Below are 57671 nucleotides of genomic sequence, written 5' to 3' on the forward strand. Positions count from 1 at the left end.
GTTGTTGTATCTTAATCATTGTATGAATTATTAGTAATAAATTGAATTAATTGTTAGTTGTTTTTTATGTTTAGTTCATCTACGTTACCGTAGCTGTCATAACTGTTGGTGATTACTTTGTCTCCGGCGCGTAAGCCTGATATTACTTCATAGAACTCCGGATTCTGACGTCCTAATTGAATATCTACTTTGTAAGCTTTTGATCCGTCTTCACTGATTTTGAAAATCCAGCTGCCACCGGTCTGGTGATAGAAGCCGCCTCTCGGAATTAATAAACCGTTGGTTTCATCGCTCAGCGCCAGTCTGATCTGAATCGTCTGGCCTCTTCTGATACCATCAGGTTTTTGATCAATAAACTCCATATCTACCTGAAAACGACCGCTGGTTACCTGTGTAAATACTTTTTTGATTTCTAAAGAGTATGTTTTGCCGGCAATTAAGGCCGTACCTCTTAAACCTGTATAAATTCTGGAAATATAATGTTCGTCAACATCTACGCGTACCTTATATCCTTCCAGTACATCGAGCTGACCCAGCCTTTCTCCTTTGCCTTTATTCTGGCCAACTTCAGCATCCAGTGAAGTGAGCTGACCATCTATCGGAGCGCGTACGATCAGATCGTTTACCTTCTTGCGCATTACCTGTAACGCATATTGCGAGCCGTTATAAGATTGTTGCGCCTGCTGTAATTGTTGTGAGGCAGATTCTTTGTCTTGTTCAATAGTTTGAAGTGCTAAATTTCTTTTGGCAACCTGATAATCGTAATTGTTTTTACTTTGCTCATACTCTTGCCGGCCAATCGCTTTACTTTCATATAATTTTTTGTTCAGCAGGTAAACCCTTTCTGCTTCTTTTAGCTGATTCTCAACATCTGTCATCTGATTCAGATTCGTAATCGTATTTTGTTGAGCAGCATTTTTTGCAATCTGCATTTGAGTAATCAGGTTGTAAACCTGTGTTTCCTGATTTACAAGACTTAATTGTAAATCGGTGTTGGCTAAACGGAGAATGGGTTGTCCTTTTTTCATAACGGCTCCGTCTTCTACAAAAATTTCTTCTACTATTCCGCCTTCCAGTGCGTCGAGGTAAATAGAGGTAATGGGTAAGATGATTCCGTTAACAGGAATAAATTCTTTAAATACGCCTTCTTTCACTTCAGCAATGCTTAAACGTTCGCTTTCTACATTCAGCTTGCTTCCGCCGCGAGTAAAATAAAAACTGGCACTTATGAGTAAAAGTACCGCTGCAATGAAAGCGATAGTGGTGATCCTTTTACTATTCCATTTTTTCTTTGGTAATACTTTATCCATGGTTATAATTTCTGCTGTTTAGGGTTAATAAGTATTGTGCCAAATCTGTAATTGATTGATTTTCATAAAATTAAAAGAGTTCTTCTTGTTGCAGGTGTGCGGTTTCGATACACTTGGTGTACGGTGGTGATACACAGTGTAATACACTGTGAAATAATTATAAAATAGTTGTAACATTTTGCTTTTAAAAAAGTCTTATAACAAAAGGGGAAGTTGTTGAAAGTATGTTGTAATTTTTTTTAACAGCATATCTTATCATATAGTAATTTTGATGAACCGGTTGATTAATATTTTATCAGGCTATGAATATAAAAGATGCAGTAGTATTAGTGGTGGATGATGATCAGGACGTATTAGTTGCTGTGCAGCTATTGTTACGCACTGAAGTAAAAAAAGTATTGGTAGATTCCAATCCTGAGAATATTGCTTCCATCTTAAAAAGAGAGAGTATTGACCTGTTATTGCTGGATATGAATTACAAGGCCAGCATTAATACCGGCAATGAAGGTTTTTTCTGGTTAAACTCTGTGAAGAAACAATATCCACGCCTTCCGGTAATTATGATTACCGCTTATGCTCATATCGATTTGGCCATCAGGGCTTTAAAAGATGGTGCGGCTGATTTCGTAGTAAAACCATGGGAAAATGACCGCTTCTTGCAGGTTATCAAAGATGTATTAAAAAATAAAGAGTCTAAAGGAGTTATACAAAAAGCTCAGAACGAACCCTTTTTCGATTTGATAGGCGAATCTCCGGCTATGCAGGAGGTATTTTTGAAGATTAGAAAAATTGCTCCTACCGATGCAAATATTCTGATTCTTGGTGAAAACGGAACGGGTAAAGACGGATTAGCAAAAGCTATTCATCAACTGTCGAACCGTAAGAACAATAGTTTGGTAAAAGTAGATGTAGGCGCTTTAACCAGTTCTTTGTTTGAAAGTGAACTCTTCGGATATAAAAAAGGCGCTTTTACCGATGCACGGGAAGACCGTAAAGGCCGTTTTGAGGCTGCCGATGGCGGTACCCTGTTTCTCGATGAAATAGGTAATATCGGGTTACAGCAGCAGGCAAAATTACTCACCGTATTACAAAACAGAGAAGTTACTAAACTGGGTAGCCACGAACCGATACCGGTAAACATCCGGTTAATCTGCGCCACCAACCTTCCTATCCGCAAACTGGCAGATGAATCGCGTTTCAGAAAAGACCTTATTTACAGAATAAATACTGTTGAAATTGTTTTACCTCCTTTGAGAGAAAGAGGAAATGATATATTATTGCTGACGCAGCACTTCATAAAAGTTTATGCCGGTAAATATATGAAAGGCGACATGACTTTAGCAAAAGATGCAGAACAACTGATGCTTGATTATCACTATCCCGGTAATGTAAGAGAATTACAATACACCATTGAGCGGGCTGTGATCATGTCTGACTCTGAAGTATTACAAGCAAAGGATATTCTCTTTTCTCCTTTAGAATCACCTGAACACGAGGATAACCATGCGATAGAAGCTACTAATCTCGGCCTGTTGGAGAAAAGTGCTATTCAAAAAGTAATTGAAAAGCATAATGGCAATATTACTCATGCAGCAAAAGAACTGGGATTAACCCGAACAGCATTGTACAGAAGATTAACCAAGTATAATCTCTGACCTGGCATTGCTTTTAGTAGTATATCGCTAAAAGTTATCACTCAACTCTACATTCATGCGAAAACACAGTTATTATCTGATTCCTGCCGTATTGTTAGTATTACTATCACTCTTTCTAAGTCTGGTAGTATATGGAATCATTGGTAATAAATGGTTTTTTACTTCTCTGGGTATAATAGGGTCAATAGTTATTCTGATTAATTTTTTCCGATTATTCAGTACAGTCAGAAGAGAGATCGAATATTTTACAGAAAGTCTTACCTATAGAGATTTTTCCAGAAATTATAATGTGCGTAGTAAATCGGGCATCCTGCAGCCACTCATTAAAAGCTTTAATGAGGTGAATAAAATTATCCGCGAAATTAATGTTGAAAAAGAAGCACAGAATCAGTACCTCGAAAAGATAGTGAGCATGATTGATACCGCCGTGATTGCTTACGAAGTTGAGTCTGGAAAAATCATCTGGATGAATGATACTTTTAAAGAACTGTTATTGTTCCCTCAATTCAGGTCGATTGAGTTTCTTGCTTCGAGAAATGCGCGTTTATACGAAGCGATTTTATCAATTCCTAACGGTAGAAGTAAAATTGAAACAATCACTATTTCTAAATTGCCAATCAAGCTGTGGTTTACAGCCACACAGTTTGTTACCAATAATATTTCGATCCGTTTAATTGCTATTAAGAACGTAGAACAGGTTGTTGATGAAACCGAAGCAAAAGCATGGCAAAAATTATTGAGTGTAATGACGCACGAAATTATGAACTCGATTGCCCCTATTTCTTCACTGGCGGATACGCTCAAAAGAAGACTGGCTGCTGAAAACCTTCAGAAAGATGAGTTTCTGCAGAAAGAACTGGAAATAGGTATTGATACGATCAGAACCCGTAGTGAAGGATTGTTGAAATTTGCAAAAACTTATCGTCACTTAAATAATACCACACAGCCGAACCTCGAACTGATTTATGTGCGCGATTTATTGGAGCGCATTCTGCAACTGATGTTGCCGATGCTGGAGCAGAAAAAAATTGAAGCTCATTTAATTTTTAAAACGACCAATTTACAGGTAGCAGTGGATATATACCTGATTGAACAGGTGTTAATCAATTTATTTACGAATGCTATTGAAGCCCTGAAAGAAAAACAAGGGGAAAAGAATATTTATATTTCTGCATCACAGAATGATAAAAAAATCATCCTGAAAATTGCTGATGATGGAACCGGAATTGAAAAAGAAGTAATTGATTCTATTTTTGTTCCTTTCTTCAGTACCAAAAAGGGTGGAAGTGGTATCGGATTGAGTTTGTGCCGTCAGATAATGTTATTACACAAAGGGCTGATTACCGTACAAAGCAAATCCGGTTACGGAACCGTCTTTGCCTTGCAGTTTCCGGTGATTGATCAGGGTGAATTAAATGAAATTGAATAAATCAATCTCCGGTTTATTGTTTACTTACCGGAATCCGTAGCTCTACCTGAATGGTTTCTTCCGGCTCATCTGATAAATTGTAATCTTTCATTTTCAATATAAAATTTCCTTCAAAAACGGCACTGTCACCGTTCGATTTAAAAGTGAAGGGTAAGGCCAGTGGTTTCGTAACGCCATGTAAACTCAGCTCTCCTGAAGTTTGCCAGTTACCTTCTTTCTGTTCCGCACCCTTTGCCACAAAATGAATTTTTGGGTATTTCTCACCATTTAACCAACCGTTACGGATACTTTCATTTCGTGCAGGATTTCCGGCTTCTACCGAATGAACATCTATATTTACATCAAAGTGGGCATTTTGTGGTTGTGTTTCATCAAACAAAACGGTTCCCTCAAACTTCTTGAAAATACCTTCTGCATCCGGATGGATAAATTTAATATTGTAGTGATCTCTGATGTTCCAGCGATGTAACAGGTCTAACGCAGAAAAAGCAATCAACGGTAACAAAAGTGATGCAATAGCCAGGTACTTTAGAATAGAAAACCTCGAACGTTTCATGATGTATTTGTTAGTATAAAAGCCAAATTTACCATAGATTGAAATAATTACTCAATAAATCGCCTTTTTTTACATTTTTATGATTAAGCGTGCTATGGATGCAGTAAATGTTTGATGATTGCTGTTGAATACAAACCTTGGGTAATCTTGTTAACTGCGGTATTTTACTTAGTGAATATCGTATATTCGTTTCTCATGAAACTGCTTTTAAATACGATTTTTTGTTTTTCCTGTTTGGTGGCCAATGCACAGGAAAGAATCGCTTACCGGTTTCTGGAATTACCTGCTACTGTTGAAAGCAGTTCTTTAGGTGGTTATCAACACAGCTTTACTACAAATAATCTGACACATAGTTTTCATAATCCGGCACAGCTCAGGGCAGATATGAAAAATCAATTTCATTTCGGCTTTAATAGCTTTTATGAAAATACACGACAGTTATATTTACAAACTGCGTGGCACAATCAGAAAAGCGGATGGAATTTTTCTCCTGCATTAACTTATCTTAATTACGGACGTATTGATCAAACCGATCTTTTTGGTATTATAAACGGAGAAGCCGCTGCGAATGATTTTCTTTTACAAATAACTGCTTCGAAAGCGTACCTTGAAAACTGGAACTATGGATTTACGCTAAAATACATTCATTCACAAATAGCACATTTACGAAGCGGCGCGGTGGCTGTTGATTTCGGTTTGAATTACAGGGATACAACAAACCGCTTACAAGCTGCACTCGTTTTAAAAAATATCGGCTTTATTCTAAAACAGTTTGAACCTTCGCGTAACTATATTTTACCTTTTGATGTTCAGCTGGGTATTTCTTATGAATTGCCGAACATTCCGTTACAACTTTCTCTCACTACACTGAAATTTCCACTGATTGATCACTATCGTACAACAGATGGTAAAACGATGGAAGAAATATTAGGCAGGATGGTGGTAGGAGCACAATGGAAAATCGAGCATCTGGTAGGGATAAATGTAGGATATCATTATGCACGCAGGAAAGATTGGAGTAATGGTGAACAGGGACAGGGATTGATGGGTATTTCTACAGGAATAAGTGTATATCTCCCGAGGTTTCAGTTCTTTTACGGTTATACACCCGTACAACAGCAGGCATGGCATCAGATCGGAGTGGCGATCAGTACTACCCGCAAGTCTATATTCTAAAAAAGCACTTCTGTTAAAGAAGTGCCTTCGGTTGTATTGTGGTGTAGCTGACTTTTGACTACAATAAAGTAGTAAAAGCAAAAAGCAAAATATCTTTAATAACCATCCTCTTTCAACTTACAATAAAATTCACCTTTAACATGTAATAATTCTTCCTGCTCCTCTCTTCGGGGTGAAGGGGCAATGAAATTAACAGTTCCTTTTACGGCCATTTCTTCATAATCGATAGAAATGATTTCAATGGTACCTGCACCTACCGAAAGATAATCAGGCCCCGGTTCTTTGATGGTTACTGAAGGGGTTTCTGTTAGTATATATCGAACGAGATGTTGATAATTCGACATAGCAGAACCCTGTTCAGCTATTGGAAAAACACTGTATCTCTTACCTGCTGACAGTGGTTCACGTAACGGAATGTGAAATGATACATAATAGTATTGGCTACCCTGGTTGTCATGAATCTGCATAGAAAAAGAAAGTAGTTTACGCTCGTCCTGAAAACAATAATAGATTAAAGGGCTGGGTTGCGCTCCCGGTGTCAATATAATAGCCGGACGGCGTTCCATAAATTTTGTACCATTGATATCTCCTTCAAAATAATAACGCGAAACTAATTTACCGTCCTTAATACATCCTGAAAGTAATACTGTGATGAAGCTGAATAAGGCAAGCGGCAGTTGATGTCTTGATTTTTTCATGATAAATAATCTGATAAGCTGTTCCTGTATAAATGATTTGTTGTATAGCAGGTTGACAATTACTGTTGATGAAAACGTTGCCTCATAATTTTGAAATGACAATTTGATGATATTGAAAAGGAGGGTTGATTCGTTAAAAAAGAAAGAACTGATCTTACAAAGTGCACGAAAAATGATCGTTTTTTACCATTTTTTACTTGCTAAATATCAAACCCGTCTGATTTTCTTCTAAATGATAAAACGAGGGTCGGAGTAAGTGAAACCTTTTAGCTGATTCAGAATTAAACCTTTATGTAGAGGAATAATCGCCATATTTCACGCCTTAAGTGTATCATTTTGTTTAATTATGTGATACCCAAATGTTTGTCGGATGATAAAATTAATCATTGCTGACGATCACCGCCTAGTACGAGAAGCATGGAAAGCCCTACTGTCAAGAAATGAAAGAATTCAAGTGTTGGACACCTGCGATAATGGAATGAAAGTGGTTGAATCTTGTCAAGCCTTAAACCCGGATGTTGTTTTGATGGATGTGAATATGCAGCCAGTGTCAGGTATTGATGCTACCAAAGCAATTCGCACTTTTTCTGAACAGATTAAGATTATTGCAATTTCCTTACACTCTGCAAAAGATTATGTAGAATCTATGCTGGCAGCCGGTGCCAACGGTTATGTTACCAAAAGCTCTTCAGCGGATGAAGTGATCGACGCGATTGTTTCCGTTCACGAAGGAAACCGATTTATTTGTCAGGAATTACAAGGTATGTTCTCTACCAATTAATATTTAGCAGCCTGGAAAGAGCGCGCTGTTTCGCTAAGTATACTTACTGCACTTGTTTAGTAGAATAATAATTTCACTTCCGTTGTATCCATGGGTAATTGAAACCCATAATATTCATTTAGAATCATTCTCATTAAGTTTACTGCTGATGTTGATTCAGTAGCAGGTAAGGGAGATAGGTTGGTATAATAAGCAAGAAAACTTTTGTTTGCGATAGCGGTATCTGACGTCCACCGGTAACCGTGATCACCCATAAAAATCGCCACTGCGGGTTTACCTTCTTTTTTTATTTTATCAGTTAGTTCGAGCATTACCCTTTCTGCGTATTTCGCCTGCATTAAGTAGTCATTATCTCTTTCTTCCACCTCTTTTTGTAAGGTGTTTACATAATGAAAATTACCCAGCGTATCTCTGGAAAACGGATAATGAGGAAATAACAAATGACCTAATATGAACTGTGGTTTATCTGCAGCCGGCTGATCTAACACTTTATGTATGGCTTCCAGATTTATACTATCATTCTGATATAGTCTGTAATTATATTTGTTTTCTGCATCCAGAAAAGCTTTTTTCAGAATAGGTACATTGTACTTAACTACATTCCAGGATATTTCTTCATTGATACGCCCCATAAATGTATTTTGGCGAAGCATTGTTTTGACAGATTTGCTCAGGATGCTGTAATTGGTATAACCCGGTTGGTTTTTAAAGGGCATGATACCGAACAGTTTTGTATCGTAACCTATCTGTTGCAGGTAAGGTTGTAAGCGATTTTCCTTATAATCATTCCAAAGAAATATTTTTTCAAAGTTGGTGAGCGGATACTGTAAGTCAGATGTATTGGTAACATAAGCATTCAATACACTGGATACACATACCGGTGTAAGATCAGAATAACTATACGACTTTGGAATGTAGTGTACACCTTTTGCTTCCATTTGTTGCCTGAAATAGTCAGAAGAATAGCCGAATTCTTCAAGGATGTCTAATCGGGCCATTTCATCAAAAACAAAAATGTATAAGTTCGGCAACTCTTTTGCAAGGGGTGGTTGAGTGTATACATTTTCAGAACGGAGCTGGTATTTAGGCGCTGAAAAGATACTGAATCCGGCATAGGCTAAAAATAAAAGAATACAAACGGTGGCTGCCCGCTGAAGTTTTGCAAAATCATGTTTGGAACGGAAAATTTTATATAATAAAAAAGCATTAATGCTGATCCATACAGGTATTGCAACTAAATGCCGGTCGAGTATTGGTAATAAGATTGCTGATTTATCTTTGAAGAAACCGTATAACAGTAAAAAGATAAGACTTACCTGAGCAAATACCCAGCTTTTTTGTACCTGTCTGGTTTTAAAATAACTCAACAGGTAGATAACCACTCCGATAGTACTATACAGCAGAATATAATTGTAAAAACTGTTTTGGATGAAGGAAGTTAAAATCAGATAAATTTCATTAATAAAATACCAGATGGTAAAGAGTATTAATAAAGTTATTGATTTTAAGTGTTTTTTCATAAGTACTATGTATTGAAAGAAAGGTCTGAAGTCAAAATACCCTCAAATAAAAGAAAATTACTATAAACAACATAAAAAATAAGGCATTAATAATTAAATTTCTGAATTTCTTATTTTCTTAATGGTTTTGAATCGTTGAATAGTAAGATAACATTATCTGGCTTTGTTTCTAAAAATCAGGTGTGCCGAATCTTTTATCTCCGGTAGTGTATAATTGAATCTTTCATTCAATATGTTTCGCATAAGGTTAACATAGGTAATAGAATCATGATAGTTTAATTCATTTTTGCTATCGTAAAAAGCAAGAAAGTTCTGAAAACTGAAACTGGAATCATTGTGTTCCCGGTAACCATGATCACCCATAAAAATAGCAATGGTGTGCTGTTCTTTCCGTTGAACTAAATCTACCAGCTCCATAATCACCTTCTCAGTATATTGAACCTGTTCAACATAAAGAGGATCATTGTTGTTGTGATTGGAGAACAGTTTTTCTATGGGTTTATATTGGCCTTCTGTATCCCGGATATACGGATAATGAGGAAATAAGAAATGAGCGATTATTAATTCAGGTGTTTGAGGGCTCGTTTCTTTTAATGATTTTTTTACTAATTCAAGATTTATACTGTCATTCTGATAAGTTGCATATACTTTTTTATGATGTAATTGATAATACCAGTTGCTGATCAACGGAATGCCTGCTTTGGCAAGGCGGGTACCTAATTGCATATCTGACCTTCCGATCAGTGTATTTTGTCTTAATATATCCCGCATCAGAAAATCCCGGAAATCAAATGAAGTATGGTGATTCAATTGCTTCATTGGCATAATACCATACAAATTTCCATCATAACCTACTCTGTTGAGGTATTCAAATAACCGGTTATTCCGGTATTCATTCCAGAGCAGAAACAAATCGTGATTGGATATCTTATCAGGAATTTTAGAAAAATCAGGAATAGTACCGTTTAGTAAACCAGCTATACATAAAGAGGTCAGGTCGGTATAACTGTAAGTTTTGGAAATAAGCTGTACTTTTTTATCGGCTAACTGATGTTGAAAGTAAGCTGAAGAATGCCCTAATTGCTGCAACTTGTCTAACCGGGAAAACTCATCAAATATAAAAATATAAATATTGGGTAAATCGGTTGTAACAGGTACTTCGTTAAAGACATTCTCCAGTTTTTGATGATAAGCGGGTTGTTGTATCGATTGAATGATTGCCGTTATCAGAAAAATGCAAACTACTACAGTGAAAAACTTTCTTAGTTTGGTAAAGTTAATCCTGAATTTGTTGAACAAAATAAAACCGGTAATACCTGCTGCTAACCATAACGGAATAAAAACAGAATATTTACTCAGAAAGGGTAAAATAGCAGTCATATTATCTTTGGCATATCCGAATAATAATAAAAGGGTCAGTATCAGCTGTGTTAAACACCAGCTTTTATCAGTATTTTTTTGAAATGCATAGATGATTGCATAGATTGCTCCTGCGGCTACAGTATATACACTAATATAACCGATGAGTATTTGAAAGTTAGTATATCTAAAAACTTTAATTACTTCATTTATAAAAAACCAACTAACAAACACTCCCAAACATGCAATTGCGGGGAGATGTTTTTTTATCATTCAGCCGGAAATAGATTATTTCTTTTTTAAATAATAGAGTACTCTTTGCGATGGTTTTACAACGGATTTTTGGTGTAGCTGAAAAAAATCTCCGAATGCTTTTTCGAAGTTGATTTCGGTGTAATCAGGGAAGGTATCGGAACGGTGTGCCGTTAATGCCATGTATTTGGCATCTGTTTGAGGTACAAATTCAATAATAAGTTCTTCGGTGATGTTTGCAAAATACGCAGCTACTTTGTGCAGTGGTAAATTGTAGGTGACCCGCAGATGATGAATTAACGCCAGCGCTAACGTTATTTTCACTTTACCTGAAAGTCTTTCCGAAATAGAACTTCGTTCTTCATTGGCAAAACCTACGGCGGGAGTTGGGTGGGCGAGATCAAATAAGAAGGGCTGGATACTTTTTTTGTTGTTCTTGTGACATTGAGTGTAGTACTCATCTATACAATTGATATCAAAATCACTGCTGAGAACATAATAGTTTTTTTCATGCAGCAGATCTGAATATTTACCCGTATTGGCACCAAGGTCAAGCCCGAACTGGTGCGTCTCTGTAAATGGAATATATTCTTTTAACAACCGGAGTTTTTCTTCGGTATAAGCTGCTGTTTCTATATGGTTCTGATAATAGTTTTTCCAGCTCACTTTTAATGAAGGAGCTTTTAATGATTGAACATAAGACTTTAAATGACGAAGGATATTGAGTTGTTTCTGAAGCGTAAATGCAGGCGATGCAGCTTTTTGTGTAGTACCATCAGCTGTATGTTTGTTGACTGCTTTAGCCAGATAAACATACATCCAGTAGGATAAGGATAATTTTTTTCTGCGGGGTAGAAGTGTTGCGGTCAGATCTGCTTTTATTCCATTCAGATTTTGTAACAAAAGATCGAATTTTAAAGAAGGATTCGATTCATGTACCAGTAAAGGATATAATTGCGTCTGTAAAAATTGTTGATAAGCGATCCATGGTTTAGACGGATCTGCCGGCTCAAACGACAAAGTATCTATCCACACAGGGTCGGTACCAATAAACTGTACATTAAACGGTGTTGCATCTTTTAGTGAGAAACCTTGCGATAAACAAAATTCCTGTAGCTCTAAAGTAAAAACAGCTGCTTTCCGGAACATCAGAAAGCTCCATTCATACGGATAGGTAATCATCGGAATTTTTTCTGCTTTCAGCGTTTTGTAATGCAATGAAGTGTCGGCAATGACGTCATTTGCTTCGATATGTTTTACAAGCCATCTTTTTTCCCATAATTTTTCAAATAATCCACTGCTCTTTATTGTTTCATATGCAGCTGAATAGTCTTGATTAATCTGACGATAAATTTCTTTGTTTTGAGTAAATACAAATCCGGCAGGATCTTTATATGAACCTGCAATTACTGAGGGGCTGGTACTACTCATAACTCAGATTGTTGATTAGAAGTTGACTTTTTAAAAAGTTTTACAAAGAAATTTTTAACGTAAAACCAGGCATTTTTGAAGTAGAATAATGCACCTACTATTGCAGCAATAATCGCTTGTATCAGTAAGCTGCCGCTTCCAGGATCGATGTACAATAAATAATTCATCATAAGATCAAGTTAAAGTGAATAAATCGGTTTGGAATAGGTAGCAATAATGATTCAGAATATCAAATTTACTAAAAAAGCTTCCATTCAGGAAGCTATTTTAGTGGTATATACATTATTTTATGATATCTTCTTCGTATTTGCTGCTTAATCGAAATAACTAAGTGAGATAGATGGAGTTAAAGCCTTAACTGCTTCGTACATTAAAGAAATTGTTTGTTCAATGTCTTTTTTGTGTATTACTTCAACAGTGGTATGCATGTATCTCAGCGGTATTGAGATTAATACCGACGGACAACCGTCATTTGCATATGCAAATGAATCAGTATCTGTTCCGGTACTTCTCGATACAGTGCGCATCTGCAATGGAATATTATTTTTTTCAGCAACATCCTGTACGAATGCCAGTAATTTATTGTGTACTGCCGGCCCGAATGCAGGTGATGGCCCACCTCCGCAAATTACATCACCTTCAATTTTTTTATTAATCATCGGTGTGTTGGTATCGTGTGTAACATCAGTAATGATAGCTACGTCTGGTTTTATTCGTCGGGCAATCATCTCTGCACCTCTTAATCCGATTTCTTCCTGTACGGCATTCACTACATATAATGCGAAAGGTAACTGATCTTTTTTCTCTTTTAATAATCTGGCTACTTCGGCAATCATAAATCCACCGATCCGGTTGTCAAAAGCCCTTCCTACATAATGACCGTAAGCCAGCTCATCAAATCCTACTTCATAAGTTACCACACTGCCTATGCGGATACCGAGGTCTTCTACTTCCTGTTTTGTTCTGGCACCACAATCCAACCAAAGGTTTTCTGTTTTAGGTTGTTGTTCTTTCGCATCCACTCCTAAACGGGTGTGAATAGCCGGCCATCCGAAAACAGCTTTGACAGGGCCATTTTTACCATGAATGAAAACCCTTTGTGCAGGAGCAATCTGATGATCTACTCCGCCGTTTCTTTTCAGATAAATAAATCCGTCATTGGTAATATAGTTTACAAACCAGCTGATTTCATCGGCATGTGCTTCAATGACTACTTTAAATGAAGCATCAGGGTTAATAACACCAACTGCTGTTCCGTAAGGATCAGTAAAAGTGGTATCTACATATGGTTTAATATATTCCAGCCAAAGTTTCTGACCATTACTTTCAAATCCTACAGGCGAAGGATTATTGATATAATTTTTAAGAAAATCTAATGATTGCTCTGTTAAAACACTTTTTTCTTCTTGACTCATAAACCCATTATTTGAATTTCAAAATTAGTTAAATCTTTTGCAATAGAGCGATACAGGCCGCTGCCATCATACATCCGTCGAGCCAGCCATAGTAAAAATAATCATCTGCCCCTCTGCGTACCACCGGAATCGAATATATAATTGCAATATAAGGAATCAAATGAATTATAGTGGTTTGTATACTCCCTAAAAAGAATGTACTGACAATACCTAGTAGTATACTTAAATATAACAACCGGAATGCTTTTTTAGTTCCGAAGTGATGGAATACACCGGGCACACCCGATAATTTATCGGCTTCGATATCTTTATAGTCAAACAGCACACAAATAGCATAGATATAAAAGAATTGATTCAACAGGTAGAACCAATCCGGTAACGTCAATATTTTGGAGGTGGATACAAAAACGAGCCCGACTGTTACATAGGTCCAGACCAACGTCAAATAAAACGTTTTGGCAATAGCCCATTTCTTGAGATGCGTAAAAGGCGGACGGTTAATTTTTGGTAAAGTATACAATGCACTGGCAAAACCAGCAGGGAAAAGTGCAATAATGTAAACCGGGTTTTTAAATAGCTCAGCTGCTAACAGAATACCTGATACGATTACAATAAAGAGGTGCAGTTTTTTGTGATGATAGGTCCAGAAAGATTGTAGCCGTTCATAATCGAGCTCCCGGGTAAGGTACCAGTGTAAATTATAACTGGTTAATGTGCTGAAAGCTACGATTTTGAGTAAGGTAAAATCGGTGGCGATACCAAGTATTTGCATGGTATGCCAACACATTGCTACAGCGACTATAGTAATGAAAACGGATGTAAAAAGTAAAAAGTTGACAATACGTGTCATACTTCAATCAACTATTATTGGTGAACAGCGATCACCACTGGTGTAATCAAAGTGTCACTTTGATTACCGGCGCGATCCTCAATCACGATTTTGAAGAACATCGTGTCACTGTCGTTCGGGTCTTCATCCAGGTCGGCGTAAGGAATCTGAATCAGAATTTCTCCTTTTTTGCGGTCAGGAAATTCTGGAATCGTTCCTATCACCAGGTCTTCTTTATCATTATTTTCAGGATTCGGAATCGGGCGGATGTTGGTTCTTTCGCGATAATAAATCATTTTACCACGGGAAACATCAGCGTCACCATCGGTAAATTCTATAACAATCTGAGTATAACCGCCGTTTACGACATGAGTGCCATTAATTTCCTTTAAAGTAAGGACGGGCCAGCTTTCGTAACTATCTTTGCCACATGCATAAAATAGCACGAGGCTGATGAGCGATATCGTTAAGAATGTTCTCATGATTGTGCGATTTATTCTCTTGAGTTCAAATATAATATATGAATTGTGAAATTGAAGATAAAATTTTTGATCTGACGCCTGACGGGTTTACACAACACGCATTACAGTTGTTTGAATATCAATATAAGAATAATAATGTTTATCACCAATATGTAAATGCGCTGGGAAGAATGCCAGCATCGGTGAAAAACATCACTGATATTCCCTTTTTGCCGGTACGCTTCTTCAAATCGCATACCGTCAAAACCGGAAATTTTATACCTGAACAGGTATTTGAGAGCTCCGGAACCACTACTACCATTAATAGTAACCACTATGTGAAATCGCTCGATTTATATCGTAAAAGCTTTCGCAGAGGCTTCGAATACTTTTACGGCCACCCTGAAGAGTGGTGTATTATCGGACTACTCCCTGCTTATCTCGAGCGCCCGAATTCATCGCTTGTAACAATGGTTGATGACCTTATTCAGCAGTCGAAACATCCAATGAGTGGCTTTTATCTCTATAATTACGACGAACTGGCCCAAACATTACAGTTGCTGGAAGCCGCCGGTACCAAAACCCTGTTGATCGGGGTCACTTTTGCGTTGCTCGACTTTGCCGCAGCCCACCCAATGCCGCTAAAACATACTGTTGTTATGGAAACAGGTGGAATGAAGGGCCGGAAACGGGAAATGATTCGTGAAGAAGTGCATGCTTTGCTGCAACAGGCGTTTCAGATACAACAAATCCATTCAGAATATGGAATGAGTGAACTTTTGTCGCAAGGTTACTCAAAAGGTGAGGGAGTGTTTGATACGGTTCCATGGATGAAAGTTCTGGTACGGGAAATGGAAGATCCGCTAACAGTATCACTTTCGGGAAAAGGGCTGATCAATGTAATAGATTTCGCTAATCGCGATTCCTGCGCCTTTATTGCTACTGATGATGTTGGTAAACTGGAAGAAAACGGAAGTTTTGAGGTAAACGGCAGGGTCGATCATTCCGATTTAAGGGGGTGCAGTCTTTTGAGTGTATAATCAAGGCAATGGAAAATTGAAAGTTGAAGACGGCTATGCAGTTCTTACATTTCAATTATATTTAAATAACGGAGAAGAGTTGCACACACTTTCCATTTTCAATTTTCAACTTTCCATTAAAAGAAGGTGAATAAGAATATCTTATAGCTCAAAAACAGCTTCTACTTCAACAGCTACATTATTGGGCAAAGAACCTGCGCCGAACGCACTTCTGGTACCAATACCTGCCTCAGTTCCAAAAACTTCGGCAAATAATTCTGAACAACCATTGGCTACAATAGGGTGTTGGGTATAATCGGTCGGGCAATTGACCAATACCAATAGTTTTACAAGTTGTTTTACTTTGTCAAGGTCGCCAATATGTTCTTTAACAGAACTGATAATGCCTAAAGCGCATTGACGGGCTGCGGCTTTTCCTTCTTCAAGACTCAAATCAGCACCAATTTTTCCCTGAATAGGGGTACCATCGTTCGCAATTGAAACGTGTCCTGAAACATACAGGAGGTTACCAACCGTTAAGCAACGCTTAAATAAACCTTTGGATGGTGGCATTTCTAACAAAGAGTAGCCTAATTCTTGTAATTTAGCATCAATTTTACTCATATTCACTGGGTTGTGGGTAATACAATGTATCACAAGATACGGTAATCCGGGCAAGCAGCTCTTGTTTTGACAGTTTCAATCACAGAATTCTAATTCTATGGACTCATTAACGCATATCGTATTGGGAGCTTGTGTAGGTGAAGTGGTGGCAGGTAAAAAGTTAGGAAAAAAAGCATTGGCATGGGGAGCTTTAATGAACAGCTTACCTGATTTTGATTTTGTACTCAGCTTTTTTCTTAATCCTACCAAAGACCTGCTCGCACATCGTGGTATCACACATTCTCTGTTTTTTGTAGCGATTGCAACTCCCTTGTTAGCCTGGATAGCAAGCCGGATACACCGGCACTCACCCATGCGGTTCAAAGACTTTTTGTGGTTTTTCGGATTGGAAATTTTTCTGCATATCTTTCTCGATACATTTAATGTGTATGGTACCGGCTGGTGGGAGCCGTTTCTGACGGTGCGATGGTCGTGGGACTTTTTGTTTGTGGCTGACCCGTTGTTTACAATCGGATTATTGGTGGTAGCCCTGATGCTGGTATTTAAAAGTATTCATCACCCTAAAAGAAAGAAATGGGCATTAATAGCCATTACTGTGAGTGTTTGCTATACGGCATGGGGTGGAGTGAATAAATACCTGATCGATACACGCGTGCAGGCGCAGGCTAAACGCAACGGTATTGAAGTACTTCGTTATTTCAGTACCCCCACTGCTTTAAATCATCAGTTATTCTACTGTTTATTACAAGCACGCGATGGAATATATATAACTTATAGATCGGTATGGGATGGCAATCGGGATACCTATTTTTCTTATTATCACCAGAATAAAGAATTGGCAGCTCAGATAATAGACCAGGAAGCACTGCGCGATTTAAAAATATTTTCTCAGGATTGGTACGCATTGAAAAAAGATTCAATCGGTATACAATTTCAGGATATGCGTTTCGGACAAATACTGGGTTGGGAATATCAACCGGCCGAGTTTATTTTCTACTACTATATTGATGAACCCGAGGCAAATGCCCTGGTGGTTCAGCGAGGCCGTGTAAAAGGTTGGAACAGAGAGGTATTGAAGCGATATTTATATAGAATCCGGGGAGGATGGATACAGCCCCGGATTCTATGAAGAGATGAATAGCAGCGCCAAATTACGAATCGGTGGTTGTATCAAGCGCTTCCGACTGGCGGATCATCTGTAAAAGTTTTTTAAACTCTTCCTCCTGGAGGTTTTCATGTTTATTGATTTCTGAAACAAGCACAGGTTTGGTCACCTTTGCATTTGCTTGTAAAATGATTTCGTCTTTTTGTTCCATATGTTTTGTATAGCGTAACGTTAACAAAAAATGGTGCTACTATGTAGTAACTAACAGGCCTTTCACTAGTTATAATGTAAGACCTACACAAATACATTTTTTGAATTCCGTTACTTAAATCGATTAAAAAATATAACACGTTTTTGGGTCGAATACAAATACTACTATTCTTCTTACGTGCTTCTTATATTAGAACTATCAAAGTAGCAAAAGGTAACTAAAATACCAGAAAAATCTTTATAAATATTGATGTAAATCAATTATCAGGAACAGTTTTGACTTTTTTTAGACAAATCTGATTTAGATTTTATTTCTGACAGCTCAATGTATCTAAACAAAAATATTCAATTACTCTATTAGAAAATCGCTCTCAGGAACAATTAATAAATACATAAAACAACGAAGTAACAATGAAAATATCTACCGCATGCTTCGTAAGTAAATGACAATTTCATCTGCATTCCGGGTACAGATTTTCTTAAAAAAATTAGTGTAGTTTATAAATAATGTCACCCGCCGGTATAAGATTGTTGATCAATGAAATAATTTGCTCTGCAGAATGAATTGTTGAAATCAATTTTTATGTTTATATTTAAGTAGGTTATTTTATCCTTTCTACAGCCATCTATTTCTTATGAAATGCCTCGTGCAATAATAGAGAAACCTTCGCTCGTTTCTCCGGGGGCACTATTCATCAAACAAAAACAGCATCCGGTAAAATTAATCTTTGCTGTAATCTCTGAATAGTATCTCTTCTGTATACTCACAACGTTTTTCTACTTCGCAATTGCTCTTAAATGGTATGATAGCATCATGAATTTTAAAATAGATGATATGAACGCTGCGTCTACTCAAAAAGCATTACTGGAACAGGAAGAAAAATTATTACTTCAGCGTTTTTATGACAGTAAACAATTGGAGAAAGAATTGAAAAATCATCCGGAGCCTGATAAGCAAAGATTACGCGAGGTGCAGGAATTGATCAGGCAGCTGGAAGCATTATTAACCGGTAACCGTGCACATCAGGAATGGGAAGAGGATAAAGAAAAATTAAGAAATGCACAAAACAAAGAGCTGGAAGATTGTAATGACAGAAAAATAAAAAATGAAGGTAAAGGATACACAGAAAAAGATTTTTCTGCGCGACATACTGATGAAGATAAATGAGGTAATCTGATGTTTTGGAAAAGCAGGAATACCGATCAATCGTATAGTAAGGAAGATTATTTGTCTGCTAATAAAAACAATCGCCTGTTTTAAATAAAAAACGTTGGATGTAATATCCAACGTTACTGAAAATCAGTATGCACATGAGAAAAATTTTTAAAAAGGGAAAGTAGAAACAATCCCTTGGTGACATAACCAAAGCGTCACATGCGATCATCTTTTGAACAAAAGCATCTTTTAAGATGCCCTGTGTAGAATTATCTTGGTGAACGGCCTTCTTCAACCTGATTTTGACAGGTGTCGGATGTTTGACCGTTAGCTTTTCTTTTGAGAGAAGAAGGTTTGTGTTTTGCTTTCAGCAGCATTTCATAAAGTTCTAACAAGTTGGCGCGCAGTATTTTTAAGCCTTTCGTTTTCTGATTTTTAATAGTGTTCACAGAAATATTCAAAGCTTTCGCTATTTCCTGGTTGCCCATGCGCTTATAGCAGGTATATTCCATAATAATTCTGCAACGATTAGGAAGTTTATTGATTTCACCAACTATACGCTCATGCATAATTGATTTTCGCTGCGTCTCTCTCACCTCAACTTCATCAAATTGATCTATGATATGTTTATACGCCTCCAGATGTTTGATTTCGCGCTTCATCTTGTCTAGCTGAGTAAAACATTCATTCTTGGCAGATGTATATAAATAAGCCGTTAAGTTATTAGGCTTATCTATCTTCATCCTGTTTTTCCATAACTTGAAAAAGGAGTTGGATACAATGTCTTTTGCAATGTCATCTTGTTTTACGATCGAAAGAGAAAAGTTAAATAATGCAGCGAAGTGCTTTTTGTGATAATATGAAAGCGCCGCTTCTGATCCATTTCTGAATTGCTCTAAAATTTCATTAACGTTTTCCATTTTAGAAGACCCTTTTTGTATAGGTTTTTTCAATGTGTTACAGTTTTAATGTTTAAACCAATGATTTTACTACTGGGGGTTGCCGTGGGGACCATGCTAACTTATAGGTGCACGTAAGTGTTTCCCTTATCTCGTTGTACAATTTTACATGTAAAAAATCATTTAACCAATTATTTGGATATAAATTTATTGACTGTTTTCACTTAGTATTACGTCTAAATGTATACGCGTTTTATTCAAGTTTTTTAGACTTTATTAATTATCAGTCTTTTACAGTAAATTCATGGTTTAACAGTGATGGGGAAATATGACTGAATGTTAAAAAACATGTTTTAAATCAAGTTGAGAATGAAATTGAAATTGTGATTTTTAGCTTAAAAAAACTGCCGTGAGAGTATTTGTTACTATTATATTAATCTTATTTATCGGTAATAGCCTGTATGCACAAACGAACTTTCACCAACTGAACCAATCGAACGGATTGGCTTCTAATAGCGTACAATCTATTACTAAAGATGAAAACGGTTTTTTGTGGATGGCCGTTCCGATGGGGTTACAACGGTACGATGGCACGAACGTGGTATTGTTCCCTTCTATTCCGGCACTGAATGAATTCTCCATTCAGCGTATTATCAATGCTCCCGGTAATTATCTCTTACTACAATTGGATAACGGATGGGCATTGTTTAACCTCAATACCTATCAATATTCCCTCCATTTAGATACTTATTTAAAAAAACTCGGTCTGCCTGAAGGAGAAATACTGGAAGTTTTTTTAGATAATCGAAAGAGATATTGGTTTAGTATCGCCCGGGAAGGCGTTTTCTTACTCAACGAACCGGAAGAAAAAGTAAAAAAGATTGAACTTGATACGGTAAATATTACTTCTATTGCTGAAGACCCTAACGGTGCTGTTTGGCTATTAGGCAACGATGCCCGATTGTTTCAGTTACACCAACATACCAATGCTCTCATACAACAGCAAGCACTGAAAGCGAACAAAAACACGCTGCAATATTCAATGTTTATCGATCAGGATTTCGAATTCTGGTTTTACTGTAAGAATAATCCGATCGGTTTGTATCGCTATCATCTGAAAAGCGATCAGCTGATCCACTATACCGCTCAGCAACCAGCCTCTCTAAATACGGATTTAGTAGTAGGCGTAATTCAGGCAGATGCGAACAATATCTGGATTGCAACCGATCATGGCGGTATTAATGTATATAATAAAACAAATAACCGGTTTACTTATATTAAGAACGATCTTGAAAATAGTAAAAGCCTCGCACAGAACTCAATTACCAGTTTTCTGAAAGATGATCTGGGTATTATCTGGATCGGTACCTATAAAAAAGGACTGAGTTATTATCATCCGCACTTTCAGCAATTTCCCCTCTACCGTACTTTGAATTCAAATCATACGCTTCCTTTTGAAGATGTTAACCGGTTTGTAGAAGATGAAAAAGGAAATCTATGGATTGGTACTAACGGAGGCGGACTCCTTTATTTTAACAGAAACGATGAGTCTTTTAAAACTTATCAATTTCAAAAGAACAAAAACTCTATCAGCAATGATGTGATTGTAAGCCTGGCCAAATCACGTCATCAGGATCTGTGGATCGGAACTTTTTATGGAGGTCTCGACCGCTTTGATGGTAAACAATTTTATAACTACCGTCACCAACCCGGTAAAGACAATTCAATCTCAGATAATAAAGTATGGGAAATACTGGAAGACCATCGCGGGCAAATCTGGATAGGTACCCTTAACGGTGGTTTAAACTTATATCAGCCGCAAACACAAACCTTCAAGTATTTTTCAACTGCAGTTCCGAATACACTTACTTCAAATTATATTTCAGTACTTAAAGAAGACCATCTGAAAAGAATCTGGGTAGGAGGAATAGACGGTGTCGCAATTTTGACACCTGTTAATAATGATTATCATTTTCAATACCTGCAGCATCAGATCAATGATCCGCTTTCTTTGATGAATAACCACGTATTTGATTTGCTGGAAGACCATCAGGGAAATATATGGATAGCCACCAGAGACGGTATCAGCATCTTTACCTCTGATCTCAAAAAAATAAAAGACCTAAAAGCTTCAGACGGACTGGCAGATAATATTTGCCTTACTATTCTCGAAGATGATCAGCATCATATATGGGTAGGGTCACCCAAAGGATTGTCGCGTATTATCTGGAAACATGACAACGGTCACCTGCGTACTGACGTTTCTAACTTCGATGCAAAAGACGGATTGCAGGGAAATTCTTTTAATGAAAATGCTGCCCTTAAACTAAAATCAGGCGAATTGATTTTTGGAGGAGCAAACGGGTTTAATCTTTTTCATCCTGAAAAAATTGTAGCGCATGCTACTGCTTATCCGATCTATCTTACAGAATTAAGGTGGATGAATAATATTATTCATGTAAACGATAGCATACACAACAGAATTTTATTGAAAAAAACATTGAATGAAATAGATACCCTGGTGCTGAAATACAACGAAAACTTTTTTTCCATCAGTTTCACTATTCCTGATTACTTCAACGCTGATAAAATAAAATTTTATTATCAACTCGACGGATTACACAACGATTGGATCAGAGCAGATGAACTGAATCGTACCGCCAGCTTTACCAATGTTGACCCGGGCAGTTATCAGTTAAAAATAAAAACCGAACACTCAAACGAAGTACGCAGTTTGTATGTGATTATTAAACCTCCTTTCTGGAAAACACCGCTGGCTTATTTCTTATATGCACTCATTGCCGCTGGTATTTTATATCTGGCACGCAGAAGGATTATCAGGAAAGCGCATCGTGCCTTTCAGGAAACTCAGTACAAACAATCAATCGAACAAAAGCTGCAACTGGATCAGATGAAAATTCAATTTTTCACAAACGTCAGCCACGAATTCAGAACACCACTTTCTTTAATTATTGCTCCGATCGATAATTTATTGAAAACCGATGCGGATACGGATCATCGTCGCCAGTATTCAATGATTCATAAAAATGCGAAACGGTTACTGAATCTGGTGAATCAGTTACTGGACTTCAGAAAAATGGAAACCAATGAAATCAGACTGAATGCAGTGGAAGATGATATTATTCCTGTAATACGTGAATCTGTTGATGCTTTTCATGACCTTGCCGCAAAAAAGCAAATTCAATACATTATTAATGATGAAGTAAAACACTTAATTACTAAGTTCGATGCCGAAAAAATTGAACGTATATTATTTAATGTAATTTCTAATGCATTTAAATTTACACCTACCGCCGGTACGATTCAGGTGAATATTGTGGTGGATGGCCAGGAGCTGGTGATTGAAGTGGAGGATACGGGTATTGGTATCGCTGCTGCACAGATCGATCAGATATTTGAACCGTTTTTTCAACAAAAACAAACCGCTCATCAGGGGTCGGGTATCGGGCTTTCCATCACTAAAGAATTTGTAGAACTACATCAGGGAACGATTACCTGCCGCAGTATTGAACACCAGGGCTCAAAATTTATTATCCGGTTACCCTTAAAAGCCGGGTTTAGTTTAAATACCGTTATCAGCGCAGCAGCTCACTCAAACGAAAAAACATACACTGTATTAATTGTAGAAGATAATGATGATTTCAGGTTTTACCTGAAAGATAACCTCAGGCACCACTTCAATATACTCGAAGCTGTTGACGGAATGGAAGCCTGGAAGAAAGCAATGAGTCATTCCCCCGATCTCATCGTCAGCGATATCTCCATGCCGATGATGGACGGTATAGAATTATGCAAAAAAATAAAGGCCAATAAAAAAACATCTCATATTCCGGTGGTTTTGTTAACCGCAGCTTCATCTGAAGAATTGGAGTTACGCGGATTGGATATCGGTGCCAGTGATTTTTTGACCAAACCTTTTAACTTTCAGATTCTGATTTCACGCATCAATACGTTGTTGAAACAACAAACGGTGATGCAAAAAACATATAGCAAGCGGTTAAGCCTGCCAGAAAATGAAGTAACGGTCAACGATCCCGATCAGTTATTTTTGACAGAGTTAATACAACTGGTAGAAAAAGAAATGAGCAATGCAGCTTTCTCAGTAGAGGATATGAGCAGAAAAATGCACATGAGCCGTGTGTCATTATATAAAAAGATCGTTGCACTGACCGGGCTGACCCCTTTACTATTTTTAAGGCAACAAAGAATGCTGCGGGCTAAACAATTATTAGAAAAAACAAATATGACGGTCGCTGAAATCGCTTATGAAGCCGGGTATAATAATCCTAAATACTTCACCAAACATTTCAAACAACATTTTCAAATCTTACCCAGCGATTATCAAAATAAACACCATCAAAATTCTAACTAATTGATTTCTAATTTTATTTTTTGAGCAATTAACATTTCATACCCTATCGAAAAACATATCACCCCCATCAAAAATTGAACACAGGGTTAATTTAGGCTGGTAAATAAGATCATCAGACTAATACAAAACGATTGCTATGCGAAAGTTGACCCTCCTTCTTTTGGGGTGGATGCCATTATATATAATGGCTCAAGCTCCTGCAGTACAAAGAACATCTACAGGTTATTATTTAAAATGGGCTGAGCCGACTGCACAAGGTGTTCAGTCGATGACCGTTGATTTCATTGCCCCCGCTATTGTTAAAGTAAACGCACAACCTTTTCAGGAAGTAACACCGATTACTTCTTTAATGGTAGTGGAACAGGTATTTAAAAATCCCGAACTGACTTTTAATGACAAAGGAAATGATTGGGTGAGCGTTCAATCTAATGTGTTAGAAGTACGCATTAACAGACAAACCGGCTTCATTCAATATTATGATACAAAGGGCAACTTATTGTTAAAAGAGAATGATAAGGAAGCACGGCGTTTTCAGGAGACTTTCCTCAACGGTTCTCCTACTTATAATATACAACAAAATTTTGATATTTCCAAAAACGAAGCTTGGTATGGTTTAGGGCAGCATCAGACAGGATCGTTTAATTATAACGGTGAACAGGTTGAGCTACTACAGTATAATACCGTGGCATCGGTACCTTTTATGGTTTCACAAAAAAGCTACGGCATTTTGTGGGATAATAACAGTTACACACTGGTAGGGGATGTTCGTCCTAAACTTTCTTTAGATGCTTTGAAGTTGTTTGACAAAGACGGCAAACAAGGCTGGCTGACCGCAACTTATTATAATAAAAAGAATCCTGCAGACATTTGGGTGGTACGTCCTGAGTCAGATTTAAACTATTCCAGTCTCGATGATCAGGTGAAATTTCCGGCTTCTTTCAAACTCAATGATGCGAAAGCTAAGTGGGAGGGGAGTTTTGTATCTGCCAAAACCGGTAAGCATTTATTCTGGATCAGATATTCAGGTTATCTGAAGGTATATATTAATGATTCACTGGTAGCCGATCGCTGGCGCCAGGCATGGAATGCCGGTATTATTCAATTTAATTATCCGGTAGAAAAAGAAAAATCTTATCAGGTAAGACTGGAGTGGGATCCTGATGGTGGCGAAGCTTATCTCGAAGCAAAAGTATTACCGCCTTCCTTACAAAAAGCAACTCCTTTATCATTTGCTTCAGATGTTGCACATCAGCTGCAATACTATTTTGTGGCTGGTAATAATATAGACGAAGTTATTTCGGGTTACAGAACCTTAACCGGAAAAGCAGTGCTGTTGCCTAAGTCGGCCTATGGTTTCTGGCAAAGCAGAGAAAGGTATAAAACACAAAAGGAACTGCTGGATGTAGTGGCGCAGTTCAGAAGCGATAAAGTTGGGATAGATCAGATTGTGCAAGACTGGTCATATTGGCCTGAAAAAGAATGGGGAAGCCAGAATTTTGATTTGCAACGTTTTCCCGATGCAAAAGCAATGGTCGATAAGGTACATGAGCAGCATGTGAAAATTTTGATTTCAGTTTGGCCGAAAATATATGAACACACCGATGTGTTCAAAACATTCCGCGAAAAAGGTTTTATATATGAACGGAATGTTGCTGAGCAACGACTCGACTGGATTGGCAAAGGATATACTTCTTCTTTTTATGATGTGTTTAATAAAGATGCCCGCAAAGCATTCTGGGAGCTTACCAAAGAGCGTTTACATAGTAAAGGTTTCGATGGCTGGTGGCTGGATGCAGTAGAACCGGATATCCACTCTAATTTATCTAAACAACAACGTATTGATTTCATGTCGCCCACCGCATTGGGTGCCGGAGCGGCGTACTTCAATGCTTATCCCTTATTGGCTTCAAAAGGTTTTTATGACGGATTGATGGAAACGGATCCCAATAAACGTGTATTGATTTTAACCCGTGCTTCTTTTGGTGGTTTGCAAAGATACGGCTCAATTACCTGGAGCGGCGACATCGCTTCAAGATGGGATGATTTTAAAGATCAGATCGCGGCAGGAATGAATTTTTCAATGAGTGGCCAGCCTAACTGGACTTCCGATATCGGTGGGTTCTCCGTAGAAAGCAGATATTACAATCCTTCTGCTGCCGATCAGGAAGAATGGCGTGAATTGAATGCAAGATGGTATCAGTTCGGGGCTTTTTGTCCGATATTCAGAGTGCACGGACAGTTCCCTTTCAGAGAGTATTACAATATTGCGCCTAAAGATCATGTCGCTTATTCATCTATGTTATATTATAATCAGCTTCGTTATCGCCTTATTCCTTATATCTATTCATTAGCGGGTGCCACCTATCACCAGGATTATACTCTGATGAGAAGTTTGGTGATGGACTTTCCTCATGACCAGCAGGTGGCTTCTGTTAATGATCAATTTCTTTTGGGTTCTGCATTGTTGGTGAGTCCTATTTACAAGTATCAATCAAGGAGCCGTGAGGTGTATTTACCTGGCGGCTCAGATTGGTACGACTTCTACACCGGTCAAAAATATAGCGGTTCACAAACGGTAACGATCGATGCACCTTATGAAAAAATTCCGGTATTGGTAAAGTCAGGATCTATCCTGCCGATAGGAGAAGTACAACAATATGTAGATGAGAAAAAAAATCAGACAATACAGTTATTTATCTATCAGGGGGCAGACGGGAAGTTTGATTTGTATGAAGATGACGGTGCGTCGCTTTCTTATGCAAAAGGAAATTATTCGATAATACCTGTACAATACAATGAAAGCAGCAAAATACTAACGATTGGAGATAGAAAAGGTTCTTATGAAGGTATGATCAGTAATAGAAACTTTGAAGTGGTAGTGGTTAGCGCCGGTTCAAAGCAGGGAGTTGATAGCAAAATGAAAGTAGCTAAAAAAGTAAAGTACTCAGGAAAGCTTATCAATATACAGTTACATTAACCTTAAACAATTTTTTCACTAACAACTAAATGCTATATGAAAAGAACCAAAACCTGGTGGTTATGCCTGGCTCTATTGCTATGTATTACCACACTAACTGCACAAGACTTGCGTGAATACGCTGGTGTTGTTCGTGCTGCTAATGGTGAACCATTAGAGGCAGTAACGATCTCGCTTGTTAACCGGGATCAGATATTGACAACAACAGATGCCAGCGGAAATTTTAAGTTCAATGCAAGACCTGATGATATTGTTCAATTTACAGCCGTAGGTTATGCTACACAAAAAATAACACTCGGTAATCAAACCCAATTGCCTGTTACTTTAGAAGTAAATATTTCTATGGAAGATCAGGTGGTGGTGGTAGGATATGGAACTATCAGATCTAAAGTGAATACCGGCTCCACAGTACGCGTGGGTGGCGAAAGTTTATCTCAAAACCATGCTACCAATACACTGAGTGCTTTGCAGGGCCAGGCACCGGGCGTACATATCACTTCCAGAAGTGGTCAGCCGGGTGATGCAATGGTAATTCGTATAAGAGGTATCAGTACTAATGGTAATTCAAATCCTTTATATGTGGTTGACGGAATGCAAACTGATGATATCAGTTATCTGAACCCTTCAGATATTGAAAGTTTAGATGTTTTAAAAGATGCGGCATCTGCTGCAATCTATGGTACCAGAGGAGCAAACGGCGTGGTGTTAATTACTACCAAAAAAGCAAAAGCCGGTGTCAAAAATATTCAATATGATGGTTTGTTAGGATGGCAGAATCCGGCTAAAAAGTTAGACCTCCTGAATGCGAATGAGTATGCTGTTATTATGAATGAAGCAGCAATGAACTCAGGCCGTGGTCCGAATTACTTTTTCTCTGATCAGCAAATGGGCCAATTAGGAAAAGGTACCGACTGGCAGGACGGGGCTTACCACAAAAATGCTTTATTGCAACAGCATAGTTTAACTTTTAATCAGGGAAATGATCAATCTGTTTTATCGGCCGGTTTAGGTTATCAGAAAACAGAAGGAATTATCGGTATGCCAGGCAAATCACAGTTTGAGAGAATTTCTTTCAGATTGAATTCAGAGCATAAGTTGTATAAAGATATTATCCGGTTCGGAGAAAATTTCACCTACACACATACAACTTCAAGTGGTATCGGTACCGGTAATATTTATGGAAACTCATTACGTGGGTTATTAAATACTTCACCAACTTTTCCGGTATATGATGTAAACGGAGATTATGCTTTTTCTACAATGAGCCCTGAAGAAGCTAACCCGGTTGCTGCAATGGATTTTTTGAATAATAATAAGAATGTAAATGATAAATTGTTTGGTGATTTGTATCTGGAAGTAGAGTTGATAAAGGGATTAAAGTTGAGAAGTAATTTCGGTATTGATTTAACTTACGGAACTTCTAACAGATACACGCCTGTATATTACCTGAGTGCCAATAATAACAATGCCCTGAGTGAGGCCAATCAGGGAATGAATAAAAACTTTATGTGGAACTGGGATAATACGATTAACTACCAAAGAAAATTCAACGAACATTCTGTGAATTTATTAGTAGGTACCACAGCACAGGAAACAACCGGTTTTTATGTAAGCGGCAGTAAACAGGATCTGATCATTCCACACCTTGATTTTGCTATTATTGATAATGGTAAAGAAGGAACACAAAAAGCATGGGGAGGCAGATACGAGAGTGCCCTCAATGCATATTTCGGAAGAGTAAATTATGCTTATAAAGATAAGTATCTTTTAACAGGTATCGTGCGCAGGGATGCTTCTACCAACTTCGGGGTTAATAACAGATGGGCTACTTTCAGTTCTTTTTCTCTTGGATGGGTAGTAACTGAAGAAAGTTTTATGGATGGAGTAAACTGGTTAAGTTTCTTTAAAGTACGTGGAGGCTGGGGACAAAACGGTAATGACCGCATACGATCTTACGCTTACATGGCAACTGTATCTTCTCTTTTCAGAAATTATTATTTTGGGGGTATCAGCGGAGAACCTTCTCTGGGGGCTTCACCGGATATTATTCCTAATCCGAACCTGCGTTGGGAAACAGCAGAACAGCTCAACATCGGTTTTGATGCGACCATTTTAAATAAATTAAATGTAACAGTAGACTGGTATAACAAATCAACGAAAGACTGGTTAGTAGAAGCACCGATTCCGCAAATAGTCGGTACAGGCGCACCGGTGATCAATGGTGGTGACATCGTAAACAGAGGGGTTGAAGTGTTGGTAAATTATAATACTACAGTCGGAAAAGTAAAATTGAATATTGGTGGTAATATCGCATTTAATGATAATACCGTGAAATCGGTTCCTACTGCTGATGGTATTATCCATGGTGGCGTGAACTTACTATCATCTACCACCGAAGAATTTTTCCGTATTCAGAACGGGCATCCGGTTGGATATTTCTGGGGATACAGAACAGATGGCATATTCCAGAATCAGGATGAAGTAAATGCGCATGCAAAAGGTGGTAACCGGATTCAGCCTAACGCTGTTCCGGGAGATGTTAGATTTGTAGATGTGAACGGTGATGGTGTAATCAGTGCATTAGATAAAGTGCAAATCGGTTCACCAATTCCTAAATTCACTTACGGCTTTCACATGAATGCGCAATGGAATGGATTTGATGTAGCGGTTTTATTCAGCGGCGTTTATGGAAATGACATTGTGAACGGTACCAGAGCTAATGACCGTTTCTTCAATAATTATCCTACCGACATCTTAAACAGATGGCATGGTGAAGGTACTTCAAACTCAATTCCCCGTGTAACATTGGGTGATGAGCCTAACAGAAACTATGCAAACGTTTCAGACTTATACATTCAGGACGGTTCATTCCTTCGTTTGAAAAGTTTGAATATAGGTTATGATTTAACTAAAAAATTACTGCAAAAAAGAAGCTTTCAGTTAGCCAGAGTATACGTTTCCGGATTAAACCTGCTGACCTTCACCAAGTACAGAGGTATTGACCCTGAAATAGGATATGGAGATAATAACTGGTCAAGCGGAATCGACTTAGGGTATTACCCTCAGGCTCGCACTATCTCTGTAGGTGTTCAGTTTAAGTTGTAATTCATTTTTTATTTGTAATCAGAAAATTTAAATCATGAAAAATATTATATATATCAGTTTGCTTTTGCTGTTGACCACGGGTTGTAGCAAAAGTTTTCTTGATCGTCAACCGGTTGATAAACGTACTATAGAAAACTTTTTTCAAACTCCTCAAGATGCTTTTCAGTCGTTGGTAGCTGCTTACAGTGTACTGAACTGGAATGGTTACGGGCATATTATTCTGTCTTCTGAAATTGCTTCTGACGATTGTTTCGGTGGAGGAGGTTTGTCGGATAACGGTCCGCGACAATGGGATAAATTTCAATATCTCAACGATCATAATGCAGATGCATGGCAGAAATATTATACAGGCATTTACCGTACGAATGTTTTTTTGAAATACATTGACGGAATAGATTTTGGCGCTGATGATGCTTTAAAGAACAGATATAAAGGAGAAGCACTTTTTTTGCGTGCATACTTCTATTATGATCTGGTAAGAATGTTCGGCAAAGTACCTCTGTTATCAGAGCCTATTGAAGGAAATGATTATTATGTACCGCAGGCTGATCCTGCAGCAGTGTATGCGCAGATAGGTACCGATCTGAAACAGGCGATACAATTGTTGAAACCGGGTGCCAAAACCTATGCACAAATTGCACCCAGTGAATATGGGCGCGCTACCGTATGGTCGGCTCAGGCATTACTCGCACGCGTATATCTATTCTATACCGGTTATTTTCAGGCAACAGACCTGGCAGGTGTAGCAAACAAGCAAGATGTTATTGATGGATTAAAAGATATTATTGATAATAGCGGATACGACCTGGTCACTAACTATGGTGATTTGTGGAGAGCAAATAATGAAAGTACATTTGCAGGTCAGAATAATAAAGAGGGCGTATTTGTTATTCAATTTACCGACAGAGGCCTGGGAGACTGGGATCAGCAAAACGGAAATCGTTTGCAGGTGATGGTCGGCATCAGAAATCAATCGTTAGGAAATTATTACAGAGGTTGGGGAATTGGTACGGTAAATCCTAAATTATACCAGGCATATGAAGCAGATGATACCAGAAGAAATGCTTCTGTTATTTCAATTGATGAGGAAGCTTTACCGATCAACCTGAATGATTTTGACCAGTACCAATACACCGGATATTATTGGAAGAAATATACACCGGTAGGAGGGCCTACCCGTCCTGATGCAAATGGTGGAGATTTTCAGATTGATAACTACGATAATATTGCTGATACAAGATTCTCTGATGTTTTATTGATGGCGGCGGAATTATTATTGGAAACGGATCTGGGAACGGCCCAAACTTATTACGATCGTGTACGTTTACGCGCATTTGCAGGCAATACCTCTAAGTTGAAAGTATTAACGCCGAACACAGCCGGTAAAAACCTGCTATTGGAAGAACGTCGTTTAGAGTTGGCGCTGGAAGGACATCGTTACTGGGACTTGTTGCGTCAGGGGCTCACTATTGCAAAATCAGCTATCGACGACGCTACTCCTGGTGACTTTAATACGGTGTTCCGTTCTGAAACACAGGGCTGGTTCTCTATTCCACAAACCCAGATAACATTGTCAAACGGTTCTCTGGTTCAAAACCCAGGTTGGAACTAATAAAACAAATCAACATGAAAAAGCTATTATATATATTGGGGTTGAGTGTATTTGTTGCAGGATGCTCTCCTGATGAAGACAGATATACTTTAGACACATCATTCAATTCTGCCGATATTAAATACAGTCTGGTGCAGGATGCCCAATCCGAAAATGTAGTATACCTGCAAAGTTTAACTCCTGGTATTATTCCTTACTGGGTATATCCGGGAGGCAGCAGTACCAAATTGAAGGATACCTTGATTTTTCCTTTTCAGGGAGTGTATGAAATTGAATACAATGTGAATACAGCTAACGGATATGTTAAGGGCCCTAAATTTCAGGTAGAAGTTTCACAAACCAATCTCGATCATATTGCAGAACCCGAATGGAAATATCTGACGAATACGACCGGTAAGCGATGGAAGTTAGACAAAACTAAACCGATCGGTTTCTACGGATTGGAATATAGAAAAGGTGCCGGCGATGACTGGGCCTGGCACCCTGATTATGCAGGCAACGAATGGGTGATCGATCCTGATGTAATGCATTATATAGAATTTGACCTGAACAATGCAAAAAACTTTAAGTATACTTCTGTCAATAAAGGAGTTACCACTAATTGTCAGGGTTTTTTTGATATGAACCTGAGCGGTAATCAATGGGATTGGAGAATTAATCTGAGCAATTGTGATTTAGTAGATGATGCTTCTTACAAAACCAGAATTGTAAATTGGCGATCAACACATATTATTTCACTAACAGAGAATCAGTTAATACTAGGTGTAATCAGAGTTCCGTCTGAAGGAACTGCATTAATCGGGTTTACTTTTGTACCTGATCTTTAAAAAAAAATTAATTCAGAACAAGAATTGCAGAGAATGAATGTATTTCTTTCTTAATTTTACAGGGTGAAGGTATTAAAAATATGAAACCACTGGTTCAATCAGATGGTTGAACCAGCTCGGTTTTATACTGCTCCCTAACCCTGACCGGATGCAGTTCTTTTTACAAAGTTTCTTAAAAATACAAAGCCTCCATCATAAAGTGATGGAGGCTTTTTTATATCGTATTAGTGGTACTGAACTCTATTATTGTTGGCGCCGGACTCCGTCCGGTGCCTGGGTGTTTTATCATCTACCACTTCGGTAAAGTTGATGCTCTGATATGTAATTCTGGTGATAACACACGTTTTTCGAATTGTTTTACGGGGCGTTTACTTTCTATCAGTTGTAATAATAATTCGGTTGCCTGCTGCCCCATTTCGCGCGCCGGCTGACGCACTACAGTTAATGCAGGGTTGAGCAGCTCTGCGATATCTGAGTTTGAGAAACCTACCAAACCGATATCATCCGGTACTCTCACACCACGCCGATGTAAAGTTTTTAAACAACCGGTAGTGAGTTTGTCAGAAGTTGTAAAAATAGCGTCAGGTCTGTTTTTATGTGTAAACAACTTATTTACAGCTTCTTCTACTTCGTTAAAATCCATTCCGCCGTAAAAACAGTGTTTTATGTAAGTATCATCGGGAGTGATACCATGTGCTAATAATGCTTCACGGTAACCGGCCAGTCTTTCATTGGTGATAGATAAGAATTCTGAATTGGCGATGGCAGCAATGTTTTTGTAACCGGATAATACGAGGTGTTCCGTTGCTTCGTAAGCACCTTTGAAATTATCAATGATCACCGAGTGCGTATTGATTTCGTCAGTAATGCGGTCGAGAAAAACAATAGGAAGTCCTTTTTCGTGTAGCGCCTTTAAATGACTCATGTCGTTGGTTTCAGTAGAAACCGAAATTAACAAACCGTCAACCGATCGTGAAGACAGATATTGAAGGTTCATTACTTCTCTTTCATATGATTCAAGGCTTTGTGAGATAATGACATTGTAACCGCGATCATAAGAAATCGATTCAATACCATTAATGATTTGAGAAAAGAAAGTATTTGAAATTTCACAGACTACAACACCGATTGATCTGGAGCGCTTTTCTTTGAGGCTCAATGCAATGGGATTCGGACGATAATTCAATCTTTCTGCGCATTCCAGCACGAGCTGTTTGGTTTCCTGAGAAATTTCGTGGCTGTCACGTAAGGCTCTGGAGACGGTAGAAGTGGAAATGCCTAGTGCTTTTGCAATATCTTTGATCGTTACGGCTTCAAATTTCATGTCACAAGTTAAATCAGAAATAACTACAATTTACTGCAAAAGCGTCAAAGTAAAAATTTCTCGATCTTTGTTACAGTTATTTGTATCATAATCAGTTACTCAAAAATGCCCCGATAAATTTACGGAATCGTTTTCGGGAACGATTGCGTAAAAAAAGGGTTCTAAACCTTTCTGTATGTCTGAAAATCTCAATAGACTTGTTAGCTAAAACAAACGATTGCTATGCGAAATACCCCCCATCCATATATATAGGGTCCTGTATTCACATCTAAAATTGTAAGGACCAGTAACTAATTAACTAACGACTTCAGAATAAAAATTGCTATTATGAAAAGACTGTTATCCCGAGTTTTATTCACCATGTTGATGGCGCTTAGCTGTGTAGCATTGCAGGCGCAGATCAAAGGTCGGGTAATAGACAGTGATAAAAATCCACTGTCGGGAGTAAGTGTTTCAGTTAAAGGGAAAGACTTAGGAACCCAAACTGACGAAAAAGGCCAGTTTACTTTAAATGTAAACGAAAAAGTAACCCTCGAATTTTCTTTAATCGGATATGCCAAAATAACAAAAGTTGCAGAACCTGGAAAAGAAGTAAACGTAGAGTTGGAATCTTCTGCAACCAGTCTTGATGATGTGGTGGTAATCGGATATCAAACGGTGAAGAGAAGAGATGTAACCGGTTCGGTAACATCGGTAGGTGCACGTGATATGAAAGATATTCCGTTAAGCAGTGCTGCTGAAGCAATCACAGGACGCCTGGCAGGTGTTCAGGTTACGACTACAGAAGGTACACCGGGTGCAGATATTCAGATTCGTGTAAGAGGCGGTGGTTCCATTACGCAGGATAACTCTCCACTTTACATCGTTGATGGAGTACAGGTTGAAAATGCCCTTTCTTTTATCTCTCCTCAGGAAATTGAAAATATTGACGTATTAAAAGATGCAGCCTCTACCGCTATTTATGGTGCACGTGGTGCTAACGGGGTAGTAATTATCACTACCAAAGGTGGTAAAGCCCGACCTACACAGATAGGCTTCAACTCTTTTGCCGGGGTAAGAAATATCGTACAGAAACTGGATGTTATGAATCCGTACGATTATGTAAAATATCAATACCAGATTTATAACTTCAATACGAACGAACTTACCAGAAACTCTTTCCGCGACCGTTATGGAAGATGGGAAGATCTGGATCTTTATAAAGATATGCCGATGACTAACTGGCAGGATGAAGTTTTTGGCAGATCAGCTTTTAATAATACAAACATCTTAAGTATTAACGGTGGAGACAAGAAAACGACTTTCAATATCACTTTGAACCATGCGAACGAAGATGGTATTATGTTGAATTCAGGTTTTAAAAGAACTTTGGCTGCTATCAAATTAGCGCACAAAGCTACTGACCGTTTGAGCTTTGATTTCTCTGCACGTTATAGCCGTCAGGAAATAAATGGGGTAGGTACTTCCAGCACCGGTACACAAGGTAACAACCGCTTGAGAAACGCTGTTCGTTTCCGTCCGTTTGTTGCCCCGGGATTTGAAGATATTGAAGATGATTTTGATATCGAGTATGCAAACCTGACCAACCTTACTTCACCGGTTTTATTAGCTAATCAGGAATTGAGATGGGATTATAAAAATGACCTGATCTTAAATGGTGCAGCTACTTATGAAATTATAAAAGGATTGAAATTTAAAACAGTATTGGGCTTAACACAAACTACCAGAGATACTGAAACCTTTAACGGGGTAGTGACTTCATTGGCACGTCAGAATAATAATCAACCGGTAGCAAGAGTAGAAAATAGAAGAGCCACTTCTATGACTAATACCAATACGTTAACCTATACCAGGAACATATTTGATAATTCAAGAATTGATGTTTTAGTTGGTCAGGAAACTTATCAGATCGATAACTATAACCAGAATACCTTGATAAAATGGTTGCCGGTAGATATCACTCCGCGCCAGGCTTTCGCCGGGTTACAAAAAGCTGTTCCGCCAACTGGTATGATTCAGGATGCGGTAACATCCAGTGAAAACGGCGAGCGTTTAATGTCATTCTTCGGACGTTTGAATTATTCTCACAACGATAAATATATTGCTACTTTCTCAGTACGTAGAGACGGTTCTTCTAAATTCGCTCCTCAGTTGAGAAATGCAACCTTCCCTTCTGTGCAGTTGGCATGGCGTATCAGCGAAGAAAACTTTATGGCAGGATTTGATTTGTTCTCTGACTTAAAGCTTCGTGCAACATTAGGTACAGCCGGTAACAACCGTATTCCTGTAGATATGTGGAAAACCATGTTCCTAACCAGTGCTAATGATGGTTATGCTTATTATAACTCAGTTACGCCGGGTCTGGTTTCTACTGAGCTGGCAAACGCTAACCTGAAATGGGAAACAACGATTTCAAGAAACATCGGTATAGACTTCGGTTTACTGGGTAACAGAATCTCAGGTAGCATCGATGTTTATCATAACACAACCAAAGACCTGTTGTTGGCAAAACAAATTTCTCCTACCAGCGGATATAATACTCAGATGCAAAACATCGGTAGAACTACCAACCGCGGTATCGAACTGCAATTATCAGCCGATATCATCCGCAACAATAATTTCTCGTGGAATTCTTCATTTAATATCGCATTTAACAGAAACAGAATTGAAGATCTGGGGAATGATGTTAACGGTAATAAATTAAACTCTTACTTATTAGGATCAGGTTGGGTGAATGCTACTTATCAGGACTTCCTGGTATCTGTTGGCCAACCGGTAGGTGTGTTTTACGGTTATGTAACCGACGGTTTTTATACGGTAGATGATTTTATCTATGACCCGAATGCAAATACATGGACATTGAAAGATGGTATTCCGAGCAGCAGAGCTATTGCATTAGGAAGTAATGATCCTATGCCTGGTGACCTGAAACTGAAAAAAATGGGTAAAGACAATCCTAATGAAATCACAACAGAAGACAGAGTGATTTTAGGAAATGCCCAACCTAAATTTATCGGAGGTTTCAATCAGCAGTTTTCTTATAAAAACTTTGACATGAGCATATTTGTAAACTTCGTTTACGGAAACAAAGTTTACAACGGTAACAAAATCGAATTCACCAGCCAGTATTTATACAGAGATAATAACATGTTATCTTCTGTAGCAAATGCATGGAAATGGTACGATAATAACGGTCAGTTAGTAAACGACCCTGCTGCTTTAAGCGAGTTAAATGCTAACACTACCATGTGGTCGCCACCGAGAGGCCAGTACTTCCTGCATTCATATGCGATTGAAGACGGTTCTTTCATCAGAATCAATAACCTTACATTGGGTTATTCAATTCCGAAAAGAATTTTGCAACGCACAAAAATATTCTCTCAATTTAGAGTGTATGCAACAGTGAATAACCTGCTAACCATTACAGGCTATTCAGGATATGACCCGGAAGCAAATACGCGTCGTGCTACACCTTTAACTCCTGGTGTTGACTATGCAGCTTATCCGAGAAGCAGATATGTATTAGCCGGTGTTAATATTACTTTCTAAACGATTAAAGCGGAGCAATATGAAAAAGATATATAAAAGCTTAAAATATACAGCAATTTTTACTGTAGCATTGAGTTTCGGTGCCTGTAAAAATTACTTAGATCTTGAAAACGATTCTACACTTTCGCAAAACGTAGTATTTGAAAGTGTTGCTTATACTGAAGGTATTCTGACTGGTGTTTATAACCAGCTACAAGGTGATAACGGATATGGAAGCAGGGTTTCTATTTTGTATCCGATGAATACCGATGATTTTAAAACTTCCGGTGATTATAACTCACTTGACAGAAGAGGTATCGGTCAATACGGTGCGCACCCCGATAATGTTGAATTGGATGGTCCGTTCAGACAATTATACAAAGGCATCGAAAGAGCCAATATTTGTATTAAATATATTCCGTTATCAAATATCTATACTAACGGTACTGCTAATGAAAGAGCGCAGATGAGAAAAATGTTGGGCGAAGCTCTTACTTTAAGAGCACTCATCTATCATGAGCTGATACGTAACTGGGGTGATGTTCCTGCACACTTCGAACCCGCTTCTGAATTGTTGGATGTAAATCTGGCAAAAACAGACAGAGATGAAATTTACAATATACTGATTGAAGATTTGAGAGTAGCCAGCGAACTGGTTCCCTGGAAGTCTGAATCAAACGATCCTGTTACGCGTATTACAAAAAATGCCATTAAAGCGTTAAGAGCCAGACTGGCATTGGCCAGAGGTGGTTACGCTTTACGTTTCAGCCCGAGAGAAATGGCCCGCAAAGGTGATTATCTTGATTATTATACGATCGCCAGAAATGAATGTAAAGATCTGATTGATAGAGGAGAAAACGGATTAACCGAAAACTTCGAACAACTGTTCCGCTCTTTACACGGTTCTGGTATTGACTCAGGTAACGAATGGATTTTCCAGATCGGTGCTTTCGGTGGTAACAGCCGTACCGATAGTAAGTTAGGTTATAGCAACGGTATCCGTCAGAACACAAACTCCAGCTACGGTTATGCTAATAGTGGCGTGGCTGCAGTACCAACCTATTTTTACGAATTTGACTCAATCGGTGATCAGAGAAGAGATATAACACTCGCTTACTTTGAAATCGATGCAAATGATAACAAAGCGTTAGTAGGTGCAAATGATATGCGTGACGGTAAATTCAGAAAATACTGGACCAATATCGGTTCTACCAACCAGAACTTAGGTATTAACTGGCCTATTATCCGTTATGCAGATGTATTATTAATGTTTGCTGAAGCAGAAAACGAATTAAGCGGTGCGCCGAGTACTGATGCAGTCAATGCATATGAAGCGGTGAGAAGAAGAGGTTTTAAAGGATATGAATCAAGAATGGGCGCTACTCCCGGTAATAAAGAAGATTTCTTTAAAGCGATTATGCACGAACGTTTATTAGAGTTCGGTGGTGAAGGCATTCGTAAATATGACCTGATCAGATGGAATAAACTATGGGAAAATATTCAGGAAACCCGTCAGAAAATGACTGATTTTAAAGATGGCGTTGGCCGTTATGCCCATGTTCCGGAATATATCTATCAGGCATTGAATAAAGTAATCACCAGCGATGTAACCGTAAACAGAGATGACCTTCAATTATACGGTGGTGTAGATGTAGCTACTGCTTATTTTACGCCGTCACCGGTTGCTACCACTCCGGCAGGATATGTAAGAAAAGATTGGAGAATACACGTGAAAGATGCACAGATCACCGGTTCTCAGGGTATTGCTATCAAATTCGTTCCGAACGACCGCGAACTATACCCGATTTTCAACGGTATCTTAAACCTGAACTTTAAATTAACTCAAGACGCCGGTCATGAGTAAAACCGATACGATTCATTGCTAATATTATTCATATGAAAATATTATTATCATATAAAAGTCTGGCGATTGTGTTTATTTCAACAATAACACTGTTGTCTTGTACAAAAAAAGAAGATAAAGATTTTAACCCATCACGTTATTTTACGCCGGGTAAAATCAGCGCCTCTAACGGCGAACTGACTGCCAGTTTAAAATGGGATCCGAGTTTGTACCTGCAAAGTCCTGCTGGTTATGAAATTGAAGTGGCTTTAGACAGCTCCTTTAATCCGGTTGTTAAACAATTAGTAGCTGATACTGCAGGAATTATTTTAACTACTGATGATATCACCATCAAAACAACTTACTATGCACGTGTAAGAGCTAAGGCAAGTGGTTCTGTACAAGCTTCCCATTGGGAAATATCCGGTAGTTTCAGAATCACTGGTGAGCAGTTATTCAATAATATCGTTGATACCGATATTAAAGATGTAAGAGCTACTTTAAGATTCAGACCTGAACAACAGTTAACCCATATCAGAATTATAAATGCTGCTACGCTGGCACAGGAAGATTTTCAATTAACACCTGAAGAAATTGAAGAAGGTATTAAAACAATTGAAGGATTATCACCATTAACTGTTTACAACGCACTTCTTTTCAACAATACTTTAGAAAGAGGGTCTACTACTTTCACTACTAAAGAATTAAGTTTATTTACTTATGAAGTTACACCGGAGGATGATTTTCTTACCATTATTGCCAACGCTGCAAGTGGTGAAGTGATCGGTTTCCATCCCGGAGTATATGACTTCGGAACAGAGTCAATGGTATTCCTCAAAAAACATGTGGTGCTCGCATCTGTTTCAGGAGATCCTGCAGATACAAAGCTGATTTATAAAGAATTTACTTTAAGAGGTGACGGTGCAGGTATTACCATCAGAGGAGTTACAATCGATCAGTTAAACACCGGTGGTTCGTATGTTGTGAACCTGGTAGGCGAATCAGCTGCTAATGCTGCAGCTACCTTCAGCAGTGTAACTATTGAAAACTCTATTCTTGAACACATCGGACGTGCTATTGTAAGAGGTAGCCAGGGTGCTGCTGCCAGTACGCATAGTATCGATTTTATCCGCATCGAAAACGTTTGGGTGAGAGATTGTAATAACGACTACGCTTTACTGGAAATTCAGAAACTGGCCGTAAATAATATTACTATCAGAAATAGTACTTTCAGCGGCTTTAATCAGAACCTGATTCGTTATGATACCAATATGGGAACCTTTACACCGAATGTAGTGTTAAGCAAAGTAACCATCAACGGTTTCGGTACAGCCAGCAGAAGAGCATTGGTAGACTTTAACTCTCCTGTAAACTTTACACTGGAGAACTCAATTATTGCAAACACTCCGAAAGGTGGTGCTGCCATTAATAATGATCTGTACCGGTTAGGTACAGGTGCCCAGACTTTCTCTCAGGTATTCGGATACAATCTGATGAGAGCTGACGGCACCACACCGTTAAATACACCGGGACAAACTTTTGCGCCGGCTACTTTAACCTGGACCGAAACGACCAACGACTTTACATTACCTGCAGGTTCTCCGTTAAGAACTGCTGCTACAGATGGTGGTGCAGTAGGAGATCCGAGATGGGCATTATAATGAAATAACCCGAAGTTGTAGCATCATCACAGATGGTGCTACAACTTTATTAATATTATCCCCTAATGAAAAAAATCTCATTTGTTTTAGGATTAGTATTGGTACTGTTTTCCTGTAAAAAAAATGATCATGAAACCGGAGCTGTTCACCTCACTCCACCCGGTAATATACAAGTAACAATGTCTGAACGAACGGCATTGATTACATGGAATAATGTAGAAAATGCAACTGCCTATCTTGTAGAGGTTTCTGATAATCCATCTTTTTCTAACATCGTTTTTACAGGTACCGTTCATACTAATACCGCTTCTGTACCTGATTTAAATTACCAGACCACTTATTACTATCGTGTTCGCGCTATAGGAGATGAGAATAAAATTCAGTCTTCTATGTTCATTACACAAATTTTCAGTACCGGCGGTGCTGCTGAAAGTGCAATCGCTTTCCCCGGTGCGGAAGGATACGGAAGAATTGCTACCGGTGGAAGAGGCGGAAGAGTGATTAAAGTAACCAATCTGAACGACGCCGGTACCGGCAGTTTCAGAGCGGCTATTGAAGCCACCGGACCAAGAATTATCGTATTCGACGTTTCAGGATATATCGCATTAAACTCACCTGTCAGAATTAATAATGGTGATGTTACCATTGCCGGACAAACTGCTCCGGGCGATGGAATCTGTATCCGTAACTATGAAGTAAATGTAAATGCCGATAATGTAATCATCCGTTACATGCGTTTCCGCTTAGGAGATGTTACGCAACGTGAAAGTGATGCCATATGGGGCAGATACAAACGTAATATTATTATTGACCACTGTTCTATCAGCTGGGCAATTGATGAAGCAGGTTCTTTTTACGGTAATGAAAACTTTACCATGCAATGGTGTATGCTGACAGAAAGCCTCAACAAATCATTTCACCAGAAAGATGACCACGGTTATGGTGGCATCTGGGGTGGAAGATATGCTTCTTTTCATCACAACCTGTTAGCGCATCATAACTCGAGAAACCCACGATTAAACGGTGGTTTAAGAGCCGGAATCGATCCGGGTCCTTATCCGGGTGAATTCCTCGACTACCGTAATAATGTTTTGTATAACTGGGGAGATAACAGCATGTATGGTGGTGAAAACGGAACCTACAATGTGGTCAACAACTATTATCGTCCGGGCCCGGGAACACCTAATTCAAAGAATAGCCGTTTACTGGAATTATCAATCGCTGCTGATGTATCGTCGTATCCTCCCGGCTACGGTAAATTTTTCCTCAGCGGAAACGTAATACACGGCAATACCGGTGTGTCGAATGACAACTGGACCGGCGTATTAGTGAGAAACGGGGTTGACCTTGCAATTGCAAAATTGGCCAGTGCCTGGAATGTAACCGAAATTCCCACTACCCATACAGCAGCGGATGCATTTGAAAGAGTATTGAATTATGTAGGTGCCAGCTTAAAACGTGATGCGGTAGATACAAGAGTAATTGCAGAAGCAAGAAACGGTACAGTAACTTACTACGGATCAAAAACCGGTAAAGCAGGTATCATCGATTCTCAGGAAGATGTAGGAGGCTTTCCCGTATTGGCATCAGTTCCGGCATTAACAGATACAGATGGCGACGGAATGCCTGATGAATGGGAAATTCAAAACGGACTGAATCCTGCTGTTAATGATGCAAACGGAAGAAGGCTCAGCTCTGTTTACGACAACATTGAAGTATATATTAATAGTCTGGTTCAAACTATAACTACACAACAAAATAACTAACATGAGAAACCTTACCCTTCTGATACTTGGCTGTTTATTTTTAAGTGTTCAGCAGATATCTGCACAAACACTTGCGTTTCCTTCTGCTGACGGATTTGGTAAATATGCAACCGGTGGCAGAGGTGGTAAGGTTATTAAAGTAACTAATCTGAATGATAAAGGTCCCGGTAGTTTACGTGCGGCCATTGATGCAAAGGGCCCCAGAATTATTGTGTTTGATACAGCAGGAACCATCCACCTTAAAAGCAAGCTGTTCATTGACAATGGCGACCTTACCATTGCTGGTCAGACAGCCCCCGGCGAAGGTATTTGTATAGCAGGGTATCCTACAAAAATCCGTGCAAACAATGTGATTGTTCGCTTTATGAAATTCAGATTGGGAGATGCGAATAATGTAGAAGATGACTCATTCGGCGGTAATGATAGTGATACGATTATCATTGACCACTGTTCTATCAGCTGGAGCACAGACGAAGCCGCCAGTTTTTATAGAAATAAAAATTTTACCCTTCAGTGGTGCCTGATCAGTCACAGCTTAAATAATTCGGTACACCAGAAAGGAGAACATGGTTATGGTGGTATCTGGGGAGGAATGAAAGCAAGTTTCCATCACAACTTATTTGCAAATAATAAATCAAGAAACCCGCGCTTTAGCGGATCTGCTTCTACCTCTAACACAAAAGATGAATTAGTTGATTTTAGGAATAATGTGTTTTTTAACTGGGGAATTAACTCGGTATATGGCGGAGAAAACGGTAACTATAATGTGATAAACAATTACTATAAAGCCGGTCCGGCAACTTCTGCTGCCAGAAAAGACCGAATTCTGAACCCAAGTGAACCCTATGGAAAGTTTTATGTAGACGGTAATATCGTTGAAGGAAATGAGATCGTTTCTAAAAATAACTGGAACGGTGGTGTTCAATGCGATGATCCGGCTGCTTCAAAACATGATGAACCTTTTGAATCGGGAATGCGTAAATCTCAATCAGCCAATGATGCTTACAGAGATGTCATTCTATATGCAGGCGCTTCCAGAAACAGAGACAGTTACGATAAAACAGTAATCGAAAATGTGGCAAAAGGAATTGCTGTAGAAGGAAAATATAAAAACGGATTAATCGATTCTCCCGATGAAGTAGGCGGGTATCCGGTATTGAAAGTTTTCGGAAAAGAAAAAGATAGCGACAATGACGGTATTCCTGATTCATGGGAAATCCGTATGGGACTAAATCCCAATGACGCTTCGGATGCAACAAAATACACCCTGTCTAAGGAATATACAAATATTGAGTTATATATAAACGAATTAGTGAATGAATTAACTCCATAAACATGCGTAAAAGTTTAATTATTTTATGTTTTTCTCTTATTGCCTTAATCGGATTAACCGCATTCTGGCAACAACCAATTACGCTTTGGTTAATGGGCGATTCAACCATGTCGGTAAAAGAACCAAAAGCTTATCCTGAAATGGGATGGGGAGTTGCTTTTACCAGCTTCTGGAATAATTCGGTCAAAGTAGAAAATCATGCAAAAAACGGACGCAGCACTAAAACTTTTATAGAAGAAAACAGATGGAAAGAGATCGGAGAAAAAATGAAAGCAGGTGACTATCTCTTTATTCAGTTCGGACACAACGACGAAGTGCCTGCCAAAAAAAGTTATACCGATCCTCAGGCATTTGAAAAAAATATTCAACTTTTTGTAAGCACCGCAAAATCTAAAAATGTTATACCCGTCTTAATTACACCTGTTTCGAGACGTGGATACGATAGTGTAAATGTTTTTCATCCTAACCATGAAACTTATTCACCTATTGTAAAAAAAGTGGCGCGTGAAACTAAAACTATTTTAATCGATTTAGATCAGTTGAGTCAGGCATTAATGCAACAGTTAGGGCCTGAAAGTTCAAAACATTTATTCCTTTACCTGAAACCAGGTGAACATCCCAATTATCCTCAGGGAAAAACCGACGATACCCATTTTAATGAATACGGAGCAAGGTTAATTGCTCAGCTGGTATTGCAGCAAATAAAGCAACAGATCCCCGGCTTATATAGCAGAGTAGTGAATTTTGAGAAATAACGATACACAGCGATTGCCCTTTGTAATGAATAGTATGCTAAATACCATTAGCATATAATAATTTATACCAACTCAAACTGCCATTATGAACTCACTTTTACGTTCTATTTCTAACTATCTGATTGCCTTTCTGACATTGGCAATGGGAGTCGTGTTCATGAACAATGAACAGGTATGGGTAGATTTCGATTTTCGAACTACCACAGCACCCGAACAAATTTACTGGTCGTCTTCAACCCCTATCAGCCCTAATAAAGCGGCAGACGGTGTTTGTACACAGGGAATGGTACAAATCAATAAAGACGAACAATTTTTTGTTGACCTGCCTTCTTTAAGCTATTTGCAATTGAATATTAAGTCAACCAATACTGCGTCGGCCAGAAATATTCAGGTAGCTTATAAAAAAGCAGGACAATCAGATTTTACCGTAATTGCTACTCCTCTTTCGGTGTCTGCACCCGCAGCATTGATGTTGCATGAGATGTATGCTGAATTAAAATCTGATGAACCGGTTGTTGTAAGAATAATTCCAACGAACGGTAATATTCAGGTACACGATGTACTCGCAAAAGGATTAGTGGTTTTAGGAAATGACGCAACTATTTACTCTTTTAAATTAGATCAACAGATATCTTCTGTAATTGATCATGACAATGAAACAATTACTGTTGAAGTGCCTTTAGGCGCAAATATTACGAATGTTGTACCGGCCGGTTTCAATGTGGCTACCGGCGCAACAGTTATTCCCGATGCCTCCCTGGCACAAAACTTTTCGAATCCATTTGTATATACAGTTACTGCACCTGACGGTGTTACGCAAAAACAATATACTGTAACTGTAAACTCCGTGAGTTCTTCCCACAAAGAAATTACTGCGTTTAAATTGTTCGATCAACAAATAGGAAATGCTGTTATCAATGAAGAAACCGGTGTTGTTACCATTACTATTCCTGAAGGAATAGCAGTTGGATCACTGGTACCTGAAATATTTGAAATATCACCCTATGCAACAATTTCTCCGGCTGTAACCGGTGCACAAAATTTTGCTGACGATGTTTCTTATACTATCACAGCACAGAACGGTACTACTAAAACATGGAAAATAACTATTGTTGAGGTGAGTGCTTCTAACGATTTTACTATTTATGAAGCGGAAGAGGCCGAGTTTACAGGTAAAGAGGATGCTCAACATAACGGTTTTACAGGAACAGGTTTTGTTGATTTTCAGACAAACGGTGAAAATTCTATCAACTTTACCGTATGTCAGGTTGAGGCAGGCGCTTATCAGGCCTCTTTCAGATATGCTTTAGGAAAAGCTGAAGAAAGAAAAGGTCGCTTGTATGTAAACGATTATTATATCACCACACTCGAATTTGAACCAGGTACTACTTTCACTGACTGGAAAGAAGAAACTGTAGTATTGAATCTTGACAGAGGAATTAATAATATCTCTATCACCTGGGAAGAAACCGATGGCCCGAATCTCGATAATTTAAAATTGCAAGGTGAAGCCTGTCCTAAATATTCAATTCAGGTTACTACCAGCAATAATGGTGAAGTAAGCCTGAATCCTTCAAGAAAAAATAATCTCTATTTCGAAGACGAAATTGTTACGTTACTGGCAGTAGAACGCCCCGATTTGAAATTTCATTCATGGGGTGGAGATCTGGAAGGCGATTTTAATCCGATCGCACTTTCCGTAGAAAAAAATCATGTGATCAATGCCAATTTCACAGTAGTGAATACTTATCAGTTAAATGTAGCTGTGCAGGGTTTAGGTTCTGTTACTTTAAATCCTGCCGGTGGCGTGTATGCTGAAGGTACTACCGTTACCGTAACTGCATTACCGGCATTGAGTAATCAATTCATTGGTTGGAGCGGTGATTTATCAGGCGCCGTTCAAACTTCTGCTATTGTGATGAATGCCAACAAAAATGTAACGGCACGATTCACGAATGATATTGCTGTAGATTTTGAAAAACCTATAGGTTTTGCCGGAGTGGTAACCACCGAATACTCAAACTTTAACGGTCCTACAACCGGCGGACAAGGTGCTGAAGATACTTTATGGATCAATGGTCCGGCTGACTTTGATTTATTGGCTACTTCATTATATCATAGAAACCGTGCATATAAAAATAATCGCGTAGAAAACGGAATGAAGCCGGCTCCGTTGGTAATTGTATTAAAAGAAGGCGTGTATCCGGAAGGTACTTCCAGCTCTTCTGCATGGGGTAATAGTATGATGACCGTACAGGAGCAGGGTGACCTGACTATTATCGGACAAGGTGAAGTTGTATTGAAATGGGGTTTGAATATTAAACGATCATGGAACATCTTAATCAGAAATCTCAATTTTCAGGAATATAAAGATGATGGTATTAATATCGGAGAGCCGGAAACGCATCATATCTGGGTTGACCATTGTACGGTGGGACACCCGACAGCAAGACCTGCCAACCAGAACAGCCCTGACGGAGGTATCGATATTAAAAACGGTGCCAGTTATGTAACCGTATCGTGGACGAAATACCAGAACAGCTGGAAAACCGGTCTGGTAGGACACTCGGACGGAAATGGTGCTAAAGATTTAGGAAAACTAAAAGTAACTTATTTTGCTAACCACTTCTATAATTCAAATTCCAGAAACCCACGTGTTCGTTTCGGTGAGGTGCACGTATTAAATAATTTATCTGAGCTCGTTACTTTATATGGAATTGCTGCCTCCAATACTTCGCAGGTGCTGGCAGAAGGAAACTTTTATCTGAATACACGCTGGCCGATGTATGCAGACAGAACTGCTGCTGACTTTAAAGCGGTGTATGGTAACAATACAGACAATGGATTTACTTCTAAAACCGGAAACCGTGAAGCGAAAGGATTAAAAATTCTGAATAATGAATATGATGATAGCGGATTGCCGGTTATTACGTCACAGATTAATCCTGAAAGATTAAACCCGGGTGGCCGTTCGGTTAAGTTCGATGAGTTTAATCCGCAGGAAGTATTTACACCTCCATATAGCTATCAGGCTTACCCCGCAAGTGTTGTAAGAACAATTGTTCCATTGTTTGCAGGCGCAGGAAAAGTAGACTTCTTTAATGCTGATAATAACGGTCCTGTTGATCCGGTAGATCCTGAACCTCCTGTAGGGTTGATTGCCTTCCCGGGAGCAGAAGGTTTTGGTAAGTACGCAACCGGTGGACGGGGTGGTAAAGTAGTAGCCGTTACCAATCTGCAGGATAATGGTCCGGGTAGTTTCAGAGAAGCCCTGACACAACATCCTGACGAACCGCTAACAGTAGTGTTTAATGTAGGTGGTGTGATAGAACTGCAATCTGACATTAAAGTAAACAGATCTAACTTAACGATAGCAGGACAAACAGCTCCCGGCGACGGTATCTGCTTAACAGGTGCTTCGTTTATCATTAATGGTGCCAGAAGTTTATCACAAGGTGGTAATCATGGAAACATTATTATCCGTTACCTGAGATCAAGACCTATTGCAAATGATCCGAACGGTAAATATGGTATCGGATTAGAAAATGTACATAATGTAATTTTAGACCACTGTTCGTTCAGTTGGGCTAATGAAGAAAATGCAGCATTGTACGATACAAAATATACATCGGTACAATGGAGTATCATCAGTGAAGGATTATATAGTGCAGGCCATAGTAAAGGAAACCGTTCTTACGGAGGTGTATGGGGTGGTCAATACGCTTCATATCACCACAATCTTTTAGCGCACAACAATGGCAGAACCGTTCGTTTCAATGGCGCACGCGCACATGATACCATTGCATTGGTTGATTATAGAAACAACGTTGTTTATAACTGGGGTACTGAAGGTCATGCTACTGGCGGTGAAATTGAAATTGCCGGAGGTGAATCAAAAATAAACCTGGTGAACAACTATTATAAACCCGGGCCGGCTACACCAGGCAGAAGAAACTTCATTCGCCCGAATACACCAAGTGCTGATAAAGTAGGTTTGTTCTATCTGAGCGGAAACGTTATGGATGGTAATACTGAAATGTCTGCAAACAACAACCTGGGTGTTAACTGGAACAGCGGATTTGATCAGCTTGCATCATCTAACTTATCAGCACAACCGTTTAATGTGTCAGTAGCATTACCGGTAGTTTCGGCTGTGGATGCCTATAATGCGGTAATGGAAAATGCGGGCGCAACATTACCGAAAAGAGATGCGGTAGATACAAGAATTATTAATGAAACAAAAACAGGAACTGCTACCGGAACAGGTTCAAGAAACCTACCGGGTATTATTGATAACCCTTCGGTAGTAGGTGGTTTACCTGCATATCAACCCGGAACTGCAATTGTTGATACTGATGGTGATGGAATTCCTGATGCTTATGAAGTAGAAAAAGGATTAAATCCGAATGATGCCGGCGACGGAAGTGCGATTACATCCAGCGGTTATTCGAACCTTGAATTATATATCAACAGTATCATAGCGAAAGGAGATGACGGAGGTAATCCGAATCCTCCTGTTTCAAAATCAGTAAGCGCTACCTGGAGTTTATTGGCAGGACAGAATGCTACCGAAGTTTCTGAAGAGTTAATTGCACACGATCAGGTACTTGGATCAAAAATAACCGGTGTTAACTATGGAAACAGATATGGTAACGATCCATATACAGAGCGAATCTGGCAAAGAGCCGGAAATGACGGTTTGGGCTTATATGATGAAAATAGTTATGTAGACTATAAAATAGAACATAAAAACGGAGAAGCCTTTAATGTAGATTCATTTAGTGTGGCTATCGTAGGAGGTGGAACCGGAAATGTAAGAACGAGTGTTGTATACAGTATTGACGGAGGTGTAACATTTATGCCATTAGCGAGTGCTGCGAATCCTGCCTACTATAATGGGGCTTCAACACTTGCCTATAGTGAAGGTGGAGTGGATCCGGGCGATCATACAACGCTGATCAATTCAGGTGCAGTAGCCGCGGCGGCAGCAGAAAATGAGTTTTTAAGATTCGGCAATCTGGATATTCAGGTACCGGCTTCAAAATCAATCGTCATCCGTTTGTATGTTTATTTAAGAGCAGAAGGCGGTGTCAGACACGTCGGGCAACACTCTGCCTATATTGGTGCCAGAACTGCCGGTGAAGAAGAACCTGTAACTCCTTCGGTAGAAGTGATCAGTGACCTGAAAAACTTTAATCAGGTATTACCGAATACCTCTGCAGTACAACAATATAAAGTAGTATTCAAGCAGGTAGAAGAACCGGTAAATGTATCGGTAACCGCACCATATGAAATAAGTGTAAACGGTGGAAACTGGTTAACTCAGGCTACTTATCAACCGGCTAAAAATCCTGATACTGCTACTGTTTCCGTACGCTTAAACGGTGCAGCAACAGGTGCAGCAAACGGATCAATTACAAATACAGTAACAGGTTTTGAAGCAATGCATATTCCTTTATCAGGAAATATCCTGCAACCTGGTTCTGTTACTCCTGATGTGATTGTTGCAAAAGACGGATCAGGTGACTTTACCAGTATACAGGCTGCCATTAATGCAGCTCCATCTAACAGAACAACTCCCTGGGTAATTTTTATTAAAAATGGAAAATATTTTGAAAAAGTAGCTGTTCCGCAGAATAAAACCTTTATCCATCTGGTAGGAGAAAGTGTTGCTAATACAATCATCACTTATGACGATTATTCAGGTAGGAAATTACCTGATGGTACAACAATCGGTACTTCCACTTCCCATACTTTACACGTAAGAGGAAACGATTTCGCTGCATTAAATTTAACGGTTGAAAATTCTTATGGTGTAGGTTCACAAGCGGTGGCTGTACATGTGCAGGCCGACAGAGTAGTATTTAAAAACTGTAGATTCCTTGGTCATCAGGATACCTTGCTGGTGAACGGAAACGGCTATAAACAATACTTTGTAAACTGTTACATAGACGGTGATGTTGATTATATCTTCGGTTCTGCAATAGCGGTATTCGAATCATGTGTTGTATATTCTAAAACGCGATCTGCAAACGGCGGCTCTTATATCACAGCTGCCAATACACCGGCCGGACAAGCGCACGGTCTGGTATTTAGAAACTGTGAAATGCCTTCTAACAGAGGAAATACATTATATGTTTATGGACGACCCTGGCAAAATGATTCAGGTAGTTCTGATAAAGCCCATAATAAAACCGTATTAATAAATACAACCATCGGTACTAATGTGATTAGCCCTGCGGGATGGGCAGTTTGGAATAGTGGTACTGATACCGATCTGATATTCTATGCAGAACATGGTACTAAACATTATAACGGTTCACCGGTTGACTTATCTCAACGGGTAGCATGGTCAAAACAACTGACTCAACAGCAGGCGGATGAGTTCACCAATGCGAATATTTTCGGTGATTGGGATCCGTGTGCAGTAACAGGTGGTATTTGTGATCCGTTTAGTGCGGATGTTGCAGTGTCAAACTTTAAAGTAGACAAAACTACCACACAGTCAAATGTTACCTGGAATATCAGTTGGCCATTAGCTAATGTGAAGTATGAACTGTTTAAATCATTGAATGGTGGTAACTGGGAAAAAGTGTATGAAACCAACACAGGTAATGCATATGATATCAATTTCGGATTTGCAGAGAACCTACCGGCTGCCGGTTCAAACTTTAAATACTATTTAAAGGCCTCTCTGGCAGGTTATGACGAACATTTAACAGATACCATTGAAGTTTCCAGCATTCCTACCATGATGGTAAACGGTAATCTGGGTGAATTTAAACAGGGGTTAGGATTGGCTTCTGCTCCACAGGTGTATACTTTAAAAGCAAGCAATATCTTAGAGCCAATCAAAATATTGATACCGGCTCCTTTTGAAATCAGTGTGGATGGCGGAAATACATGGGAAAACAATCAGGTAACCATTCTTAATGAAACAGAAAACTTTGATACTCAGATCAACGTTCGTTTAAATAGTACTGCAACCGGTAGTTATAATGCAGTGATTAAACACGGAACACATTTGGCTGATACGGTGAGTATTACCGCAAGCGGTATTGTTCAATCTGAGCCATTACCAATTTCTGAAGTAGCAGTTCATTATCCGTTAACTGTAAATCAGAATGATGATGCGGCAATAAGAAATGTTGCGTTTACTCCTACAGCTATCAGACTGAATAATTATGAACTGTCAGACGGAAGCGTAGCCATTATCCCTGCTTTCAGTGATCATATGGGTATGGCGTTTGCGCCGAAAGCAAGTGGTTTATGGGGTAGTAATGATGGTGGCCCGGGTGGAAACCTGAATAAAAACTTCTATGTAGAATTCAGCGTTACTCCTTCCCAAACTAACAAAGTTCGTATCGATACTCTGGGCTTAACAGCTTCTTATTATAACACCAGCTCGAATACCCGGTTTGCCGTGGAATATTCGTTAGATGGATTTAACAGTGATATTCGTTCGGTAACAGGTGGTGTCGGACAAGGAAATATTCTGGCATCTACTGCAAACGGAGCATGGTCAACCCCGATATTATTACCGAATAATACCAGTACGAACAATACTGCTTATTATCTGGCCTTGAACAATGCGGATGGTATCTGGATAGAAGAAGGTAAAACAATTACTTTCAGACTGTACTTCAGTTGTGGTTCTACCAGCGCAGGCAGATATGCTAAAATAAAAGACCTTGTACTGAAAGGTGATCATCAAAGTAATATTGTTCCGACGATTACGGTAGATGATGATTTTGAAAGTTTTTATCAAACCATCGGCACCCCATCAGTTGTTCAAACATACACTGTAACCGGTACTAACTTAACCAATGATGTACAGATTACTGTAGTGGCTCCTTATCAGATCAGTGCAGATAATCAGAATTATGCACAGTCGGTAACGCTAACAAAAGCATCTTTGGAAAGTGCACCTGCTACGATCAGTGTAAGATTAAATGCTACAGCTGTAGGAGGCTATGATGCTAAAATCATTCATCAGTCTGCCGGTGCTGATAATGTTGAACTTAACATCAGTGGTAATACGGTGGCTGCACCGGTAATACCGGGTTTATCGGTAACCGGAGCGGTTACAAGGTTTGAACAAACGATCGGTACACCAACTGCGCCGCAATCTGTTGAAGTAAAAGCAACTAACTTAACAGGAAATGTGCATGTGATTATACCTCCGGGCTTTGAAGTTTCTTTAAACAGGGTTCAATGGACTGGATCATCACAGGTGTTAGTACTTCAACCAACCAATGGTGCAATCAATACAATACTGTATATTAGAATGAATAATAATACTAATACCAGTATCTCAGGTGATATTCAATTGTTGTATGGAAATCTGAATCAGAAAGTAAGTGTAGAAGGTGCAGGCGTAGTTGCTATGAGGGCACATCCGAACCCTGCTACCACTCATCTGACAGTAACACACCCTCAATTATACGTAGTAGCTACTATCAATATCTATACAATTGACGGAGTGAAAGTGGGAACTTACCGTACAGCATCGAATACTGCACAAACAAAAATTTATGTGGGTAATCTGAAGAATGGAATGTATTATGTTGAGTTCATCCGGTCAAACGAAAGGAAAGTATTCAATTTCATCAAGCAATAATTTTATCGGCGGGTATTCCTCCCGCTGAAACAAAATGGTGGGTGATACACCCACCATTTCTCTACCTTATCAGATGAAAGTGATTTAAAATAAGAATTATGAAAAAGAAAAGAGTTTTATTGGCAGCTTTGGTTTCGCTGATAAGTTATCAATCGGTTACTGCCCAGGTTTCAAAAAGCTGGGTGGCAGATTTAGGAAACGGAAAATATAAAAACCCTGTACTGCATGCAGATTATTCCGATCCGGATGCGATTCGTGTAGGCGATGATTTTTATATGACTGCTTCCAGTTTTGATGCAATTCCGGGTTTACCGATTTTGCATTCAAAAGACCTGGTAAACTGGACACTGGTGAATTACGCATTAAAGCGTCAGCCGCCGTATGATCACTTCTCTAAAACGCAACACGGAAATGGTGTTTGGGCACCGGCTATCCGCTATCATAATAACTTATTTTATATCTATTACCCGGATCCTGATTTTGGTATTTATGTGATTACTGCAAAAGACCCTGCCGGCGATTGGTCTGAACCTGTGCTGGTAGAAGCTGGTAAAGGGTTGATTGACCCTTGTCCGCTGTGGGATGACAATGGTAAAGTTTATCTGGCTTACGCTTACGCAGGCTCCAGAGCAGGTATCAAAAGTGTATTGGCAGTTAAAGAAATGAATGCAGCGGGCACCAAAACTATCACAACAGGTGTATTGGTTTATGACGGACACGAAATTGATCCTACTGTTGAAGGGCCTAAATTCTATAAAAGAAACGGTTATTACTATTTGTTTGCACCTGCAGGAGGCGTTTCTACAGGATGGCAGATCGTATTAAGATCAAAAAATCCTTACGGCCCTTATGAACGCAGGGTAGTAATGGAACAGGGTAAAACGCCCGTAAATGGTCCTCATCAGGGCGCATGGGTAGATACGCAAACGGGTGAAGACTGGTTTCTGCATTTTCAGGAAAAAGATCCTTACGGACGTTTGGTGCATTTACAACCAATGAAATGGGTAAACGATTGGCCGGTAATCGGTGAGGATAAAGATAATGATGGTATCGGCTGGCCCGTATTGACCTACAAAAAACCGGATGTTGGTAAAACTTACCCTATAGCCACACCGCCTGAATCTGATGAGTTTGATCAGCCTTTCCTGGGCTTACAATGGCAATGGCAGGCGAATCCGAAAGCTACCTGGGCGTACATGAATACTGAAAAAGGAACTTTACGTCTTTTTGCACACCCTGTACCGGCTGATGCAGTAAGTTACTGGGATGTACCGAATATCCTGATGCAAAAATTTCCGGCTGAAACATTTACAGCTACCACCAAACTAAAGTTTAACCCGCTTTTAGAAGGCGATAAAACCGGTTTGGTAGTAATGGGCCTGGATTATGCATATGTCGCTTTGCAAAAAACAAAAGAAGGAATAGAACTGGTATATGCCTTATGTGAAAAAGCCGATAAAGGCAAAGCGGAAAAAATTGAAGTAATTACTGCAACAGACAAAACCGAAGTGTATTTGCAGATAAAAGTAGCAAAAGAAGGAAAAACACAGTTCAGTTATAGTTTCGACGGAAAAAAATATACCAATGCCGGAAAAGTCTTTCAGGCAAAGGAAGGAAAATGGATCGGTGCTAAAATGGGTTTATTTATGACCAGTACCCAGGCAAAAAATGATGCGGGGTCTGTTGATTTTGACTGGTTCAGAGTAGAAAAGTAAGGCGATTATTCATTATTGTTAGATTTAACAGAAACTTAAAAAACGGAACGAATGGTGGCCAAAACAGTAAACGTCTTATAAGAGAGGAAGGTGTTAAAAAATTATGAAAAATGTTCATAATGTGTATCTCAATTGATTTCATTTGGTTACTACAACGTTTTCGGTAACGATTGCGTAAAAAAAAGGGCGTTTTGGTTTCGCAAATTATAAATATCTCGTTAGACTTGTCTTGTGAATGAACGGATCAGGTGCAATAAACAGCCACTTGAGTGGATCTTTAAAATTGTTTTCGTCTCAATGTAAATAGCAATGGTTAACAGCTATGCCGGTTTAACCGGCGTAGCTATTTTTTTAAAACGGTTGCCTAAAAAAAATTGTCATGGTTAAATTATCAAAATGGTGGTTAGGAGCTGCGCTCGTTGTTACTTCATTTGGTGCAACAGCACAGGTTCGCCCCATTGTTAAACAGGTTTCTTTCAAAACCGACACCTTCAACATCATTAAATATGGTGCTATTGCCGACGGTAAAACCCTGAATACCGAAAGTATCAATAAAACAATCGATATCTGTTCGCAAAGTGGTGGTGGGGTCGTATTGGTACCTGCAGGTTTGTGGATCAGTGGTCCTATCGTATTGAAAAGCAACGTTAACCTTCACTTAGAATACAACGCTCTAATACAGTTTACCAAAGATTTTAGCCAGTACCCGTTGGTACAGGGTAATTGGGAAGGATTGCCTCAATGGAGAGCTCAATCACCCATTTCTGCAGAAAACGTAGAAAATATAGCAATTACCGGTAAAGGAATCATTGATGGAGCCGGTGAAGCATGGAGACAGGTTAAGAAAGGAAAATTTACTGAATCGCAATGGAAAAACCTCATCAAAAGCGGTGGCGTACTCAACGATAAAAAAGATACCTGGTATCCAACTGAAAGAGCTTTAAAAGGGTCTAAAGAAGCTGCTAACCCAGGCGAGATTAATCCTTCTAAAGGAAAAGAATACTATGAATCTATCAAAGAATTCTTACGTCCTAATTTATTGGTCATTACAAAATCAAAAAGAATTTTATTAGAAGGCGTCACTTTCCAGAATTCTCCTGCCTGGTGTTTGCACCCATTAATGAGTGAAGACATTACCATCAGAGAGATTCTGGTAAAAAATCCATGGTATGCACAAAATGGAGATGGACTGGATCTGGAAAGCTGTAAAAACGTATTGATTGAAAACTCCATTTTCGATGTAGGGGATGATGCTTTATGTATGAAGAGTGGCAGAGATGCTGCCGGAAGAGAAAGAGGAATGCCTACCGAAAACGTTATTATTAAAAACTGTACGGTATATCAGGCGCACGGTGGTTTTGTAATCGGAAGTGAAATGAGCGGCGGTGCAAGAAATATTTTTGTAGACGATTGCACATTCATCGGTACCGATATCGGTTTAAGATTTAAAACTGCAAGAGGAAGAGGTGGTATTGTTGAAAATATTTATATAAACAATATCTATATGAAAGATATTCCGGGTGAAGCTATTTTGTTTGACATGTATTATATGGCCCGTGATCCGGTTCCGATGGCAGGTGAGCAAAGAGCTGAGCCGGTAGTAGAAACAAAACCTGTTGACGAAACCACTCCGCAATTCAGAAATTTCCATATTAAAAACGTAGTGTGTAATGGCGCAGAAACCGGTATTTTCTTACGTGGAGTACCTGAAATGCAAGTGAAAAATATTGTATTGGAAGATATGGTTATACAGGCTCATAAAGGAATGGTATTAAATGAAGCTAAAAACATCACTTTCAAAAATATTGAATTGGTGGTGAGCGAAGGAAAAGAACCGGTGGTAGATGTTTACAACAGCAGTGACCTTAAATTTGAAAACTTCAAATATAACGGAAAACCTGAATTGTTGTTCAGAGTGGGTGGCGCGAAATCAAAAGACATTCAGGTAAGAAAAACTAAAGTAAACGCAGTGCAACCGTTGGTGTTAGAGTTTAATGCACCGGCAAAAGCTGTAAAGTTTAAATAATTCAATAGTTCCGCAGCTAATGCGGAACTTTCTTGCTAATGATTATGCATATGAAAACGTTTTTGAATATTATATGTTTTGTTTTTGTATTCAATGTTTCGGTAAAAGCACAGCATGCCGAAGCGTTGTCGCAAACAGCAATGCACCTGTGGGCCGATTCTTTTGCGTTGGAAGACCTTGGTAAACCCGTTAAATGGAGCTACGATCTGGGAGTTATTCTGAAAGGCATTGAAGGCGTATGGATGGCAACCGGAGATGTTCAGTATTTTAATTATATCCGGAAGATGATGGATTTTTATGT

At 38.9% G+C, this 57671-nt stretch carries 37 protein-coding genes (2 of these 37 cut by a window edge); 22 read left to right on the forward strand and 15 right to left on the reverse strand.

Annotation, left to right across the window (positions count from 1 at the left end; all coding sequences use genetic code 11):
* Together D9O48_RS14435 and D9O48_RS14440 are read right to left on the reverse strand one after the other, a co-directional pair.
* On the reverse strand, positions 1-19 hold the 5' portion of the coding sequence (locus D9O48_RS14435; protein ID WP_126973690.1) for an ABC transporter ATP-binding protein. The gene continues 659 nt to the left of window position 1, outside the view; 19 of the gene's 678 nt are visible here — the first part of the coding sequence; its start codon is at positions 17-19; the stop codon falls past the left edge of the window.
* Positions 20-53: 34 nt separating this feature from the next.
* The gene (locus D9O48_RS14440; RefSeq protein ID WP_126973691.1) at positions 54-1310 is read right to left on the reverse strand and encodes an efflux RND transporter periplasmic adaptor subunit; all 1257 of its coding nucleotides are present in this window, start codon (positions 1308-1310) and stop codon (positions 54-56) included.
* Between the two features lie 302 nt (positions 1311-1612).
* On the opposite strand from D9O48_RS14440, the gene D9O48_RS14445 reads away from it, so the two are divergent.
* Positions 1613-2965 carry a sigma-54-dependent transcriptional regulator gene (locus D9O48_RS14445; protein WP_126973692.1) on the forward strand — a complete coding sequence of 451 codons (1353 nt, stop codon included), beginning with the start codon at positions 1613-1615 and terminating at the stop codon, positions 2963-2965.
* Positions 2966-3020: 55 nt separating this feature from the next.
* Positions 3021-4394 carry a sensor histidine kinase gene (locus tag D9O48_RS14450; protein ID WP_126973693.1) on the forward strand — a complete coding sequence of 458 codons (1374 nt, stop codon included), beginning with the start codon at positions 3021-3023 and terminating at the stop codon, positions 4392-4394.
* Positions 4395-4407: 13 nt separating this feature from the next.
* Here the strand turns inward: D9O48_RS14450 and D9O48_RS14455 are convergent, their stop codons facing one another.
* Entirely contained in the window at positions 4408-4950 is a 543-nt protein-coding gene (locus tag D9O48_RS14455) for a YceI family protein (RefSeq protein WP_126973694.1), read from the reverse strand.
* Between the two features lie 195 nt (positions 4951-5145).
* Here D9O48_RS14455 and D9O48_RS14460 point away from each other — a divergent pair, with 195 nt between their 5' ends.
* Complete coding sequence (locus D9O48_RS14460; RefSeq protein WP_158624906.1) at positions 5146-6126, forward strand: PorV/PorQ family protein; 981 nt, start codon at positions 5146-5148, stop codon at positions 6124-6126.
* Between the two features lie 95 nt (positions 6127-6221).
* Here the strand turns inward: D9O48_RS14460 and D9O48_RS14465 are convergent, their stop codons facing one another.
* Positions 6222-6824, reverse strand: coding sequence for a hypothetical protein (locus tag D9O48_RS14465; RefSeq protein WP_126973696.1), 603 nt, complete (start codon positions 6822-6824; stop codon positions 6222-6224).
* A 370-nt stretch (positions 6825-7194) separates the two neighbouring features.
* Here D9O48_RS14465 and D9O48_RS14470 point away from each other — a divergent pair, with 370 nt between their 5' ends.
* The gene (locus tag D9O48_RS14470) at positions 7195-7605 is read left to right on the forward strand and encodes a response regulator (protein WP_126973697.1); all 411 of its coding nucleotides are present in this window, start codon (positions 7195-7197) and stop codon (positions 7603-7605) included.
* 56 nt (positions 7606-7661) lie between these two features.
* Here the strand turns inward: D9O48_RS14470 and D9O48_RS14475 are convergent, their stop codons facing one another.
* The 7 genes from D9O48_RS14475 to D9O48_RS14500 all read right to left on the reverse strand — a co-directional run bounded on the left by D9O48_RS14475 (position 7662) and on the right by D9O48_RS14500 (position 14893).
* Entirely contained in the window at positions 7662-9125 is a 1464-nt protein-coding gene (locus D9O48_RS14475; RefSeq protein ID WP_126973698.1) for a sulfatase-like hydrolase/transferase, read from the reverse strand.
* A 153-nt stretch (positions 9126-9278) separates the two neighbouring features.
* Positions 9279-10757, reverse strand: a complete 1479-nt coding sequence (locus D9O48_RS14480; RefSeq protein WP_126973699.1) for an alkaline phosphatase family protein — start codon at positions 10755-10757, stop codon at positions 9279-9281.
* Between the two features lie 15 nt (positions 10758-10772).
* Positions 10773-12167, reverse strand: a complete 1395-nt coding sequence (locus D9O48_RS14485; protein WP_126973700.1) for a hypothetical protein — start codon at positions 12165-12167, stop codon at positions 10773-10775.
* Entirely contained in the window at positions 12164-12337 is a 174-nt protein-coding gene (locus D9O48_RS18980) for a hypothetical protein (protein ID WP_199750588.1), read from the reverse strand. Before D9O48_RS18980 ends, D9O48_RS14485 begins: the two co-directional genes overlap by 4 nt.
* A gap of 144 nt (positions 12338-12481) precedes the next feature.
* Positions 12482-13582, reverse strand: coding sequence for a M42 family metallopeptidase (locus D9O48_RS14490; protein ID WP_126973701.1), 1101 nt, complete (start codon positions 13580-13582; stop codon positions 12482-12484).
* A 28-nt stretch (positions 13583-13610) separates the two neighbouring features.
* Complete coding sequence (locus D9O48_RS14495; protein ID WP_126973702.1) at positions 13611-14432, reverse strand: UbiA prenyltransferase family protein; 822 nt, start codon at positions 14430-14432, stop codon at positions 13611-13613.
* Positions 14433-14446: 14 nt separating this feature from the next.
* Positions 14447-14893, reverse strand: a complete 447-nt coding sequence (locus D9O48_RS14500) for a hypothetical protein (RefSeq protein WP_126973703.1) — start codon at positions 14891-14893, stop codon at positions 14447-14449.
* A 38-nt stretch (positions 14894-14931) separates the two neighbouring features.
* Between D9O48_RS14500 and D9O48_RS14505 the strand changes: the two genes are divergently transcribed.
* Positions 14932-15912, forward strand: a complete 981-nt coding sequence (locus D9O48_RS14505; RefSeq protein WP_126973704.1) for a LuxE/PaaK family acyltransferase — start codon at positions 14932-14934, stop codon at positions 15910-15912.
* 141 nt (positions 15913-16053) lie between these two features.
* On the opposite strand, the gene D9O48_RS14510 is transcribed toward D9O48_RS14505, so the two are convergent.
* Entirely contained in the window at positions 16054-16515 is a 462-nt protein-coding gene (locus D9O48_RS14510; RefSeq protein ID WP_199750589.1) for a RidA family protein, read from the reverse strand.
* 97 nt (positions 16516-16612) lie between these two features.
* Here D9O48_RS14510 and D9O48_RS14515 point away from each other — a divergent pair, with 97 nt between their 5' ends.
* Positions 16613-17644 carry a metal-dependent hydrolase gene (locus tag D9O48_RS14515; protein ID WP_126973706.1) on the forward strand — a complete coding sequence of 344 codons (1032 nt, stop codon included), beginning with the start codon at positions 16613-16615 and terminating at the stop codon, positions 17642-17644.
* A gap of 22 nt (positions 17645-17666) precedes the next feature.
* Here the strand turns inward: D9O48_RS14515 and D9O48_RS18785 are convergent, their stop codons facing one another.
* A complete protein-coding gene (locus D9O48_RS18785) occupies positions 17667-17831 on the reverse strand; it encodes a hypothetical protein (RefSeq protein WP_158624907.1) in 165 nt (54 codons plus the stop codon).
* An 813-nt stretch (positions 17832-18644) separates the two neighbouring features.
* Here D9O48_RS18785 and D9O48_RS14520 point away from each other — a divergent pair.
* Positions 18645-18998 (forward strand): hypothetical protein, encoded by a 354-nt coding sequence (locus D9O48_RS14520; RefSeq protein ID WP_126973707.1) that lies wholly within the window; start codon positions 18645-18647, stop codon positions 18996-18998.
* 257 nt (positions 18999-19255) lie between these two features.
* Here D9O48_RS14520 and D9O48_RS14525 read toward each other — a convergent pair whose 3' ends face one another.
* Complete coding sequence (locus D9O48_RS14525; RefSeq protein WP_126973708.1) at positions 19256-19939, reverse strand: RNA polymerase sigma factor; 684 nt, start codon at positions 19937-19939, stop codon at positions 19256-19258.
* A gap of 355 nt (positions 19940-20294) precedes the next feature.
* Here D9O48_RS14525 and D9O48_RS14530 point away from each other — a divergent pair, with 355 nt between their 5' ends.
* The 5 genes from D9O48_RS14530 (at position 20295) to D9O48_RS14550 (ending at position 32799) form a co-directional block, all read left to right on the forward strand.
* On the forward strand, positions 20295-24278 hold the full coding sequence (locus D9O48_RS14530; protein WP_126973709.1) for a hybrid sensor histidine kinase/response regulator transcription factor: 3984 nt from the start codon (positions 20295-20297) through the stop codon (positions 24276-24278).
* Positions 24279-24414: 136 nt separating this feature from the next.
* The gene (locus tag D9O48_RS14535; RefSeq protein WP_126973710.1) at positions 24415-27255 is read left to right on the forward strand and encodes a TIM-barrel domain-containing protein; all 2841 of its coding nucleotides are present in this window, start codon (positions 24415-24417) and stop codon (positions 27253-27255) included.
* A 36-nt stretch (positions 27256-27291) separates the two neighbouring features.
* On the forward strand, positions 27292-30360 hold the full coding sequence (locus D9O48_RS14540; RefSeq protein WP_126973711.1) for a SusC/RagA family TonB-linked outer membrane protein: 3069 nt from the start codon (positions 27292-27294) through the stop codon (positions 30358-30360).
* Positions 30361-30394: 34 nt separating this feature from the next.
* On the forward strand, positions 30395-31972 hold the full coding sequence (locus D9O48_RS14545) for a RagB/SusD family nutrient uptake outer membrane protein (protein WP_126973712.1): 1578 nt from the start codon (positions 30395-30397) through the stop codon (positions 31970-31972).
* A 14-nt stretch (positions 31973-31986) separates the two neighbouring features.
* Positions 31987-32799, forward strand: a complete 813-nt coding sequence (locus tag D9O48_RS14550; RefSeq protein WP_126973713.1) for a hypothetical protein — start codon at positions 31987-31989, stop codon at positions 32797-32799.
* 289 nt (positions 32800-33088) lie between these two features.
* Here the strand turns inward: D9O48_RS14550 and D9O48_RS14555 are convergent, their stop codons facing one another.
* Positions 33089-34123 (reverse strand): LacI family DNA-binding transcriptional regulator, encoded by a 1035-nt coding sequence (locus D9O48_RS14555; RefSeq protein WP_126973714.1) that lies wholly within the window; start codon positions 34121-34123, stop codon positions 33089-33091.
* 327 nt (positions 34124-34450) lie between these two features.
* Between D9O48_RS14555 and D9O48_RS14560 the strand changes: the two genes are divergently transcribed.
* From D9O48_RS14560 to D9O48_RS14605, 10 genes are all read left to right on the forward strand, one after another.
* Positions 34451-37672 carry a SusC/RagA family TonB-linked outer membrane protein gene (locus D9O48_RS14560; protein WP_126973715.1) on the forward strand — a complete coding sequence of 1074 codons (3222 nt, stop codon included), beginning with the start codon at positions 34451-34453 and terminating at the stop codon, positions 37670-37672.
* A gap of 19 nt (positions 37673-37691) precedes the next feature.
* Positions 37692-39515 carry a RagB/SusD family nutrient uptake outer membrane protein gene (locus D9O48_RS14565; RefSeq protein WP_126973716.1) on the forward strand — a complete coding sequence of 608 codons (1824 nt, stop codon included), beginning with the start codon at positions 37692-37694 and terminating at the stop codon, positions 39513-39515.
* Positions 39516-39547: 32 nt separating this feature from the next.
* Positions 39548-41155, forward strand: coding sequence for a hypothetical protein (locus D9O48_RS14570; RefSeq protein WP_126973717.1), 1608 nt, complete (start codon positions 39548-39550; stop codon positions 41153-41155).
* Between the two features lie 65 nt (positions 41156-41220).
* Positions 41221-42921, forward strand: a complete 1701-nt coding sequence (locus D9O48_RS14575; RefSeq protein WP_199750590.1) for a pectate lyase — start codon at positions 41221-41223, stop codon at positions 42919-42921.
* Position 42922: 1 nt separating this feature from the next.
* Positions 42923-44254: a pectate lyase gene (locus tag D9O48_RS14580; RefSeq protein WP_199750591.1), complete on the forward strand. Its 1332-nt coding sequence runs from the start codon at positions 42923-42925 to the stop codon at positions 44252-44254.
* Between the two features lie 2 nt (positions 44255-44256).
* Positions 44257-45009: a rhamnogalacturonan acetylesterase gene (locus D9O48_RS14585; RefSeq protein WP_126973718.1), complete on the forward strand. Its 753-nt coding sequence runs from the start codon at positions 44257-44259 to the stop codon at positions 45007-45009.
* A gap of 85 nt (positions 45010-45094) precedes the next feature.
* A complete protein-coding gene (locus D9O48_RS14590; protein WP_126973719.1) occupies positions 45095-53629 on the forward strand; it encodes a pectinesterase family protein in 8535 nt (2844 codons plus the stop codon).
* A 98-nt stretch (positions 53630-53727) separates the two neighbouring features.
* Positions 53728-55344 (forward strand): glycoside hydrolase family 43 protein, encoded by a 1617-nt coding sequence (locus tag D9O48_RS14595; RefSeq protein WP_126973720.1) that lies wholly within the window; start codon positions 53728-53730, stop codon positions 55342-55344.
* Between the two features lie 379 nt (positions 55345-55723).
* Entirely contained in the window at positions 55724-57370 is a 1647-nt protein-coding gene (locus D9O48_RS14600; protein ID WP_126973721.1) for a glycoside hydrolase family 28 protein, read from the forward strand.
* 50 nt (positions 57371-57420) lie between these two features.
* Positions 57421-57671 carry the beginning of a glycoside hydrolase family 88 protein gene (locus D9O48_RS14605; RefSeq protein WP_126973722.1) on the forward strand. 1651 nt of this gene lie beyond the right edge of the window, so 251 of the gene's 1902 nt are visible here — the first part of the coding sequence; the start codon lies at positions 57421-57423; its stop codon lies beyond the right edge, outside the window.

Origin of the sequence: Gynurincola endophyticus, from assembly GCF_003991195.1 — a bacterium.
Classification (GTDB): Bacteria; Bacteroidota; Bacteroidia; order Chitinophagales; family Chitinophagaceae; genus Gynurincola; species Gynurincola endophyticus.

Excerpts from the sequence above, each read along its gene's own strand:
- D9O48_RS14440 (WP_126973691.1), bottom strand. The coding sequence starts at position 1,310 with ATGGATAAAGTATTACCAAAGAAAAAATGGAATAGTAAAAGGATCACC.
- D9O48_RS14445 (WP_126973692.1), top strand. The coding sequence starts at position 1,613 with ATGAATATAAAAGATGCAGTAGTATTAGTGGTGGATGATGATCAGGAC.
- D9O48_RS14450 (WP_126973693.1), top strand. The coding sequence starts at position 3,021 with ATGCGAAAACACAGTTATTATCTGATTCCTGCCGTATTGTTAGTATTA.
- D9O48_RS14455 (WP_126973694.1), bottom strand. The coding sequence starts at position 4,950 with ATGAAACGTTCGAGGTTTTCTATTCTAAAGTACCTGGCTATTGCATCA.
- D9O48_RS14460 (WP_158624906.1), top strand. The coding sequence starts at position 5,146 with ATGAAACTGCTTTTAAATACGATTTTTTGTTTTTCCTGTTTGGTGGCC.
- D9O48_RS14465 (WP_126973696.1), bottom strand. The coding sequence starts at position 6,824 with ATGAAAAAATCAAGACATCAACTGCCGCTTGCCTTATTCAGCTTCATC.
- D9O48_RS14470 (WP_126973697.1), top strand. The coding sequence starts at position 7,195 with ATGATAAAATTAATCATTGCTGACGATCACCGCCTAGTACGAGAAGCA.
- D9O48_RS14475 (WP_126973698.1), bottom strand. The coding sequence starts at position 9,125 with ATGAAAAAACACTTAAAATCAATAACTTTATTAATACTCTTTACCATC.
- D9O48_RS14480 (WP_126973699.1), bottom strand. The coding sequence starts at position 10,757 with ATGATAAAAAAACATCTCCCCGCAATTGCATGTTTGGGAGTGTTTGTT.
- D9O48_RS14485 (WP_126973700.1), bottom strand. The coding sequence starts at position 12,167 with ATGAGTAGTACCAGCCCCTCAGTAATTGCAGGTTCATATAAAGATCCT.
- D9O48_RS18980 (WP_199750588.1), bottom strand. The coding sequence starts at position 12,337 with ATGATGAATTATTTATTGTACATCGATCCTGGAAGCGGCAGCTTACTG.
- D9O48_RS14490 (WP_126973701.1), bottom strand. The coding sequence starts at position 13,582 with ATGAGTCAAGAAGAAAAAAGTGTTTTAACAGAGCAATCATTAGATTTT.
- D9O48_RS14495 (WP_126973702.1), bottom strand. The coding sequence starts at position 14,432 with ATGACACGTATTGTCAACTTTTTACTTTTTACATCCGTTTTCATTACT.
- D9O48_RS14500 (WP_126973703.1), bottom strand. The coding sequence starts at position 14,893 with ATGAGAACATTCTTAACGATATCGCTCATCAGCCTCGTGCTATTTTAT.
- D9O48_RS14505 (WP_126973704.1), top strand. The coding sequence starts at position 14,932 with ATGAATTGTGAAATTGAAGATAAAATTTTTGATCTGACGCCTGACGGG.
- D9O48_RS14510 (WP_199750589.1), bottom strand. The coding sequence starts at position 16,515 with ATGAGTAAAATTGATGCTAAATTACAAGAATTAGGCTACTCTTTGTTA.
- D9O48_RS14515 (WP_126973706.1), top strand. The coding sequence starts at position 16,613 with ATGGACTCATTAACGCATATCGTATTGGGAGCTTGTGTAGGTGAAGTG.
- D9O48_RS18785 (WP_158624907.1), bottom strand. The coding sequence starts at position 17,831 with ATGGAACAAAAAGACGAAATCATTTTACAAGCAAATGCAAAGGTGACC.
- D9O48_RS14520 (WP_126973707.1), top strand. The coding sequence starts at position 18,645 with ATGAATTTTAAAATAGATGATATGAACGCTGCGTCTACTCAAAAAGCA.
- D9O48_RS14535 (WP_126973710.1), top strand. The coding sequence starts at position 24,415 with ATGCGAAAGTTGACCCTCCTTCTTTTGGGGTGGATGCCATTATATATA.
- D9O48_RS14540 (WP_126973711.1), top strand. The coding sequence starts at position 27,292 with ATGAAAAGAACCAAAACCTGGTGGTTATGCCTGGCTCTATTGCTATGT.
- D9O48_RS14545 (WP_126973712.1), top strand. The coding sequence starts at position 30,395 with ATGAAAAATATTATATATATCAGTTTGCTTTTGCTGTTGACCACGGGT.
- D9O48_RS14550 (WP_126973713.1), top strand. The coding sequence starts at position 31,987 with ATGAAAAAGCTATTATATATATTGGGGTTGAGTGTATTTGTTGCAGGA.
- D9O48_RS14555 (WP_126973714.1), bottom strand. The coding sequence starts at position 34,123 with ATGAAATTTGAAGCCGTAACGATCAAAGATATTGCAAAAGCACTAGGC.
- D9O48_RS14560 (WP_126973715.1), top strand. The coding sequence starts at position 34,451 with ATGAAAAGACTGTTATCCCGAGTTTTATTCACCATGTTGATGGCGCTT.
- D9O48_RS14565 (WP_126973716.1), top strand. The coding sequence starts at position 37,692 with ATGAAAAAGATATATAAAAGCTTAAAATATACAGCAATTTTTACTGTA.
- D9O48_RS14570 (WP_126973717.1), top strand. The coding sequence starts at position 39,548 with ATGAAAATATTATTATCATATAAAAGTCTGGCGATTGTGTTTATTTCA.
- D9O48_RS14575 (WP_199750590.1), top strand. The coding sequence starts at position 41,221 with ATGAAAAAAATCTCATTTGTTTTAGGATTAGTATTGGTACTGTTTTCC.
- D9O48_RS14580 (WP_199750591.1), top strand. The coding sequence starts at position 42,923 with ATGAGAAACCTTACCCTTCTGATACTTGGCTGTTTATTTTTAAGTGTT.
- D9O48_RS14585 (WP_126973718.1), top strand. The coding sequence starts at position 44,257 with ATGCGTAAAAGTTTAATTATTTTATGTTTTTCTCTTATTGCCTTAATC.
- D9O48_RS14590 (WP_126973719.1), top strand. The coding sequence starts at position 45,095 with ATGAACTCACTTTTACGTTCTATTTCTAACTATCTGATTGCCTTTCTG.
- D9O48_RS14595 (WP_126973720.1), top strand. The coding sequence starts at position 53,728 with ATGAAAAAGAAAAGAGTTTTATTGGCAGCTTTGGTTTCGCTGATAAGT.
- D9O48_RS14600 (WP_126973721.1), top strand. The coding sequence starts at position 55,724 with ATGGTTAAATTATCAAAATGGTGGTTAGGAGCTGCGCTCGTTGTTACT.